General features: G+C 72.2%; 51 protein-coding genes (1 of these 51 only partly in view). 20 read left to right on the plus strand and 31 right to left on the minus strand.

Features of this window, described 5'->3' with window-relative positions; genetic code table 11:
* Positions 1-288: 288 nt before the first annotated feature.
* The 5 genes from ACH4J0_RS06415 to ACH4J0_RS06435 all read left to right on the plus strand — a co-directional run bounded on the left by ACH4J0_RS06415 (position 289) and on the right by ACH4J0_RS06435 (position 7,132).
* The gene (locus ACH4J0_RS06415; protein WP_396236811.1) at positions 289-1,176 is read left to right on the plus strand and encodes an FAD binding domain-containing protein; all 888 of its coding nucleotides are present in this window, start codon (positions 289-291) and stop codon (positions 1,174-1,176) included.
* Positions 1,173-1,661 carry a (2Fe-2S)-binding protein gene (locus ACH4J0_RS06420; protein WP_396236813.1) on the plus strand — a complete coding sequence of 163 codons (489 nt, stop codon included), beginning with the start codon at positions 1,173-1,175 and terminating at the stop codon, positions 1,659-1,661. Before ACH4J0_RS06415 ends, ACH4J0_RS06420 begins: the two co-directional genes overlap by 4 nt.
* The gene (pucD, locus tag ACH4J0_RS06425; RefSeq protein WP_396236815.1) at positions 1,658-4,024 is read left to right on the plus strand and encodes a xanthine dehydrogenase subunit D; all 2,367 of its coding nucleotides are present in this window, start codon (positions 1,658-1,660) and stop codon (positions 4,022-4,024) included. The genes ACH4J0_RS06420 and pucD overlap by 4 nt, the downstream gene beginning before the upstream one ends.
* 262 nt (positions 4,025-4,286) lie before the next feature.
* Positions 4,287-5,771, plus strand: coding sequence for an NCS2 family permease (locus tag ACH4J0_RS06430; protein ID WP_396236817.1), 1,485 nt, complete (start codon positions 4,287-4,289; stop codon positions 5,769-5,771).
* Positions 5,772-5,947: 176 nt separating this feature from the next.
* Entirely contained in the window at positions 5,948-7,132 is a 1,185-nt protein-coding gene (locus ACH4J0_RS06435) for an XdhC family protein (protein WP_396236819.1), read from the plus strand.
* Between the two features lie 61 nt (positions 7,133-7,193).
* On the opposite strand, the gene ACH4J0_RS06440 is transcribed toward ACH4J0_RS06435, so the two are convergent.
* The 13 genes from ACH4J0_RS06440 to ACH4J0_RS06500 all read right to left on the minus strand — a co-directional run bounded on the left by ACH4J0_RS06440 (position 7,194) and on the right by ACH4J0_RS06500 (position 22,340).
* The gene (locus ACH4J0_RS06440; RefSeq protein ID WP_396236821.1) at positions 7,194-7,817 is read right to left on the minus strand and encodes a LysE family translocator; all 624 of its coding nucleotides are present in this window, start codon (positions 7,815-7,817) and stop codon (positions 7,194-7,196) included.
* A gap of 34 nt (positions 7,818-7,851) precedes the next feature.
* Complete coding sequence (locus tag ACH4J0_RS06445) at positions 7,852-8,166, minus strand: PIN domain nuclease (RefSeq protein WP_396237467.1); 315 nt, start codon at positions 8,164-8,166, stop codon at positions 7,852-7,854.
* 117 nt (positions 8,167-8,283) lie between these two features.
* Entirely contained in the window at positions 8,284-10,044 is a 1,761-nt protein-coding gene (locus ACH4J0_RS06450; protein WP_396236823.1) for an SDR family oxidoreductase, read from the minus strand.
* A complete protein-coding gene (locus ACH4J0_RS06455) occupies positions 10,041-10,976 on the minus strand; it encodes a M24 family metallopeptidase (protein WP_396236825.1) in 936 nt (311 codons plus the stop codon). The genes ACH4J0_RS06450 and ACH4J0_RS06455 overlap by 4 nt, the downstream gene beginning before the upstream one ends.
* Positions 10,977-10,989: 13 nt before the next feature.
* Complete coding sequence (locus ACH4J0_RS06460; RefSeq protein ID WP_396236827.1) at positions 10,990-12,078, minus strand: PDR/VanB family oxidoreductase; 1,089 nt, start codon at positions 12,076-12,078, stop codon at positions 10,990-10,992.
* Between the two features lie 225 nt (positions 12,079-12,303).
* The gene (locus ACH4J0_RS06465) at positions 12,304-13,221 is read right to left on the minus strand and encodes a metal-dependent hydrolase (RefSeq protein WP_396236829.1); all 918 of its coding nucleotides are present in this window, start codon (positions 13,219-13,221) and stop codon (positions 12,304-12,306) included.
* Between the two features lie 268 nt (positions 13,222-13,489).
* Complete coding sequence (locus ACH4J0_RS06470; RefSeq protein WP_396236831.1) at positions 13,490-14,269, minus strand: IclR family transcriptional regulator; 780 nt, start codon at positions 14,267-14,269, stop codon at positions 13,490-13,492.
* A 332-nt stretch (positions 14,270-14,601) separates the two neighbouring features.
* Positions 14,602-16,062, minus strand: a complete 1,461-nt coding sequence (locus ACH4J0_RS06475) for a catalase (RefSeq protein WP_396236833.1) — start codon at positions 16,060-16,062, stop codon at positions 14,602-14,604.
* Between the two features lie 56 nt (positions 16,063-16,118).
* The gene (gene alc, locus ACH4J0_RS06480; RefSeq protein WP_396236835.1) at positions 16,119-17,378 is read right to left on the minus strand and encodes an allantoicase; all 1,260 of its coding nucleotides are present in this window, start codon (positions 17,376-17,378) and stop codon (positions 16,119-16,121) included.
* A gap of 9 nt (positions 17,379-17,387) precedes the next feature.
* On the minus strand, positions 17,388-18,767 hold the full coding sequence (gene allB / locus ACH4J0_RS06485; protein ID WP_396236837.1) for an allantoinase AllB: 1,380 nt from the start codon (positions 18,765-18,767) through the stop codon (positions 17,388-17,390).
* A 169-nt stretch (positions 18,768-18,936) separates the two neighbouring features.
* Positions 18,937-20,079 (minus strand): glycerate kinase, encoded by a 1,143-nt coding sequence (locus ACH4J0_RS06490; RefSeq protein ID WP_396236839.1) that lies wholly within the window; start codon positions 20,077-20,079, stop codon positions 18,937-18,939.
* A 450-nt stretch (positions 20,080-20,529) separates the two neighbouring features.
* Positions 20,530-21,423: a 2-hydroxy-3-oxopropionate reductase gene (locus tag ACH4J0_RS06495; RefSeq protein ID WP_396236841.1), complete on the minus strand. Its 894-nt coding sequence runs from the start codon at positions 21,421-21,423 to the stop codon at positions 20,530-20,532.
* A gap of 74 nt (positions 21,424-21,497) precedes the next feature.
* Positions 21,498-22,340 carry a TIM barrel protein gene (locus ACH4J0_RS06500; RefSeq protein ID WP_396236843.1) on the minus strand — a complete coding sequence of 281 codons (843 nt, stop codon included), beginning with the start codon at positions 22,338-22,340 and terminating at the stop codon, positions 21,498-21,500.
* Between the two features lie 218 nt (positions 22,341-22,558).
* On the opposite strand from ACH4J0_RS06500, the gene ACH4J0_RS06505 reads away from it, so the two are divergent.
* From ACH4J0_RS06505 to ACH4J0_RS06535, 7 genes are all read left to right on the plus strand, one after another.
* Positions 22,559-22,804 (plus strand): thiamine-binding protein, encoded by a 246-nt coding sequence (locus ACH4J0_RS06505; protein WP_188309332.1) that lies wholly within the window; start codon positions 22,559-22,561, stop codon positions 22,802-22,804.
* Positions 22,801-23,184: a helix-turn-helix domain-containing protein gene (locus ACH4J0_RS06510; RefSeq protein ID WP_396236845.1), complete on the plus strand. Its 384-nt coding sequence runs from the start codon at positions 22,801-22,803 to the stop codon at positions 23,182-23,184. Before ACH4J0_RS06505 ends, ACH4J0_RS06510 begins: the two co-directional genes overlap by 4 nt.
* A 224-nt stretch (positions 23,185-23,408) precedes the next feature.
* Positions 23,409-23,912, plus strand: coding sequence for a 2-oxo-4-hydroxy-4-carboxy-5-ureidoimidazoline decarboxylase (gene uraD, locus ACH4J0_RS06515; RefSeq protein WP_396236847.1), 504 nt, complete (start codon positions 23,409-23,411; stop codon positions 23,910-23,912).
* 110 nt (positions 23,913-24,022) lie between these two features.
* A complete protein-coding gene (uraH, locus tag ACH4J0_RS06520) occupies positions 24,023-24,358 on the plus strand; it encodes a hydroxyisourate hydrolase (RefSeq protein WP_030282979.1) in 336 nt (111 codons plus the stop codon).
* A 30-nt stretch (positions 24,359-24,388) separates the two neighbouring features.
* The gene (gene pucL, locus ACH4J0_RS06525) at positions 24,389-25,309 is read left to right on the plus strand and encodes a factor-independent urate hydroxylase (protein WP_396236849.1); all 921 of its coding nucleotides are present in this window, start codon (positions 24,389-24,391) and stop codon (positions 25,307-25,309) included.
* A 322-nt stretch (positions 25,310-25,631) separates the two neighbouring features.
* The gene (locus ACH4J0_RS06530) at positions 25,632-27,143 is read left to right on the plus strand and encodes a nucleobase:cation symporter-2 family protein (RefSeq protein ID WP_396236851.1); all 1,512 of its coding nucleotides are present in this window, start codon (positions 25,632-25,634) and stop codon (positions 27,141-27,143) included.
* A gap of 69 nt (positions 27,144-27,212) precedes the next feature.
* Entirely contained in the window at positions 27,213-28,598 is a 1,386-nt protein-coding gene (locus ACH4J0_RS06535; protein ID WP_396236853.1) for an 8-oxoguanine deaminase, read from the plus strand.
* 293 nt (positions 28,599-28,891) lie between these two features.
* Here ACH4J0_RS06535 and ACH4J0_RS06540 read toward each other — a convergent pair whose 3' ends face one another.
* On the minus strand, positions 28,892-29,293 hold the full coding sequence (locus tag ACH4J0_RS06540; protein WP_396236855.1) for a gamma-glutamylcyclotransferase: 402 nt from the start codon (positions 29,291-29,293) through the stop codon (positions 28,892-28,894).
* Positions 29,294-29,438: 145 nt separating this feature from the next.
* Positions 29,439-31,091 carry a malate synthase A gene (aceB, locus tag ACH4J0_RS06545; protein ID WP_396236857.1) on the minus strand — a complete coding sequence of 551 codons (1,653 nt, stop codon included), beginning with the start codon at positions 31,089-31,091 and terminating at the stop codon, positions 29,439-29,441.
* A gap of 201 nt (positions 31,092-31,292) precedes the next feature.
* Between aceB and ACH4J0_RS06550 the strand changes: the two genes are divergently transcribed.
* Both ACH4J0_RS06550 and ACH4J0_RS06555 read left to right on the plus strand, forming a co-directional pair.
* Positions 31,293-32,090 carry an IclR family transcriptional regulator gene (locus tag ACH4J0_RS06550; RefSeq protein WP_396236859.1) on the plus strand — a complete coding sequence of 266 codons (798 nt, stop codon included), beginning with the start codon at positions 31,293-31,295 and terminating at the stop codon, positions 32,088-32,090.
* A gap of 185 nt (positions 32,091-32,275) precedes the next feature.
* Positions 32,276-32,857 (plus strand): hypothetical protein, encoded by a 582-nt coding sequence (locus ACH4J0_RS06555; protein ID WP_396236861.1) that lies wholly within the window; start codon positions 32,276-32,278, stop codon positions 32,855-32,857.
* A 41-nt stretch (positions 32,858-32,898) separates the two neighbouring features.
* Here ACH4J0_RS06555 and ACH4J0_RS06560 read toward each other — a convergent pair whose 3' ends face one another.
* Both ACH4J0_RS06560 and ACH4J0_RS06565 read right to left on the minus strand, forming a co-directional pair.
* The gene (locus tag ACH4J0_RS06560) at positions 32,899-33,072 is read right to left on the minus strand and encodes a hypothetical protein (RefSeq protein WP_396236863.1); all 174 of its coding nucleotides are present in this window, start codon (positions 33,070-33,072) and stop codon (positions 32,899-32,901) included.
* Positions 33,073-33,242: 170 nt separating this feature from the next.
* Positions 33,243-34,550 (minus strand): esterase/lipase family protein, encoded by a 1,308-nt coding sequence (locus tag ACH4J0_RS06565; RefSeq protein WP_396236865.1) that lies wholly within the window; start codon positions 34,548-34,550, stop codon positions 33,243-33,245.
* A 231-nt stretch (positions 34,551-34,781) separates the two neighbouring features.
* Here ACH4J0_RS06565 and ACH4J0_RS06570 point away from each other — a divergent pair, with 231 nt between their 5' ends.
* A complete protein-coding gene (locus ACH4J0_RS06570) occupies positions 34,782-35,111 on the plus strand; it encodes a phenolic acid decarboxylase (RefSeq protein ID WP_396236867.1) in 330 nt (109 codons plus the stop codon).
* 90 nt (positions 35,112-35,201) lie between these two features.
* On the opposite strand, the gene ACH4J0_RS06575 is transcribed toward ACH4J0_RS06570, so the two are convergent.
* Both ACH4J0_RS06575 and ACH4J0_RS06580 read right to left on the minus strand, forming a co-directional pair.
* Positions 35,202-36,389 (minus strand): alpha/beta hydrolase, encoded by a 1,188-nt coding sequence (locus tag ACH4J0_RS06575; protein ID WP_396236869.1) that lies wholly within the window; start codon positions 36,387-36,389, stop codon positions 35,202-35,204.
* Between the two features lie 209 nt (positions 36,390-36,598).
* Positions 36,599-37,270, minus strand: coding sequence for a TetR family transcriptional regulator (locus ACH4J0_RS06580; RefSeq protein ID WP_396236871.1), 672 nt, complete (start codon positions 37,268-37,270; stop codon positions 36,599-36,601).
* A gap of 136 nt (positions 37,271-37,406) precedes the next feature.
* Here ACH4J0_RS06580 and ACH4J0_RS06585 point away from each other — a divergent pair, with 136 nt between their 5' ends.
* Entirely contained in the window at positions 37,407-38,171 is a 765-nt protein-coding gene (locus ACH4J0_RS06585) for an SDR family NAD(P)-dependent oxidoreductase (protein WP_396236873.1), read from the plus strand.
* Between the two features lie 160 nt (positions 38,172-38,331).
* Here ACH4J0_RS06585 and ACH4J0_RS06590 read toward each other — a convergent pair whose 3' ends face one another.
* The 5 genes from ACH4J0_RS06590 to ACH4J0_RS06610 all read right to left on the minus strand — a co-directional run bounded on the left by ACH4J0_RS06590 (position 38,332) and on the right by ACH4J0_RS06610 (position 41,811).
* Positions 38,332-38,991, minus strand: coding sequence for a Pr6Pr family membrane protein (locus tag ACH4J0_RS06590; RefSeq protein WP_396236875.1), 660 nt, complete (start codon positions 38,989-38,991; stop codon positions 38,332-38,334).
* A 97-nt stretch (positions 38,992-39,088) separates the two neighbouring features.
* Positions 39,089-40,051 carry a phosphotriesterase gene (locus tag ACH4J0_RS06595; RefSeq protein ID WP_396236877.1) on the minus strand — a complete coding sequence of 321 codons (963 nt, stop codon included), beginning with the start codon at positions 40,049-40,051 and terminating at the stop codon, positions 39,089-39,091.
* On the minus strand, positions 40,048-40,509 hold the full coding sequence (locus ACH4J0_RS06600; RefSeq protein WP_396236879.1) for a carboxymuconolactone decarboxylase family protein: 462 nt from the start codon (positions 40,507-40,509) through the stop codon (positions 40,048-40,050). Before ACH4J0_RS06600 ends, ACH4J0_RS06595 begins: the two co-directional genes overlap by 4 nt.
* A 14-nt stretch (positions 40,510-40,523) precedes the next feature.
* Positions 40,524-41,171, minus strand: a complete 648-nt coding sequence (locus ACH4J0_RS06605) for a DUF4865 family protein (protein ID WP_396236881.1) — start codon at positions 41,169-41,171, stop codon at positions 40,524-40,526.
* A gap of 70 nt (positions 41,172-41,241) precedes the next feature.
* Complete coding sequence (locus ACH4J0_RS06610; protein ID WP_396236883.1) at positions 41,242-41,811, minus strand: TetR/AcrR family transcriptional regulator; 570 nt, start codon at positions 41,809-41,811, stop codon at positions 41,242-41,244.
* A 411-nt stretch (positions 41,812-42,222) separates the two neighbouring features.
* On the opposite strand from ACH4J0_RS06610, the gene ACH4J0_RS06615 reads away from it, so the two are divergent.
* Positions 42,223-43,215 carry an aldo/keto reductase gene (locus tag ACH4J0_RS06615; protein ID WP_396236885.1) on the plus strand — a complete coding sequence of 331 codons (993 nt, stop codon included), beginning with the start codon at positions 42,223-42,225 and terminating at the stop codon, positions 43,213-43,215.
* Between the two features lie 96 nt (positions 43,216-43,311).
* Here ACH4J0_RS06615 and ACH4J0_RS06620 read toward each other — a convergent pair whose 3' ends face one another.
* The 5 genes from ACH4J0_RS06620 to ACH4J0_RS06640 all read right to left on the minus strand — a co-directional run bounded on the left by ACH4J0_RS06620 (position 43,312) and on the right by ACH4J0_RS06640 (position 49,506).
* On the minus strand, positions 43,312-44,025 hold the full coding sequence (locus tag ACH4J0_RS06620; RefSeq protein WP_396236887.1) for a winged helix-turn-helix domain-containing protein: 714 nt from the start codon (positions 44,023-44,025) through the stop codon (positions 43,312-43,314).
* A gap of 790 nt (positions 44,026-44,815) precedes the next feature.
* A complete protein-coding gene (locus ACH4J0_RS06625) occupies positions 44,816-45,511 on the minus strand; it encodes a GTP-binding protein (protein ID WP_396236889.1) in 696 nt (231 codons plus the stop codon).
* Entirely contained in the window at positions 45,492-45,896 is a 405-nt protein-coding gene (locus tag ACH4J0_RS06630) for a DUF742 domain-containing protein (protein WP_396237469.1), read from the minus strand. Before ACH4J0_RS06630 ends, ACH4J0_RS06625 begins: the two co-directional genes overlap by 20 nt.
* 161 nt (positions 45,897-46,057) lie before the next feature.
* Complete coding sequence (locus ACH4J0_RS06635) at positions 46,058-46,477, minus strand: roadblock/LC7 domain-containing protein (RefSeq protein WP_030283024.1); 420 nt, start codon at positions 46,475-46,477, stop codon at positions 46,058-46,060.
* The gene (locus ACH4J0_RS06640) at positions 46,474-49,506 is read right to left on the minus strand and encodes a nitrate- and nitrite sensing domain-containing protein (protein WP_396236891.1); all 3,033 of its coding nucleotides are present in this window, start codon (positions 49,504-49,506) and stop codon (positions 46,474-46,476) included. Before ACH4J0_RS06640 ends, ACH4J0_RS06635 begins: the two co-directional genes overlap by 4 nt.
* Positions 49,507-49,983: 477 nt before the next feature.
* Between ACH4J0_RS06640 and ACH4J0_RS06645 the strand changes: the two genes are divergently transcribed.
* From ACH4J0_RS06645 to ACH4J0_RS06655, 3 genes are all read left to right on the plus strand, one after another.
* Positions 49,984-51,909 carry an AMP-dependent synthetase/ligase gene (locus ACH4J0_RS06645; protein WP_396236893.1) on the plus strand — a complete coding sequence of 642 codons (1,926 nt, stop codon included), beginning with the start codon at positions 49,984-49,986 and terminating at the stop codon, positions 51,907-51,909.
* A 155-nt stretch (positions 51,910-52,064) separates the two neighbouring features.
* Complete coding sequence (locus tag ACH4J0_RS06650; protein ID WP_396236895.1) at positions 52,065-52,286, plus strand: hypothetical protein; 222 nt, start codon at positions 52,065-52,067, stop codon at positions 52,284-52,286.
* 463 nt (positions 52,287-52,749) lie between these two features.
* Positions 52,750-53,637: a nitroreductase/quinone reductase family protein gene (locus ACH4J0_RS06655; RefSeq protein WP_396236897.1), complete on the plus strand. Its 888-nt coding sequence runs from the start codon at positions 52,750-52,752 to the stop codon at positions 53,635-53,637.
* A 102-nt stretch (positions 53,638-53,739) separates the two neighbouring features.
* On the opposite strand, the gene ACH4J0_RS06660 is transcribed toward ACH4J0_RS06655, so the two are convergent.
* Together ACH4J0_RS06660 and ACH4J0_RS06665 are read right to left on the minus strand one after the other, a co-directional pair.
* On the minus strand, positions 53,740-54,537 hold the full coding sequence (locus ACH4J0_RS06660) for an SGNH/GDSL hydrolase family protein (protein WP_396236899.1): 798 nt from the start codon (positions 54,535-54,537) through the stop codon (positions 53,740-53,742).
* 194 nt (positions 54,538-54,731) lie between these two features.
* Positions 54,732-55,403, minus strand: partial view of an SGNH/GDSL hydrolase family protein gene (locus ACH4J0_RS06665; protein ID WP_396236901.1) — the 3' portion only. The gene runs 126 nt beyond the window's last position; only the last 672 of its 798 coding nucleotides appear in the window; its start codon lies off the right edge, out of view; its stop codon occupies positions 54,732-54,734.

Here is a 55,403-nt window from a genome sequence, read left to right on the forward strand (position 1 = left end):
CCGGGGGTGACAGTGTGCCCGAACATCCGTGCTCGGCGTTACGTACCAGCGGGTCACCGGGTCACGGGCCCGTAGCCCGCGAATCACGGCCGGATTACGGTCGTAGGTAGCAACCGGCGAACACCTGGGCTGCGGGATTCTCCTGCTTAGAGGAACGTACAGGATGCCGGGCGGGCTCACAGCCGGGGCTTCATGCCATCGGTGACTGCCAGTGGCCCCGGTCACAGGAGTTCACTGGGCGACACGCCACCGGACACCCGGTCGGCGAAGACTTGAGGAGACACCCGCATGGAGTTCCTTCGGCCCGCCACCTGGGACGAGGCTCTCGCGGCGAAGGCTGAGTACCCGACCGCGTTGCCCATCGCGGGCGGCACGGACGTCATGGTCGAGCTGAACTTCGACGTGCACCGGCCATCCGCGATTCTCGACCTGAACCGCGTCACCGAGCTCACCGAATGGACGAACGACGGCAGCGTCGTCCGGCTCGGCGCCTCCGTCCCGTACGCCCGGATCATCGAGGAGCTGTCCGGGCCGCTGCCCGGGCTCGCCCTGGCGGCCCGCACCGTCGGCTCACCGCAGATCCGCAACCGCGGCGGCGTCGGCGGCAACCTGGGCGCGGCCTCCCCGGCCGGTGACTCCCACCCGGCGCTGCTGGCGGCCGGGCGGGACGTGTACGTCGAGGCGGCCTCGGTGCGCGGCACCCGGCTGATCCCGGTCGACGAGTTCTACGTCGGGGTCAAGCGCAACTGCCTGGAGTCGGACGAGCTGATCCGCGCCGTGCACGTGCCGGTCGCGGACGGCCCGCAGCAGTTCTCGAAGATCGGCACCCGCAACGCGATGGTGATCGCGGTGTGCGCCTTCGGCTTCGCCCTGCACCCGAAGAACGGAACCGTCGGCACCGGGATCGGTTCGGCTGCCCCCACGCCGCGCCGCGCCGTCGAGGCCGAGGAGTACCTCCAGGGCGTGCTCGCCGAGCGCGGGCTCTGGGAGAGCGGGGAGCTGCTGGGCACCGAGGTTGTCCAGCGCTTCGGCGAGCTGGTGAAGGCCGCCGCCTCCCCGATCGACGACGTGCGGGGCACCGCCGACTACCGGCGGCACGCGCTGGCCGTGATGGCCCGCCGCACCCTCACCTGGTGTTGGAACGACTACAGCAAGCAGATCAGGAGCGCGGCATGAGGGTCACGTTCACCGCCAACGGCAAGCCGGTCGAGGCCGACGACGTGTGGGAGGGCGAGAGCCTGCTCTACGTGCTACGCGAGCGCGTCGGCCTGCCGGGTTCGAAGAACGCCTGCGAGCAGGGCGAGTGCGGTTCCTGCACCGTCTACCTCGACGGCGTGCCGGTCTGCTCCTGCCTGGTCGCGGCCGGCCAGGTGCAGGACCGCGAGGTGCGCACGGTCGAGGGCCTGGCCGAGGAGACCGGCGAACTGGGCCTGGTCCAGCAGGCGTTCGTCGACGCCGGGGCCGTCCAGTGCGGCTTCTGCACCCCGGGGCTGCTGGTGCAGACCGACGCCCTGCTGGAGAGGGACGCCCAGCCGAGCGACAACGACATCCGCGAGGCGCTGTCGGGCAACCTGTGCCGCTGCACCGGCTACGAGAAGATCATGGACGCGGTGCGGCTCGCCTCGGCCCGCAAGTGCTCGGGCAAGGGGGCCACGGCATGAGTACGCGAACCATCCAGGGCCAGAAGAACCTGCAGAACATCAACCAGGCCTCCAAGGACGGCATCGGCGGCTCGCCGCTGCGCCCGGACGGCAACCTGAAGGTCAGGGGCGAGTTCGCGTACTCGTCCGACCTGTGGCACGAGGACATGCTCTGGGGCATGGCGCTGCGCTCGCCGCACCCCCGCGCGAACATCCTCTCGGTGGACATCTCCGAGGCGCTCAAGGTGCCCGGCGTCTACGCCGTGCTGACCCACGAGGACATCCCCGGCTCCAAGTACTACGGCCTGGAGATCCAGGACCAGCCCGTGCTGGCGATCGACAAGATCCGGTACCACGGCGAGGCGATCGCGCTGGTCGCCGCCGACCACCCGGAGACGGCCCGGCGCGCGGTGAAGAAGATCAAGGTCGAGTACGAGGTGCTCACCCCGATCGTCACCGAGGAGCAGTGCCTGGACCCGGAGACCCACGGGTACGTCCACGAGCCGCACGAGTACAAGTCTCACGCGTACGGCAACATCTGCCACGAGCAGAAGCTGGTCTCCGGCCTCGGCGTGACCGACGAGGTGCGGGCGACGGCGGACGTCATCGTCAGCGGCGACTACGAGGTCGGCATGCAGGACCAGGCCTTCCTGGGCCCCGAGTCCGGCCTCGCGGTGCCCGCCGAGGACGGCGGCATCGACCTCTACATCGCCACCCAGTGGCTGCACGTGGACCGGGAGCAGATGGCCCCGGTGCTGGACCTGCCCGAGGAGAAGGTCCGGCTGACGCTGGCCGGCGTCGGCGGCGCCTTCGGCGGCCGCGAGGACATCTCGATGCAGATCCACGCCTGCCTGCTCGCCCAGCACACCAACAAGCCGGTCAAGATCGTCTACTCCCGGGACGAGTCCTTCTACGGCCACGTCCACCGCCACCCGGCGAGGATGCACTACGAGCACGGCGCCACCCGCGACGGCAAGCTGGTCTTCGCCGACTGCCGGATCGTGCTGGACGGCGGCGCTTACGCCTCCGCCTCCCCCGCCGTGGTCGGCAACGCGGCCTCGCTCGGACACGGCCCGTACGTGATCCCGAACGTGAGGATGCACGCCATCGCGCTCTACAGCAACAACCCGTCCTGCGGGGCGATGCGCGGCTTCGGCGCGGTGCAGGCGGCGTTCGGCTACGAGTCGCAGATGGACAAGCTGGCCGTCGAACTGGGCATGGACCCGGTGGAGCTGCGGCAGCTGAACGCCATGTCGGAGGGTGACTTCATGCCCACCGGCCAGCAGATCGACTCCCCCGCGCCGGTGGCCGAACTGCTGCGCCGCGCCAAGGAGATGCCGCTGCCGCCGCCGCTGGACACCGAGCACCTGGACGTCCGCGCGCTGCCCGGCGCGCTGTCCAACACGTCGCACGGCGAGGGCATCGTGCGCGGGGTGGGGTACTCGGTCGGCATCAAGAACGTCGGCTTCTCCGAGGGCTTCGACGACTACTCCACCGCCCGGGTGCGGCTGGAGGTGATCGGCGGAGAGCCGGTCGCCATGGTGCACACCGCGATGGCCGAGGTCGGCCAGGGCGGCGTCACCGTGCACGCCCAGATCGCCCGCACCGAGCTGGGCGTCGAGCAGGTCACCATCCACCCGGCCAACACCGAGGTGGGATCGGCCGGTTCGACCTCCGCCTCGCGCCAGACGTACATGACCGGCGGCGCGGTGAAGCTGGCCGCCGAGGCCGTCCGGCGGGCGCTGGTCGAGAAGGGCCGGCGCCGCTACGGCTGGACCCACCAGGACATCACGCTGGCCGGCGGCAAGGTCGTCTCGGAGAGCGCCGGCGTGCTGGTGCCCATCGTGGACCTGCTCGGCGACGAGGCCATCGACCTCACCCGCGAGCACCACCACCGGCCCACCCAGGCCTTCGACAAGCAGACCGGCCAGGGCTTCGGCCACGTCCAGTACACCTTCTGCGCCAACCGCGCGGTGGTGGACGTGGACGTGGAACTGGGCCTGGTCAAGGTGGTCGAGCTCACCGCCGTCCAGGACGTCGGCAAGGCGCTCAACCCGCTCTCCGTGGTCGGCCAGATCCAGGGCGGCTGCACTCAGGCGCTCGGGCTCGCGGTGATGGAGGAGATCATCGTCCGCGACGGGAAGGTGCGCAACGCCTCCTTCACCGACTACCTGATCCCCACCATCCTGGACACCCCGCCGATCCCGGTGGACGTCCTCGAACTGCCCGACCCGCACGCCCCGTACGGGCTGCGCGGCGTCGGCGAGGCGCCGACCGTGTCGGCGACCCCCTCCATCGTGGCGGCGATCCGCAACGCGACCGGCCTCGCGCTCAACCGGATCCCGGTCCGGCCGGAGCACCTGACCACCGAACAGCCCGGCTGACCCAGGGAGTTCGGGAACAGCACGACCGAGCAGTACTTCCCGGGGCGGCGCCGAGTCTTCCCCGCCGCCCCGGGACTCCCACCCGCTGCCCATCCCGCGCCGGGGTTCCGCAGTGGTGCGCACCACCCTCAACTGCACCGCTGGCACTCCCCCCCCCGACGAGTGCCCCAGTGAGTCGATACCGTCCCCCTGTGCCAACTTCGTTGACTGGCAGTCAGGTCGGCTCGCCCACCCCAACCCCCATTGACACTTGGGAGTGGACATGACCAGGATCCCCACGGAGCCCGGCACCACCGAAGCAGACAGACCCACCGAGGACGAGACCCACCCCTCGCCCCCGGCGCCAGGGCCGCAGGGCACCCTCGACGCCTACTTCAAGATCTCTGCCCGCGGCTCGACCCTCGCCAACGAACTGCGTGGCGGCCTCACCACCTTCATGGCGATGGCGTACATCATCCTGCTCAACCCGCTGATCCTCAGCGGCGCGGACGTCACCGGCGTCAAGCTCGACCACGCCGCGCTGACCACCGCCACCGCCCTCGCCGCGGCCGTCACCACCATCCTGATGGGCCTGGTCGGCAACGTGCCGCTGGCCCTGGCCGCCGGGCTCTCGGTCTCCGGCGCGGTCTCCGCGCTCGTCGTACCGCACACCACCTGGCCGCAGGCCATGGGCCTGTGCGTGATCTACGGCCTGCTGATCGTGCTGCTGGTGGTCTCCGGACTGCGCGAGAAGATCATGAACGGCATCCCGCTGCCGCTCAAGCACGCGATCACCATCGGCATCGGCCTGTTCGTCACGATCATCGGCCTGTACAAGGCCGGCTTCGTGCACACCGGCGGCCCCACCCCGCTCTCGCTCGGCCCGTTCGGCGAACTCTCCGGCTGGCCCGTCCTGATCTTCTGCCTCACCCTGCTGACGATCTTCGTGCTGATGGCGCGCGGCGTGCGCGGCGCGATCCTGATCGGCATCGCCGGCGGCACCGTGGTCGCGATCGTCGTCAACAGGCTCGCCCACGTGCCCGCCAAGGCCTGGGCCAACTCCGTTCCGGTGTGGCCCGGCAGCCCCGTCGCCGCCCCCGACTTCAGCCTGTTCGGCCACGTCGACCTGTTCGGCGCCTTCGGCGGCAAGGGCATGGGCGCGATCAGCGCGTCCGTCGCGGTGTTCACGCTGGTCCTGGCCGGCTTCTTCGACGCCATGGCCACCATCATCGGCGTCGGCACCGAGGCCGGACTGGCGGACAAGCAGGGCCGGATGCCCGGCCTGTCCAAGGCCCTGTTCATCGACGGCGCCGGCGGCGCGGTCGGCGGCCTGGCGGGCGCCTCCGGCCAGACCGTCTTCGTCGAGTCGGCGACCGGAGTCGGCGACGGCGCCCGGACCGGCCTCGCCTCCACCGTCACCGGCGCCCTGTTCGCGCTGATGCTGTTCTTCTCGCCGCTGGCCGGCATCGTCCCGGTCGAGGTCGCCTCCGCCGCCCTGGTGGTGATCGGCTCGATGATGATGAGCCAGGCTCGGCACATCGACTGGTCCGACCGCGAGGTCGCCATCCCGGCCTTCCTGACCTCCGTGCTGATGCCGTTCACCTACAGCATCACGGCAGGCGTCGCCGCCGGCGTCATCTCCTACTCGGTGATCAAGGCCGGGCAGGGCAAGTGGCGCGAGCCCGGGCTGCTGATGTGGGTCCTCACCGCGCTGTTCGTCGTGTACTTCGCGCTCAGCCCGATCAAGTCCTGGCTGGGCGTGCACTAGCCGATCCCTCGGCACTGCCGCTCTTCGGTACCGCCGTCCTTCTGACACCGCCGTCCTTCTGACACCGCCGTCCTTTTGACACCGCGGTCCTTTTGGCACCGCCGCCGCCGTACGGGATCGTTTCCCGTACGGCGGCGTCTCCCGCTACTGTCGAAACCGTGTAAGGAGCCTCCGACATGCAGGACATCGCCGAGCAGTTGCAGGCCTGGCACGCGTCCGGGCGCTCCTTCGCCGTGGCCACCGTGGTCGGCGTCTCCGGCAGCGCCCCGCGCGACCCGGGTGCGGCCCTTGCCGTCGACGCCGGCGGCGAGGCGGTCGGCAGCGTCTCCGGCGGGTGCGTCGAGGGTGCGGTGTACGAGCTCTGCCAGGCCGCCATCGAATCCGGCGAACCGGTGCTGGAGCGCTTCGGCTACAGCGACGAGGACGCCTTCGCGGTCGGGCTGACCTGCGGCGGGATCCTCGACGTGTTCGTCCAGCCGGTCGTCCCAGGGGCCGACCCCGGCATGGACGCCGGCCTCGCCGCCATCGCCGACGACACGCCCGTCGCCCTGGCCCGGGTGATCGCCGGACCGGCCGGAATGCTCGGCGCCACCATCGCCGTCACCGCCGGCGGACAGCACGGCGCGCTCTCCGTCGGACCGTCCACCGTGGGCGCCCTGGAACGCTCCGTCGTCGCGGAGGCCCGGGCCATGCTGGAGGCCGGACGCACCGGGCGGATCGTGCTCGGCCTCGACGGACGGCCCTGCGACGACCAGGGGCAGGGCACGGTCACCTGCTTCGTCGAGTCCTACGTGCCCGCGCCGCGGATGCTGGTCTTCGGCGCCATAGACTTCGCCGCCGCCGTGGTGCGGATCGGCAAGTTCCTCGGCTACCACGTCACCGTCTGCGACGCCCGGCCCGTCTTCGCCACCGCCCGGCGCTTCCCCGAGGCCGACGAGGTGGTGGTCGACTGGCCGCACCGCTACCTGGACTCCCAGCTCGGCCGGATCGACGGGCGCACAGTTCTGTGCGTGCTCACCCACGAGGCCAAGTTCGACGTCCCGCTGCTGGAACGCGCCCTGCGGCTGCCGGTCGGCTACGTCGGCGCTATGGGCTCCCGGCGCACCCACCGCGACCGGCAGGCCGAACTGCGTGAAGCCGGGCTCACGGACGGCGAACTCGCCCGGCTGCGCTCCCCCATCGGCCTCGACCTCGGCTCGCGCACTCCGGAGGAGACCGCCGTCTCGGTCGCCGCCGAGATCATCGCCCACCGGCGCGGCGGCAGCTGCCTGCCGCTGAGCGCCGGGGACGGCCCGATCCACCACGACGCCGCGGCGGCCCCGGAGGAGCCCCGGGTCGCACGCCGGACGCACGCCGCCTGAGGTCGGCGCCGGCTCGTTCAGTCGGCGAGGGTTCAACCGGAAGGGTTCAGTCGGCGAGGGTTCAGTCGGCGAGGGCCAGCTTCAGGCCGAAGCCCACCACCGCTGCTCCGGTCACCCGGTCCATCAGCCGCCGCGCTGCCGGGCGGCGCAGCCAGCCCCGCAGCACCCGGGCGAAGCCGACCAGGACGGTCGACCAGAGCACGCCCTCCACGACGTGCACGCAGGTCAGCGCCACCCCGGCGGCGAAGTGCGGGGCGCCGGCGGGGATGAACTGCGGCAGCACGGCCACGTAGAACACACCGACCTTGGGGTTCAGCAGATTGGTCAGCGTGCCGCGCCGCCAGCCGTGCCCGAACCCGCCCTCGACGGACTCCTCCTCCTCGGCGACGGCCCCGGTCCCCCGCTTGCGCAGCATCCCGATGCCCATCCACACCAGGTAGGCGGCGCCGGCCCAGCGCAGGACCTCGTACGCCACCTGCGAGGCGGTCAGCAGCGCCGTCACCCCGGCCGAGGTCAGCGTCCCCCAGATCAGCGTCCCGGTCTGGATGCCCAGCACCACGCCCCAGGCCTGCCGCCGTCGCCCGATCGCGGAGGTCCGCAGGATCAACGCGGTGTCGAGCCCGGGCGTGAGCGTGAGCAGCCCCACGACGACGGCGAAGGACCACAGGGCGGTTGTCATCTCCATGGGCCTGGATGTTCTCACAGGCCCGGCGAGCCGCTCAGTCCGCCGTCCCCTGGGGAACGACCCACTCGGTCGGCTGGCCGGTGACGGCGGCGATCATGTCGTAGTCGCCGTCGTAGTGCGGCACGGTCACGCCGTGGCGCTCTGCGGTGGCGGCGATGACGAGGTCCGCCACGGACAGCGCCCGCCAGTTTCCGGCGGCGGTGAGTAGGGACTGCGCCTCGATGGCCCGCTCCCACACCTCGCCGGGTGTGGGCAGCCAGCCGAAGCCACGCAGGCCGTCTCGGATTCGGTCGGCATCGGCCTTGGACCAGGCGCTGTACATGATCTCCAGCTCGATGGCGCCGCAGATGGCGAGCCGCCCCTAGCCATGGCCGGCCTCCTGAAGGACTGTGGGTCTTCGATATCAACATCAATGCGAGTCGATAGCGCAGGCCTGAACCGGGCCGATCGGGTGACCTTCACCCGATCAGGTGACGTTGAGGCGGGCGGCGAGGCGGAGGAGGCCGGGGCTGAGGCGGGAGAGGAGGCGGGCGGCCTTGGCCTCGGGGGTGACCGGGACGACGGGCTTGCCGGTGCGGACGGCGCTGAGGATCGCGGTGGCGACCTTCTCCGGCGGGAAGCCGCGGCGGGCGTAGAGCCTGGCCGCGCGGGCCTGCTTGGCGGACTGCTCGGCGGCGGTACTGGCGGAGAAGGTGGAGGTCCGGGTGATGTTGGTGTTGACGATGCCGGGGCAGATGGTGGATACGCCGATGCCGTGGCCCACGAACTCGGCGCGCAGGCAGTCCGAGAGCATGAACACGGCGGCCTTGCTGGTGGCGTAGGCGGTGAGCGCCTTCGAGGGGAGGTAGGCGGCGGCCGAGGAGACGTTGACGATGTGGCCGCCCTGGCCGCGGTCGGCCATCAGGGCGCCGAAGGCGCGGCAGCCGTGGATCACGCCCCAGAGGTTGACGTCCAGGACGCGCCGCCACTCCTTCTCGGTGGTCTGCAGGAAGGTCCCGGAGTGGCCGACGCCCGCGTTGTTGACCACCACGTCGGGCACGCCGTGCTCGGCGGCGACGCTCCGGGCGAAGGCGTCCATCGCGGCGCCGTCGGAGACGTCCACCCGGTAGGCGTGCGCCTCGGGGCCGATCAGCGAGGCGAGTTCGGCGGTGCGCTCGGCGGCCGCGAGGTCGAGGTCGCAGACCACCACCCTGGCGCCCTCCTCGGCGAAGGCGAGCGCGGTGGCCCGACCGATACCGCTGCCGCCGCCGGTGACGACGACCAGGCGGCCGTCGCCCCCGGCACCCCGGGCCTGTCCCGCCTCGATCCGGGCGGTGAACTCGCGGACCATGCCGGCCACGGTGGCTCCCTTCTCCAGCAGCGCCGACCAGTGGCCGGCGTGCAGCGTGCGTCGGGTCAGATCGGGCGCCCAGCGCTCCAGGCCCTCGGAGAGGTAGGTGCCGACGTAGCGGTCCCGGGTGAGGGTGATCAGCTGGACCGGGACCTCGGTCGGCCGCTCGCGCGGACTGCCCATCGTGGGGCGGAAGTTGGCCCGGTACAGCTCGATGCCACGGACCGCGTCGCGACGCAGGGTGGGCTGCGGGTGGTCGGCGCGCGGGGTGACGTGCTCCAGGTCGCGCAGCACCCGCGGCCAGGCCCGGGCGAGACCGAGGCGCCAGACGGCCGGGGCGAGGTAGGGCAGATGGAAGGCGGTGATGTACCAGGAGTGCAGGCCCTGGTGGACCAGCTGCTTGAGGTGGCGCGGGGTGGGGCGGCGCAGCCGGTGGCGCAGCCAGTGGCCCATGTGGTCCAGGCTGGGGCCGGACAGGGTGGTGTAGGAGGCGATCCGCTGCCGGGCGCCGGGGGCGGTGACGGCCTCCCAGGACTGGATCGAGCCCCAGTCGTGGGCGACCAGGTGCACCGGGCAGTCGGGACTGACGGCTTCGGCGACGGCGAACAGGTCGTCGGCGAGGCGCTCCAGGCGATAGCCGTCGCGGTCGGCCGGGGTGGCCGACTCGCCGGCGCCGCGCACGTCGTAGCGGACCACGTGGTGGTCGCGGGCGAGGTCGGCGGCGATGTCGTCCCAGACGGTGTGGGTGTCCGGGTAGCCGTGCACCAGGAGGACGGTGGGGGCCTGCGGATCGCCCTGCTCGAAGACGGCGAGCGGGAGGCCGTCGGAGTGGACGGTCCGGCGGCGGACCGGGGGCGTCGGCGGGGTCGTCGTGGGAGGCGTCGTCGGGGGCGTCATCGCGTGGCCTCCAGGGCGGTCGGCTCGTCGGTCGGCTCGGTGGTCGGTTCGGTGGCCGGGGCGGTGGCCGGCTCGGTGGCCGGGGCGGTGGCCGGGGCGGTCCAGCGGCGGACGTGCGGGAGGTCGTCGTCGAGCCAGTGGGCGTCGTCCTCGGTCACCACCAGCAGTTCCTCGAACTTGATGCCCACGCCGCGGAAACCGATGTGCGGCTCGACCGCCCACAGACCGGGAGTGGGCGCGTGCCGGGACGACCGGCCGTCCGCCCACAGCGGCGAACGGCCGTGCAGGCGCTCGGAGATGAGCTCACGGCCGAGGGTCTGCAGGGTGCGCACGCCGAAGCCGAGGACGTTCACCCCGGCCGGGCCGCGCACGGTGGTGCGGGTCACCTGGTGGCCGATCACCCGGCCCGGGTAGACCTGGTGGCGGTTGTCGTAGCCGTGCGCGGCGATCTGCGCGTCCACCGCCGCGTACACCTCGTTGAGCGGCCGACGGGCGCGCACCTCGGCGAGGATCAGCTCGCGGTAGACCTTGAGATCGGCGGCCAGCCGGTCCCAGGCCCGGTTCTCGCCGATCTTGCCGCCGTAGCCGATGTCTGCGGTGTAGCCGTCCACGACGGGCGCGCAGTCCAGCACGTACGGCATGCCCTCCTCCAGCCTGCGGTTCCCGGCGAAGAACTGCAGCGGAGTGTGGAAGTGCCGGAAGGCGGTGCGGTCGCCGAACCAGGCGAAGGGGACGTGGAAGAAGTCCTGCACCCCGGCGGCGACCAGGCGGCGGCGCAGCTCGGCGGTGGCCTGCCGCTCGGTTACGCCCGGTTCGATCCAGGCGGCGACCTCTTCGGCGCAGTGGTAGGCGAGTTGCTGGGTCTCACGGAAGCGGGCGAGGTCGCGGGCGGTGTACGGGAACGCGGGGCTCGCCTTCGCCATCGGGGGCATCGAGGGGCTCCTTCTATACGTCGAGCACGAGGGTCTCACCCTCGGCGGCCCGGGAGACGCAGGGCAACAGGGCGCCGGCGGCGCGCTGCTCGGGGGTGAGGCGGCGGTCCCGGTGGTCGGGCCGGCCGGCCAGCAGGCGCACCTCGCAGGTGCCGCAGAAGCCCTGGTGGCAGGAGTACGGGAGGTCCGGACGGGCCTCGCGCAGCACGTCCAGGGCGGAGCGGTCGGCGGGGACGTCCAGGGTCGGACCGTCGGTGCCCAGCCGGACGGCGAAGGGCTCGCCGTCGGTGACCGGGGCGGCGCCGAAGCGCTCGAAGTGCAGGGCGGCGGCAAGGGACTCGTCCAGGGCCCGCTGGACGGCGGCCAGCATCGGGGCCGGGCCGCAGCAGTAGACGGCGGCGCCGCGCGGCGCGTGGGCGAGCAGCTCGGGACCGGTGGGGACACCGCCGTGCTCGTCGTCGGTGCGCAGCACGACGCGGTGCGGATCGAGGGCGCGCAGCTCGTCCGTGTACGGGAGGGTGTCGGCGCTGCGGCCGACGTGGACCAGGCGCCAGTCGAGGCCGTGGCGCTGTGCCTCGCGGGCCATCGGGAGGAGCGGGGTGACGCCGATGCCGCCGGCGAGCAGGAGGACGGCGGGCTCGGCGCAGAAGGCGAAGCCGTTGCGCGGGCGGCGGGCGGTGAGGCGGGCGCCCGGGTGCAGGGCGTCATGGACCTCGACCGATCCGCCGCCGCCCTCGGGCAGCCGCCTGACGGCGATCCGGTAGCGGTGGCGGTCGGCGGGGTCGCCGCTGAGCGAGTAGTGGCGCTCGCGGCCGGAGGGCAGGGCGAGGCGCAGGTGGGCGCCGGGCTGCCAGGGCGGCAGCGGGCCATCGGAGGGGTCGGCGAAGGTCAATTCGATGACTTCGAAGGCCAGTTGCCGCCGGGCCGCGACGACCAGCTGGAGCGGCGGGGTGGGGCGGCTGAGCGGGCGGCGGGGGTTGCGGCGCAGCAGGGGGCCACCGAGGGCCGGGGAGTAGCGGTCGCCGAAGGCGGTGAGCCGGCGGATGAAGGTGTCGGCGCGCGGGCGGCCGTAGAGGTCGGGCGGTGGGGTGAACAGGTCCATCCGGCGGGGTCCTTGGCGTGGGAGGGGGAGGGTGCGGGCGAGGGGGCGGGTGGACGGGCGAGCGGGCGGACTGGCGGCAGCTGACGGGATTCAGACTTCAGAATTCAGATTTCAGAAGACAGATTTCAGCGAACAGATGACGTCATCTGAAATCTGTTCGCTGAAAGTTGTCAGCTGGCATCTGTCGTTTCCCGGCTGTCCGTTGTATCCATCACCCATCACCCATCACCCGTGCGCGGCCGCGGCGCGGGCGGCCGGGGAGGTGGCGAGATAGCCCAGCGCCTGGCTGGAGGAGCCTTCCTGGGTCGGGTGGTAGCCCGGCCGCAGATAGCGCAGCCCGGAGCGGATGGAGCGGATCGGGTCCGGCAGCAGTCCGCGCTTGGCGATCCGGCCCGCCTCCCGCCAGGTGGGCTTGAGCCGCCCCTCCAGCGTCGGGTCGGCGGCGAGCAGGAAGCGGGCGCCCCGCGCCCAGAGGTGCACCAGCAGCGGCCCGGACAGCGCCATCCCGCGGACCCGGCGCAGGTAGCCCGGATCCAGGTGGACCATCAGGTCGAAGGCGACGCTGCGGTGCTCGACCTCCTCGGCGCCGTGCCAGCGCAGCAGGTCCAGCATCGTCGGGTCGGCCTTGGCCCGGTCCAGGCCCGGGGAGTTGAGTGCCCAGTTGCCGAGGAAAGCGGTGAAGTGCTCGATCGCCGCGACGAAGGCGACCCGCTCGATGATGTTCTCCCGCCGCTGCGCCGGCGTCAGGCCGGGCTTGTCGCCCAGGACGCGCTGGAAGAGCCAGGAGATCTGCCGGACGTACGGGCGCGGGTCGAGCCCCTGGCCGAGCAGGTGGTCGAGCACCTCCTGGTGGGCCTCGGCGTGGATGGCCTCCTGCCCGATGAAGCCGAGCACCTCCTCGCGCAGCTGCTCGTCCCGGATGAGCGGCAGCGCCTCCTTGAACACCCTGACGAACCAGCGCTCGCCCTCCGGCAGCAGCAGGTGCAGCACGTTGATCACATGGGTGGCCATCGGCTCGTCCGGGATCCAGTGCAGCGGCAGCCGGGCCCAGTCGAAGCGGACGTCCCGGGGCTCCAGGACGAGGCTCTCGTGGACGCGCGCGGCGGGGGCGGCGAGGGCGGGGACGGGGGTGGGGCGGGGCATGGCAGGCCCTCCTGACCTGGCGGCGGCGGCTCGGCTCCGGGAAAGGTACTCGCCGGTAGCGGCGACGACAAGGGTTTGGACCAGCCTTATCGACGACGAGTCTAATAAGTGACGCGACCGGAGGCGGGCCCCAGGCCCCGGCCCCCGACCCCCTGCCCTCGGAAACAGCGCCCCCGGAAAACACCGGGGCCCCGCCGGACGCGACACGTCCGGCGGGGCCCGTCAGGGGCGCCCGCGACCGAGGAGCACTCGGGCTCGGCCCACGCCCTCAGACCGCCATCGCCAGCATCAGCGGCGCCGCCCGGGCCGCCAGCAACTCGGCGGCGGCCTTCAGCTTGTGGATGTTGTCCACCGGCATCGAGGTGGCCAGGCAGCCGACCGTGCTGCCCGCCGTGATCGGCACCGCCGCGCAGACCGTGCCGAGCGCGTACTCCTGAATGTCCAGCACCGGCACCGTGGCGGGCTGCCGCTCCAGCCGGTGCATCAACTGGTCGGTGTCGGTGACCGTGCGGGAGGTGAGCCGGGCGACCGGGTGCCGGGACAGGTGGTCCCGCCGGCCGTCCGAGTCGAGCTGGCTGAGCAGGCACTTGCCGATCGCGCTGGCGTGCGCGGTGGCGCGGAAGTCCACCCACTCCTGCACGGCGGGCGCGTAGTCGGCCGCCGAGACCGCTTCGACGGTCAACTCCCCGTCGTGGTAACGGCTGAAGTACACCGCCGCACCCAACTCGTCCCGGAGTTCGGCGAGTTTGCGGTTCAGCCGGGCCCTGACCAGCTGCTCCCGATTGTGCTGTCCGAGCAGGGCGAAGGTGCCGCCGAGCACCCAACCACCGTCCTGGCAGTGGAGATAGCCCTCGATCTCGAGGATCTCCGCGAGTTGCCGGACGGTCGGCAGGCCCAGCGAGGTCTCCCGCGCGAGGGCCACCAGGGTGGCACCGTCGGGGTGCCGGTCGACGGCCTCCAGGAGTCTGAGGGCGTGCTGCAGGGAGGTGAACGGGCCCGTCAGACCCTGGTCCAGCGCGGCGTGACGACCCGGGGCTGGTGTCGACATGTCGTCCCCTTCCGATGTCCCCCCACGGAGCGACCGCGGGCGGTCTCCAGCCTATCCACCCCGGGGCCCGGCCGACTGCCGTCCGTGAATATCCGTGAACATTCCGTGGAGCAAGGGACTGCCACCTGGTAGAAGGGGGCGCACCGGCCCGCGCGGGCCGCGCCCCCGGCCCCCTGCGAACGGCGCGCCCGGCCCGCACGGACGCCCCCCGGTACGCCCGACGGGCCCCTCCCCCACTGCCCAGGGGGGAGGCCCGTCGGGCGGCCGCCGGGGTGCGGGCCCCGGCGGCCCTGAGGGTGCGGACAGGACGTCCGGTGGAGCAGCCTTCGGGGTCAGCCCTCGTCGCCCGCGCGCAGCTTGGCGACGGCCGCCTCGACCCGGGCCCCGTACTCCTCGTCGGCGGCGTGGAAGTGGGCGAGGTTCTTCTCGACCACGTCGTCCCGCGTGACCTGCGACAGGAAGCCCGCGATGTTGTTGACCAGGCGGGTCCGCTCGCCCTCCGACATCAGCCGGTAGAGCTCGCCGGCCTGGAAGAAGTCGTCGTCCTTGGTGTGGGCCGGCGTGGTGTAGGTGCCGGTGTGGCCGTCGAGCTTGAGCGGCGCGGCGAGCGCGTCGTCGGTCTGGGCCGGGCCGTCGTACGAGTTGGGCTCGTAGTTCTTGCCGCGGCCGGCCGCGTTGAGCGCGTGGTAGCCGTCGCGCCCGTAGTTGTCGGCCTCGGTGGCGCGCGGGGCGTTCACCGGCAGCTGGGTGTGGTTGACGCCGAGGCGGTAGCGCTGGGCGTCGGCGTAGGCGAACAGGCGGCCCTGGAGCATCTTGTCCGGGGACGGGCCGATGCCTGGCACGAAGTTGTTCGGCGAGAACGCGGACTGCTCGACGTCGACGAAGACGTTCTCCGGGTTCCGGTTGAGCACCAGGCGGCCGACCTTGACCAGCGGGTAGTCGGCGTGCGGCCACACCTTGGTGAGGTCGAAGGGGTTGAAGCGGTAGTCCGCGGCCTCGGCCACCGGCATCAGCTGGACGTAGAGGGTCCAGGACGGGAACACCCCGCGCTCAATGGCCTGGTGGAGGTCGCGCTGGTGCGAGTCGGCGTCGGCGCCGAGCACCTCGGCGGCCTGGTCGCCGCCCAGGCTGCGGATGCCCTGGTTCGTCTTGAAGTGGTACTTCACCCAGTAGGCCTCGCCCTCGGCGTTGGCCCACTGGTAGGTGTGCGAGCCGTAGCCGTTCATGTGGCGGTACGAGGCCGGGATGCCGCGGTCCCCGAACAGCCAGGTGATCTGGTGGGTCGAGGCCGGGGAGTGGGCCCAGAAGTCCCAGACGTTGTCCGCCTCCTGCACGCCGGTGTACGGGTCGCGCTTCTGCGAGTGGATGAAGTCGGGGAACTTGATCGGGTCCTTGATGAAGAACACCGGGGTGTTGTTGCCGACGAGGTCGTAGTTGCCGTCCTCGGTGTAGAACTTCACCGCGAAGCCGCGCGGGTCGCGCACCGCGTCGCCGGCGCCCAGGTTGCCGGCCACGGTGGAGAAGCGCAGGAAGACCTCGGTGCGCTTGCCGACCTCGGACAGGAAGGCCGCCCGGGTGTACTTCGACACCTCGTCGGTGACCTCGAAGTAGCCGTACGCGCCGGAGCCGCGGGCGTGCACGACGCGCTCCGGGATGCGCTCGCGGTTGAACCGGGCCAGCTTCTCCAGCAGGTGCTGGTCCTGGAGCAGCAGCGGGCCGTACTCGCCGGCCGAGGCCGAGTTCTGGTTGTCGGCGACCGGGGCGCCGGACTCCGTGGTCAGGATCTTGGACATGGAGGGTCCTTCAGGTGTCGATAAGGCGGTGCGTGGAGAGGGGGTGAGCGGCGGGCTCAGACGCCGAGCAGGCGCCACAGCGCCGAGCGGCGGCGGGCGGAGTGCTCGCCGTCCGGACCGTCGGCCGGCTGGAGACCGGCGACTGCGGCGGTGGCGGCGGCCGGGTCCGCCAGCGGGCGGGCGGCGGCCAGCGCGGCGGCCTCCTCGGAGGTCAGGCCGGCGTGGGCGAGGGCGGCCGCGGCCTCGGCGGCCGGGACCGCGTTGAACCAGCGCAGCGCGAGGGCCGCGCGGCCGGCCCCGGTGAGGCGGCCGGTGAGCCGGAGGCGGGCGAGCCCACCGTCCGGGTAGACGTTGATCCGTACGTGGGTCACCGGGCGGCCGACGTCGAGCCGGAAGCGGTGACGGGTGTCGGGCTGCAGGCGGGTGCGGGGCAGGATCTCGAACCATTCGCCGTCGGCCGGGTCCTGCCCGGTCGAGGCGTCGAAGCCGATCAGGTCGGCCCAGCCGGGGGCGTTGGCGACGAAGTGGGTGGTGTCCACCTCTGCGGCCAGGACCTCGCCGCCCCCGGCCAGGGCGATCTGCACCCAGTCGTTGGCCTTGTCGCGCCGACGCCGGGTCTCCCAGCCCTCGCCCATGACGGAGGCGCGACCGGGAGCGTTCAGGTTGTGCGGGGAGGAGAAATAGCGGTCGGACGCCGCCTCGGCCACGCCGCCGTACTCCTGGGCCGCCAGGTCGAAGGTGAGGCCGTCCAGTTCGCGCGGGTCGGGCAGCACCTCGCCGTGCACCCGCAGCCGGGCGACACCGCCGTCCGGGAAGATGCTGAGCCGTACGTGGGTATAGCGGGCGTCGTCCTGGACGGCGAACTCGTGGGCGGTGTCGCCCCGGAGCGGGGTGCGCGGCACGATGACGGTCCACTCGGCGTCCTGCAGTTCCCCGGGCGAGGGGTGCCCGGGGACGGAGGCGGCCTCGACCGAGGCGCTCTCCGGGTAGTTGCCGGTGAAGTGGGCGGTGTCCACGATCACGCCGCGGATCACGCCGCCCACGCCGAGCCGCACGACGGCCCAGTCGTGGTCCTGGTCGGTGGGGTGCGGCTGCTCGGCGGAGACGCCGCGGCGGCGCTTGGACTCCCAGCCGTCCATGATCTGGCCCTTGTGGCCGAAGGTGTGCGGGCGGAACTCGGCGGGCTTGGCCACCAGCAGGTTCTCGGCGTCCGCGAAGGTGTCCTCGTTGGTCGCGACGACGCCCGCGCCGAGCAGTCGGGAGGCCAGGTTGACCAGCTCGGTGAAGGGAGCGCTCGGGGTATCGGCGGTGGTCACTGACTCTCCTCAGAAGGCTTTTTCGGTACGGGAGTTGGCGGGCCGGGCGAGCTGCCGGCCGAAGGGCTCGGTGCCGGTGTCCACCGCGCGGCCGCGCAGCCAGGTGGTGCGGACGGCGCCGGTCAACGTCCGTCCGGCGTACGGGGTCACCGGGTTGCGGTGGTGCAACTCGTCGGCTTGGACGGCGAATTCGCCGTCGGGGTCGAAGGCGACCAGGTCGGCGTCGCAGCCCACCGCGATGGCGCCCTTGATGCCGGTGAGGCCGACCAGTTCGGCCGGTCCGGCGGACATCCAGCGCACCACGTCGGCCAGGGTGTGGCCGCGGCGGCGCGCCTCGGTCCAGATGGCGGGCAGGCCCAGCTGCAGCGAGGCGATGCCGCCCCAGGCGGCCGCGAAGTCTCCGCTGCCGCCATACTCGGGCAGCAGCTTCAGGTCGGGCGTGGACGGCGAGTGGTCGGAGACGACGGCGATGAACTCGCCGTCGGCCAGGGCCTCCCAGAGCGCGTCCCGGTTGGCCTCGTCGCGAATCGGCGGGCAGCACTTGAAGGCGGTGTCGCCGTCCGGCACCTGCTCGGCCGCGAGGGTCAGGTAGTGCGGGCAGGTCTCCGCGGTCACCCGGACGCCGTCCTCACGCGCCCGGCGCAGCAGCGGCAGCACGGCCGCGGAGGAGACGTGCAGGATGTGCACCCGGGCGCCGGTACGCCGGGCCGAGTCGAGCAGGTGGGCGACCGCCGCCGTCTCCGCGCCGGACGGGCGGGAGGCGAGGAAGTCCCGGTAGCGGACACCGGGTTGCTGCGGTGCGGCGGCCAGCACGGCCGGGTCCTCGGCGTGGATGATCGCCAGCGCCCCGATCCGGGCCTGCTCGGCCAGAGCGGCCTCCAGGTCGTCGGCCTCGACGTGCGGGAACTCGTCGACACCGGACGGGGCGAGGAAGCTCTTGAAACCGAACACGCCTGCCCGGTGCAGGGGTTCGAGGTCGGCGACGTTGCCGGGAACGGCCCCGCCCCAGAAGCCGAGGTCGACCCAGGCCTGGCCCTCGGCGGTCTTCCGCTTGACGGCCAGGCCGTCGAGCGTGGTGGTGGGCGGGATCGAGTTGAGCGGCATGTCGATGATCGTGGTGACGCCGCCGGCCGCGGCGGCCCGGGTGGCGGTCGCGAAGCCCTCCCACTCGGTGCGGCCAGGCTCGTTGACGTGCACGTGGGTGTCGACCAGGCCGGGCAGCAGGGCGGTGTCGCCGAGGTCGACGAGCTCGCTGTCGCCGACCACCAGCGATCCGTGGGCGGCGACCTGCTCGATCCTCCCGTCCCGGATCAGCACGTCCGCGGGGCGCTCACCGGCGGGCAGCAGCGCCCGGCGGGAGCGGATCACCGCTGGCTGGCTGAACGGCATGGGGACCTCCGAAACCTGGAACTGGGGGGATGAGGGGTACGCGGGGGCACACCGGACCACGCGGCCCGGGGAGGCGCTCGCGGGGCGGTCGGAGTGGGCGGGGACCGAAGGATTGCGGGGAGCCTAGGCCCGCCTTCAACAAAACGTCAATGGAGGAGCATACGAGGCATCAGGCCCGCAGAAGCGCTTCGGCCAGCCGCTCCCCCGCCACCTCGGCCAGCTCACCGGCCCTGGCCATGCTGTCCCCCGGCTGTTCGGCCAGGTCGGTGAGCGCGATAGCGGCGGTGAAGCCGGCCGCCCGCCACTCGGGCTCGGACAGCTCCAGCCGCCCCGCCACGGCGGCCACCCGAACCCCCGCCCGGGCAGCCGCCGCGGCGACTCCGGCGGGGGCCTTGCCGTGGAGCGTCTGTGCGTCCAGGCAGCCCTCGCCGGTGACGACGAGGCGTGCCCCACGCACGGCCTCGTCGAAACCCAGCAGTTCGAGCAGCAGCTCGATACCAGGTCGCATGGTGGCGCCGAGCAGGGCGAGGGCGGCGAAGCCCACCCCGCCCGCGGCCCCGGCGCCGGGGGCCTGCCGCACGTCGCGTCCGGTCACCGCGGCGACCTGGTCGGCGAAGCGGGTCAGCCCCTCCTCCAGGACCACCAGGTCGTCCCCGTCGGCGCCCTTCTGCGGGCCGTACACGGCGGTGGCGCCGCGTGGGCCGAGCAGCGGGTTGTCCACGTCGCAGGCGACCACGACCTCCACGCCGGTCAGCAGCTCGGCCAGCGGGCCGAGCTCGATCCGCTCCAGTCGGCGCAACGCGGCGCCGCCGGGCGGCAGTTCGACGCCGTCGGCGTCCCGCAGCCGGACCCCGAGCGCCTGCACCATGCCGGCGCCGCCGTCCGTGCAGGCACTGCCGCCGAGGCCGAGCACGATCCGCTTGGCGCCCATGGCCACCGCCCGGCCGATCAGCTGGCCGACGCCGTAGGAGCCGGCCGCGAACGGGGCGGTCCGGCCGCCGGGCAGCCGGGCGAGCCCGGAGGCCTGGGCCAGCTCGACCACGGCGGTGTCGCCGCGGAAGGCGAGCGCGGCGTCCACCGGCAGGCCGGTCGGGCCGGCCACCTTCGCCGGGACGCGGTCGAAGCCGGCCGCGAGTGCCGCGGCCAGGGTGCCCTCGCCGCCGTCGGCGACGGGCAGTTCGCGGATCTCGGTGCCGGGCGCGGCGCGCCGGATGCCGACGGCGATCCGGGCGGCGACCTCGGCGCCTTCGAGGGTGCCCTTGAACTTGTCCGGCGCTACGACCACGTGACCCTGGTGGGGGGTGGGGGGCATCGGTGGTCCTCACTTCCGTACGGGCTCTGGCGGTGGTTCGACAAGCATGTGTCCGGTGGCCCGGGGACCGCGACCCCCGCCCGGGTGGTGGGACCCGGGCCCGGGTGGTGGGACCCGGGCCGCGGGAGGTGGTGCGACCCCCTCCCCGCCGTTCCCCTCGTCCCGCTTCCGACGTACGAGGAGCTCCCCTCGGCGGGGAGGGGGCCAGGCGACGCGCATCAGGCACGACCGAAGTGCCCCCGGGGGAGGGTGTGCGCGTCACCGGCTTGGGCCGACCGGCGGGCGGGCGGATGAGCCCCTGCCCGCACGCCGGTCGGGTCCGACCTCCTGGCGGCGCGGGCACGACCGGATCAGGTACACGCCACCAGGAGGAGTCTGTCGGGGCGCCGGTCCCCTAGGTCACTTGACCTGTAGGGCCACTCGGCCCGTGCGGTCGCCGGCCCCGTTCGGTCACTTGATCTCGCGGCCGGAGAGCCGCTCGACGCCGCGCAGGAGCGCCGAGTGGTCGAGCGAGCCGTCGCCGTTGGCCCGGGCGGAGGCGACCAGCTGCGCCACCACGGCGCCGACCGGCAGCGCGGCGCCCACGGCGCGGGCGGCGTCGGTGACGATGCCCATGTCCTTGTGGTGCAGGTCGATCCGGAAGCCGGGGGCGAACTCGCGGTTCAGCATGTTCGCCTTCTTGCGGTTGAGCACGGTGGAGCCGGCCAGGCCGCCGCCGAGCACGTCCAGCGCGGCGGCCAGGTCGACGCCGGCGTTCTCCAGGAACACCACGGCCTCGGCGAGCACCTGGATGTTGACCGCGACGATCAGCTGGTTGGCGGCCTTGACGGTCTGGCCGGCGCCGTCCGGGCCGACGTGCACGACCGTGGTGCCCAGCGCGTCGAACAGCGGCTTGGCCTCGGCGAAGTCCGCCGCCTCGCCGCCGACCATGATCGACAGCACCGCCTCGATCGCGCCCGCCTCGCCGCCGGAGACCGGGGCGTCCAGGGTGCGCACGCCCTTCTCGCGGGCGGCCTCGCCGACCTTGATCGAGGTCTGCGGGGTGATCGAGGACATGTCGATCACCAGGGTGCCCGCGCCGACGTTCTCCAGGACGCCGCCCTCGCCGAGGATCACCGCCTCGACGTGCGGGTCGGCCGGGACCATCGTGATGACGACCTCGGCGTCCTTCACCGCGTCCGCGATGCTGGCGGCGCCGTGGCCGCCGGCCGCGACCACGGTGTCGATCGAGGCCTGGGAGAGGTCGAAGCCGGTGACGTGGTGGCCGGCCTTGACCAGGTTGACGGCCATGGGCTTGCCCATGATGCCGAGGCCGACGAAGGCAATCTTGCGGGAGGCGCTCATCGCGTCGGGTTCCTTACGTGTGCGGGTGGGAGGGGTGGCTTTCCGGCGGGCGGTTCGGACACCGCGTCGCGGGGCTACCGGGCCGCGCGCAGCTCGCGCGGCAGCCAGCCGAAGCTGTCGGCGCTGACGCCGGTGGAGGGGCGGTACTCCAGGCCGATCGAGCCCGTGTAGCCCGCGGCGCTGAGCCGGGCGAACAGGTCCTCGAAGTCCAGCTCGCCGGTGCCGGGCTCGTTGCGGCCCGGGTTGTCGGCGATCTGCACGTGGCCGATCCGGTCGGCGTAGGTGTCGATGACCGCCGCCAGGTCCTCGCCGTTCTTGGCCAGGTGGTACAGGTCGCAGAGGAACTTGGCGTTCCCCAGGCCGGTGGCGGCGTTGACCTTGTCGACCACGTCGACCGCGGCGGCCGCGGAGACCAGCGGGTAGTCCGGCGACTCGGCCTTGTTGAGGGCCTCGATCAGCAGGATCGCGCCGGTCCCGTGCGCCGCCTCGGCCGCGAGCACCAGGTGCTCCAGCGCGAGCGCGTCCTGCTCGGCCGGCTCGACGCCCTCGATCCGGTTGCCGTACAGCGCGTTGAGCGCGGTGGCGCCGAGCGAGGCGGCGAGTTCCGCGGCGACCGGGACGTTGGCGCGGAACCGGTCCCGCTCGGACGGGACCGAGACGGTGCCCCGGGCGCCCTGGCTGAGGTCGTCCAGGAAGTTGAGGCCGGTGAGCCGCACGCCCGCGTCGTTGAACGCCTTGCGGAGCGCGTCCAGTTCGGCCTGGCTCGGGTGGTGCTCCGTGCCGAAGGGCCACCAGAGCTCGGCGGCCGTGAAGCCGGCCGCGGCCGCGGCCGCGGGGCGCTCCAGCAGTGGGAGCTCGCCGAACAGGATCGACAGGTTGACCGTGAAGCCGTGCTTGGCAGCCGCCGTCACGTCCATCACCTCTCACTCTCTCTTCCTTCATCCGCAACTTCCACGATCCGGAAGAGGGATTCTGTGTGGTGGAAGCATCTCCGGCCCGGCGAGCGAGTGTCAAGGCTGACGCAACATTTTGTTGAAGTGGCCCGGGGGCACCCGCCACCAGCGCCCCCGGCTGTTCGATCACCCAGCCCCTGCCCCCGCCCACCACCGCTCGATACAGTGAGCACGTGCGATTGATGGTGGAGTTCACGACAGAACCGTTCGAACTGGACACGTTTCCGGAGCACGCCGCGGCGGCCCGCAAGGTCGTCGACGAGGCCGGCCTGGACGTGTCGGTCGGCCCCTTCGGGACCGGCGCCGAGGGCGAGGCCGAGCAGGTCCTCGCCGCGGTGACCCGACTGCTCAGGGAGACCCTGGACGCCGGGGCGACCCGGATCTCGGTCCAGGTCAGCCTGCTGGGCGAGGAGGGCGGTACGCCGTGACCGAGCAGCACGTGGAACACCCGCTCGCCGCGGCGGTCAAGCCGCTGCTGGCCGCGGTCGGCGCCACGCCCGTCCCGCTGGACGAGGCGAAGGCCGAGGACGTCGTCCTGGAGTGGGAGGGCACCCCGGCCCTGGCCGTCCGGCTGCCGCACCTGAGCAGTGCACTGGACCGACTGCTGGCCGAGATGACCCGGCAGTTCGACGGCCGCCCGCTGGCCGAGCTGGACCGCTGGGAGAAGCAGCGGGTCGTCGCCCTCCTGGAGGAGCGCGGCGCCTTCACCGTCCGCCACGGAGTCGAGACGGTCGCCACGGCCCTGGGCGTCAGCCGCTTCACCGTGTACAACTACCTGAACCGCCAGGACGGCTCGAAGTCCTCCTGAGCGACCCCGGGCCGCCCCGGGCGGTCCGCCGACCGGGTGGCCCCGCCGGTGCCGAGAAGTCTGGATCGGCCCACGGCGGGGCACACTCGGCGAATCGCACACGAAAGGGCCCCGCACCGGGGGCCGGTTCAAAACGTAACCACCAACCGTTCAACAAACTGTTGACGGCTGGGTGGGGCCGATCTAGCTTTTCCGGGTGGCACCACTCTTCAGGAGGTCCACCCGTGACCAACCACCCCCACGCCCTTGACGCCCTGGCCGCGGCCGATGCCGCGGAGCTCGAAGGGATCCTGCTGGAGGTATGCTCCAGCCCCCGTTGGGCCGCCGCCGTCGCGGAGGCCAAGCCGTGGTCCAGCCGTGAGGCCCTGCTCGCCGCCAACGCGGCGGCGATGGCCGGACTGACCGTCGCGGACCTTCACGACGCCATGGCCGGACACGCCCGCATCGGTCAGCCCAAGGCGGGCGACGCCACCTCCGAGCGCGAACAGGCCGGGATCCAGGGCGTGGACCAAGCGGTCCTCGGCGAACTGCGCGAGGCCAACGCCGCCTACGAGGCCAAGTTCGGCCACGTGTTCCTGATCTGCGCGACCGGCCGCACCGCGGCCACCATGCTCGCCGCCCTGCGCGAGCGCCACCCCAACGACCCCGCCACCGAGGCGGAGATCGTCCGGGGCGAACTGCGCAAGATCAACGACATCCGGCTCAACCGCCTCCTCGACTCTTTCTGACGTACCGTCAAGAATGCTTCATGGAAGAACTGGAAGCCGTTCGTGCGTCGCGCCCTTCCTTCACGAACCGACGCGCCATCATCTCTGCCATCAGTAAGGTCACTTCACCCATGACTGGCATCTCCACCCACGTGCTCGACACCAGCCTCGGCCGCCCGGCCGAGGGTGTCCCGGTCGAGCTCGCACTGCACACCGAGGGTGGCTGGCAGGTGCTCGGCACCTCCGCCACGGACTCCGACGGCCGGGTCAAGGACCTGCCGGCCGTGGAGGCGGGCTCGGTCGTCCGGCTGCTCTTCGACACCGCCGCGTACTACGCGCGCAAGTCCGAGGAGCCGCCGTTCTTCCCCGAGGTCTCGATCGTCTTCACGGTCGCGCCCGCGCAGCACCACTACCACGTGCCGCTGCTGCTGAACCCGTTCGGATACTCGGTCTACCGCGGAAGCTAGTAGACCGACCTTGAAGCTTAGGAGCCTGTCATGGCCCACGTGCTCGGTCAGAACCAGTACGGCAAGGCGGAGAACCGCATCGTCCGGGTCTACCGCGACTCCACCCGGCACGAGATCAAGGACCTGAACGTCTCGGTCGCCCTCCAGGGCGAGTTCGAGGACGTCCACCTCACCGGATCCAATGCCAACTGCCTCCCCACCGACACCACCAAGAACACCGTCTACGCCTTCGCGAAGGAGTACGGCATCGACTCGGCCGAGGCCTTCGGCATCCTGCTGGCCCGGCACTTCGTCGACGACACCGAGCGCGGCGTCGTGCACAGCGCCCGGATCCGGATCGAGGAGTACGCCTGGGACCGGATCAGGACGCCGGACAGCTCGGCCCGATTCATCGGCTCGGAGGAGGTCGGCCACTCCTTCGTCCGCAGCGGCCAGGAGACCCGCACCACCGAGGTCGTCTACGACGGCGAGAAGGTCCAGGTCATCTCCGGCCTGAAGGACCTCATCGTGATGAACTCCACCAACTCGGAGTTCTGGGGCTACATCAAGGACAGGTACACCACCCTCCAGGAGGCGTACGACCGCATCCTCGCCACCCAGGTCACCGCCCGCTGGAAGTACGGCTACAGCGGTCGCGACGGCGAGGCCCAGCCCAACTGGAACCGCTCCTACACCCACGTGAAGCGGCACATGCTGGAGGCGTTCGCCGAGACCTACTCCTACTCGCTGCAGCAGACCCTGCACTCGATGGGCACCCGGGTCCTCAACAACCGTGCCGAGGTCGACGAGGTACGCCTCGAACTGCCCAACAAGCACCACTTCCTGGTCGACCTGGAGCCCTTCGGACTCAAGAACGAGAACGAGGTCTACTACGCCGCGGACCGCATGTACGGCCTGATCGAGGGCACCGTGCACCGCGAGGGTGTCGTGCCGGTCATCCCGGTCGTCTGACCTTCCCCACCGCGCCACCCGCGCCACCCGCGCCACCCAGCTCCATCCACCCAGCTCCACCCGCTCAGTCCACGGACTCCGTCCGGAGTCGCCGCACCTCCGGTCCGCACGGGCCGGTCGAGTCCGGGCGGACCGCACCATCCGCACTACCCGCACCACCTGTTTCTCCTCCCCCACCAACCGGAGTTCGTGCCTGCCTCGCGGCGGCCGGCCCGGGGCACTGGAGAAGCGCCCCGAGGGATCCTTGCTCCGCCGTCCCGCCCTCGGGGGGTCTCCAGCGCCACGGGTGCGCCGGGAGCCACGGGCACAAGAGGGGCTCGACATGGCACCCAGCAACACCAGCAGTAACGACGGCGGTTCCACCCCAGCAAGAACCCCGGGGCCGGACGGCACCTCAACCCACCTTCCCGGCAAGCCGTCCGGGCCCGGAACCCACCCCGGTACTCATCCCGGTATCCACCCCGTGGACGAGGTGCTGCCCCCGGTGAAGCTGTTCTCCACCGGGCTCCAACACGTCGCCGCGATGTACGCGGGGGTCGTCGCACCCCCGCTCATCGTCGGCGCCGGCGTCGGACTCTCCGCCGCCGACCTCGCCCTGCTCATCTCGGCCAGCCTGTTCACCGCCGGACTGGCCACCCTGCTCCAGACCCTCGGCGTCTGGAAGATCGGCGCGCGACTGCCGTTCGTGAACGGCGTGTCGTTCGCGGGCGTCGCGCCCATGATCGCCATCGCCGAGGAACACGGACCGAAGGACGCCCTCCCGGTGATCTTCGGAGCGGTGATCGTCGCGGGGGCCCTGTGCTTCCTCGCGGCGCCGTACTTCTGCAAGCTCATCCGGTTCTTCCCCCCGGTCGTCCAGGGCACCGTGATCACCCTCATCGGGGTGTCCCTGCTCCCGGTGGCGGTGAACTGGGCGCGCGGCGGCTCGCCGGGCGCCCCCGGGTACGGCTCCATTCGGGCCATCGGCCTCGCCGCGATCACCCTCGTCGCGGTGGTGCTCTGCAACCGGCTGCTGCGCGGCTTCTGGCAGCAGCTGTCCCTGCTCATAGGTCTGGCGTTCGGCACCCCGATCGCCTTCCCGCTGAGGCTGGCCGACTTCGGCGCGGTCCAGGACGCGAAGGTCTTCGCGCTCCCCTCCCCGTTCCACTTCGGCGCGCCCGCGTTCGACGCCGCCGCGATCGTCTCCATGTGCATCGTCATGGTGGTCTCGATGACCGAGTCCACCGCCGACATGCTCGCCCTCGGCAAGATCGTCGAGCGCGAGGCCGACGAACCCACGCTCGCCGCCGGCCTGCGGGCCGACGGACTGGCCACCGCGCTCAGCCCCGTCTTCAACGGCTTCGCCGCCAGCGCCTTCGCCCAGAACATCGGGCTGGTCGCGCTGACGAAGATCCGCAGCCGGTTCGTGGTCGCGGCCGGCGGAGGCATCCTGATCCTGCTCGGGCTCTTCCCGGTGCTCGGTTCGGTCGTCTCCCTGGTCCCGCAGCCCGTCCTCGGCGGCGCCGGGATCGTGCTCTTCGGCACGGTCGCGGCGAGCGGGATCCGCACCCTCGCGGAGGCCGGCATTGAGTCCAGCGCCAACACCATCCTGGTGTCGGTCTCACTCGGTGTCGGCATCGTCCCGATCGCCGTACCGACCTTCTACGACTCCTTCCCGGAGGCCGTCCGGACCCTGATGCACTCGGGGATCTCGGCCGGCTGCGTGATGGCGGTCCTGCTCAACCTGCTCTTCCACCACGTCGGGGCCGCCCGCCGGTCAGGATCCGGGTCCACCTCCGGGTCCGGACCCGGCCAGGCCTCCGGCGCGACGGTGCCGACGGCGACACCGTCCTGACCGGTCCGGGCAGGGGCGCGCACGACGAGGTGCGCGCCCTTCCTGGCCCTCCCCCATAGGAGTGACACCATGGCAGTCCAGCCCCCACCCGCCGACCAGCGGATCGTGATCGAGAACGTCGCGATCGCCGCCGTCGACGCCGTCGACACCGAGTACGCCCGCGGCCACGTGGTCATCCTCGGGAACCGGATCGAGTCGGTCGGGGACGGTCCCGCCCCGAACTGGCTGGACAACGTGGTGCGCCGGATCAACGGCGAGGGCCACCTGATCACCCCGGGCCTGGTCAACACCCACCACCACTTCTACCAGTGGATCACCCGCGGGCTCGCCCAGGACGACATCCTGTTCGACTGGCTGGTCGCCCTCTACCCGACCTGGGCCCGGATCGACGAGAAGCTCGTCCACGCCGCCAGCCAGGGCTCGGCCGCCGCCCTGCTCAAGTCCGGCTGCACCACCGCCTCCGACCACCACTACGTCTTCCCCGAGGACGGCGGGGACGTGCTCGGCGCCTCGATCGAGGCAGTCCAGGAGCTCGGCCTGCGCTTCACCGCGCTGCGCGGCTCGATGGACCGCAGCAAGAAGGACGGCGGGCTGCCGCCGGACCACGCCGTCGAGAAGCTCGACGACATCCTGGCGGCCTCCGAGGCCGCCGTGGACCGCTACCACGACTCCTCGTTCGGCTCGATGCTGCACGTCGCGATCGCGCCGTGCTCGCCGTTCTCGGTCTCCACCGACCTGCTCCGCCAGTCCGCCGAACTCGCCCGCCGCAAGGGCGTCCGGCTGCACACCCACGGCTCGGAGACCGCCGAGGAGGAGCAGTTCTGCAAGGAGCTGTTCGGCATGGGGCCGACCGACTACTTCGAGTCGGTGGGCTGGCTCGGCGAGGACGTGTGGATGGCGCACTGCGTCCACATGAACGACTCCGACATCGCCAAGTTCGCCGAGACGGGTACGGGCGTGGCGCACTGTCCGTCCTCCAACGCCCGCCTGGCCGCCGGGATCGCCCGGGTGCCCGACATGCTCAAGGCCGGCGTACCGGTCGGACTCGGCGTCGACGGCACCGCCTCCAACGAGTCCGGCGAGCTGGGCACCGAGCTGCGCAACGCGCTGCTGATCAACCGCCTCCACGGCTCCCCGACCGCGCTGACCGGGCGCCAGGCACTGCGGCTGGGCACCATGGGCGGCGCCCGGGTGCTGGGACGGCAGAACGAGATCGGCTCGATCGAGGCCGGCAAGCTGGCCGACCTGGCGCTGTGGAAGATCGACGGGGTCATGCACTCCTCGATCGCCGACCCGGTCGCGGCCCTCACCTTCGGCGCGCTGCCGCCGCTGGCGGTGCTGTTCGTCAACGGCAACGCCGTGGTGGAGAGGGGCGAGCTGACCACCGTCAACGAGGACCGCATCGCCCGGGCCTGCGCCCGCGCGGCCAAGGAGCTCGCCTCCCGGCCGGTGTGACGGCTTGACGGGGTGACACCGAAGAGCTCCGGGGCGCCCAGGGACGGTGCGTGACCCGGATCCGTACGCCCGGGAGGGCGGACGGACTGCGGCCCCGAACCCACGGCGAGGGTTCGGGGCCGCGGCGTGTGTGCGGACGGATCCAGCGGGCGGATGTCGGTGAAGGGGTTTCGACGAACAGCTTTCGACGAACAGATTTCAGCAAACAGACTTCAGCGAACGGATGACAACTTTCATCATCTGTTCGCTGAAGTCTGTTCCCGGTCATCCGTTGGCCGCTCCCCCGACGACCCTCAGGCCGTACGCCCCAGCGTCGCCAGGTAGGCGCGCCAGCCGCCGTGGTGGGTGATCTCGCGGTGCACACCGCGCTCGACCTCGCCCCGGGCGAGCAGCATGGACAGGCACGAGGAGCCGTCCTCCAGCTCGATCACGCCGAGCTCCAGCTCCCGGGGCTCGCCGGGCAGGATGACGTCCCGCAGGCGCTCCAGGCTGATGTCGTACAGCTCGCCCTCGATCGCGCTGTCGACGGCCGGGTCGGCCAGCAGTCCCGGGCAGACGTCCGTCCCGCCGCTGTGGTCGATCGAGAAGAAGCGGTAGCCGGGGGCGGTGCGGACCGGGCCGATCAGGGCGTCGGCGACCTTGCCGTGGAACGGTCCGCCGACCATCGCCTGGCCGTTGAAGAAGATGCGCGCCATCAGTGAACTCCTCACAAGGAAAAGACCGTTCCGTACGGCGACGAGAGGACAGGTGGATTCGTCGCCGTACGGAACGGAGCACACGGCGGCGGAACTGCTACAGACCGGCAGGCTGCAGCGGTGACGCCGGTGGATAGATTGGTGCTCAGCCCAGCAGGGGAAGCGCGGGGAGGGTCAGGAAGTCCGCGAACTCCTCGGCCAGGGCGACCTGTTCGAAGAGCTGGGCGGCCTCGCGCCAGCGGCCGGCCTGGTAGGCCTCGGCGCCGAACTCGGCACGCAGCTCGGCCAGTTCGGTGGCGACCAGGGTGCGGACCAGCTGGGCGGTGGCCTTCTCGCCGGTGTCGGACAGCACGACCCCGTTGTGGATCCACTGCCAGATCTGCGAGCGCGAGATCTCGGCGGTGGCGGCGTCCTCCATCATGTTGAAGATGCCGACCGCCCCGAGCCCGCGCAGCCACGCCTCGATGTAGCGGATGCCGACCTGGACGGCGTTGTGCAGCCCGGCGTGGGTGCAGGTGCCGCCGGCGCCCGCGATGTCGAGCAGGTCGGCGGCGGTGACCGGCTCGGCCGGGCCGGGGTTGTCCTTCTGGTGGGGCCGCTCGCCGAGCACCGCGTCGAAGGAGGCCCGGGCGACCGGGACGAGGTCCGGGTGGGCGACCCAGGAGCCGTCGAAGCCGTTGCCGGCCTCACGGTCCTTGTCCGCCTTGACCTTCTCCAGCGCGGCGGCGTTGACCTCCGGGTCCTTGCGGCTGGGGATGAACGCGGCCATGCCGCCGATCGCGTGGGCGCCGCGCTTGTGGCAGGTCTGCACCAGCAGCCGGGTGTAGGCGGCCATGAACGGCGAGGCCATGGTGACGCTGTTGCGGTCCGGCAGGATGTAGTGCTCACCGACGTCACGGAAGTTCTTGACGATCGAGAACAGGTAGTCCCAGCGCCCGGCGTTGAGGCCGGCCGCGTGGTCGCGCAGCTCGTGGAGGATCTCGTCCATCTCGAAGGCGGCGGTGATGGTCTCGATCAGCACGGTGGCCCTGACGGTGCCGTGAGGGATGCCGAGTTCGGCCTGGGCGTGGGTGAACACGTCGTTCCAGAGCCGCGCTTCGAGGTGGCTCTCGGTCTTCGGCAGGTAGAAGTACGGGCCGGAGTTGGGGTCGTCGGCGCCCTTGGCGAGCAACCGGGCGGCGTTGTGGAAGAAGTACAGCCCGAAGTCGACGAACGCGCCGGCCACCGGGACGCCGTCGACGAGCAGGTGGTTCTCGTCCAGGTGCCAGCCGCGCGGGCGGACCACGACAGTGGCGAGTTCGGCGGCGGGCTTGAGGGCGTAGGACTTGCCGGCCGAGCTGGTGAAGTCGATCCGGCCTTCGAAGGCGTCGATCAGGTTGACCTGGCCGCTGACCACGTTCTCCCAGGTCGGGGAGGTGGCGTCCTCGAAGTCGGCGAGCCAGACCTTGGCCCCGGAGTTGAGCGCGTTGATGACCATCTTGCGGTCGGTGGGGCCGGTGATCTCGACCCGGCGGTCCTGGAGCGCGCGCGGCGCCTCGGCGACCTTCCAGTCCCCGGCCCGGACGTCGGCGGTTTCCGGGAGGAAGTCCAGTGTGCCCGTGCGGGCGATCTCGGCTCGTCGGGCCTTCCGCCTGGCCAGGAGCTCCTGCCGCCGCCCTTCGAAGGCACGATGGAGGCCGACGACGAAGGCGACCGCCTCCGGAGTGAGCACCTCCTCCGCCCGGTGGACGCGCGTACCGGCGACAGTGACGACCGGAGCGGCGGGGGAGGCGCCGACGGGCCCCTGATCTGCAGCCATGAGCAGGACACTCCTAAGACGGTTGAGCCTGGCGAAGGGAGCTCCGGTGGGAACTTCCTCGGGAACTTCCTCGATCGTTACCCGCCTGTCGGCGAGTTCGATTCTGTAGAGTGGAGACTAGTTTCCGCGATACAGAATTTCAACGGTTTGTTGAAGAGGTCGCCGGGACTCTACTCCTCTCCGACAGCGAAGGGAACGCCGGTGGTTGCGACCCCCGACACAGCATCGACGACAGGCGCCGACCGCGCGAGCGGCGGCGTGCAGTCCGTCGAGCGCGCCTTCCAACTCCTGGAGGCACTGGCCGACTCCGGCGGGGTGGCCACCCTCAGCGAGCTCTCCGGCAGCTCCGGCCTCCCGATGCCGACCATCCACCGACTGGTTCGTACCCTCGTCCAGCAGGGCTATGTCCGCCAGGACACCGCACGCCGCTACACCCTCGGTCCCCGGCTGATCCGCCTCGGCGAGACGGCCGGCCGCCTGCTCGGCAGCTGGGCCCGCCCGTACCTGGCCGAGCTCATGGAGGCCACCGGCGAGACCGCCAACCTGGCCGTGCTGGAGGGCGGCGAGGTGGTGTACGTCGGGCAGGTGCAGTCGCGGCGATCGATGCGGATGTTCACCGAGGTCGGACGGCGGGTACAGCCGCACTGCACCGGCGTCGGCAAGGCACTGCTCGCCCAGCTCCCCGAGGACGAGGCGCGCGCGATCCTGGGCCCCAACCCGCTGCCCGCGCACACCGAGTACACCGTGACCGACCCGCAGGAGCTGATGGACCAGCTCGCCGAGGCGCGCGAGCGCGGGTACGTGGTCGACGACCAGGAGCAGGAGATCGGCGTCCGCTGCATCGCGCTCGCGGTACCCGGCGCACCGACGCCCACCGCCCTCTCGGTGTCAGGCCCGGAGGCCCGGATCCGGGCACTGGAGGAGCAGGCGGGGGCGTCCTCGCTGGTGCCGGTGATGCACCAGATCGCGACCCGGCTCGGGCAGGTCCTCGCTCCCTGACGTGTCGTCAGTTCTCCTGCTGGGGGTGATGTTGGCGCCACCACCGGCTCCTGTCCGCATTGTCCTCCGTTCGACGGACGCTCGGGCGGGTTGGGCCGGTGCCGCCGCCCCGGTGCCGCCACCCTGGTGCGGACGCGGCCCGCGACGGAGCGGGCCGCCGGACCACGAGGGAGCGGTGAGCGGTGATGGGACGCGGGCAGGGCAGGCGCAGGGGCCTCCGGGTCGCGTCCGGTGGGACGGCGTTCACGGCGGCGACGGCGGCGGGTTGCGCCGTCGCGCTGCTGGCCGCCGGGCCGTCCTGGGCGCTGCGGCCCGCCCCGCGGCCGGAGCCGCAGGTCGCGTCGGTGAGCACGGCCGCCGTACGGTCCGACTCCGACCTGGAGGTGATCCGGCTCGACCCGGAAGCCGCCCCTCCTGACGGCACCACCACGGTCCACGCCTTCGTCGCGAACCGCGGCCCGGAGACCACGGGCTCGCCGTTCACGGTGGTCGTCATCCTGCCGAACGGCGTGACACCGCAGGGCCCGTACTTCCCCGAGGACTGCGCGGTGCTGGGGGGCGGGCGCACGGTGCGCTGCGTCTTCGGGGCCGGACTGAAGCCTGGGCGCAGCGCGACCGCGCTCGTCCCGGTGCGGATCTCCCCCGACGTGCGGCCGGGCGTGCTGACCGGCGGGGTGGTCGAGGTGCACAGCCCGGACGACCGGAACGGAAGCAACAACCGGCAGCCGTTCGACCTGGAAGTGGTCGAGACGGCTGCCGGTTCCTGAGAGCGGCTGGTCTGCGGGCTACGTGCGCTCGGCGTCCGCGGTCAGCGGTAGACGCGCACGTAGTCGGCGGCGAAGGTGATCGGGGTGTTCCCCTGCGGCGCCGGGTGGTACTTGCCGGCGCAGACCGAGAGGTTGAGGATCAGGTACGCCGAGAAGTTGGCACCCACGCCCTTGCCGTCCGAGAACACCTTGACGCCGTTGACGTACCAGTCCACCGAGTTGGCGCCGTAGTAGGTGCCGATGGTGACCCACTGGTCCTTGGCGACGGCCTTGGCGTCGGTGTAGTAGTCCGGGTTACCGGGGTTGACGTGGTTGGTCAGCTCCAGCAGGTTCGCACCGCGGCCGGGGGTTCGGGTGTCCAGGCCAGGGGGGGTTCAGCTGGGGTTCAGCCGAGCCAGGCGGACACCTGGCTCTCGGCCTCCGGCGACCAGGCCAGTTCCAGGTGGTTGAGCCCGGTGAGCAGCCGGGTACCGCCGACCGTCGCGATGCCGGTGATATCCAGGGCACTCGCGGTGAACACGATGCCGTCGCTGGGACCGCGGTTCTCGTCGAGCACGCCCGGGATGTCGGCCACCCCGCCCGCGAGGAGGTAGGTGGGCACCGAGGCGGGGATCCCGGTCCGCTGGAGCGGGGCGATCAGCGAACCGGCGTCGATGGCCACCTGGATGCCCTGGCCGGAGGTGTAGAAGCCCTGGCCGCCGTAGTACGTGGTCCACCAGTCCTGGGCGGTGGTGTCCACTCCGTAGGCGGCGTCCCAGCGGGCGAGCAGCTGTCGCTGGCCCGGGTAGCAGTCGGCGCCGCCGATGGGCAGCACCCCGAGGCAGGGCTGGGCGGTGTAGGTGCCGTAGCAGGTCATGTACAGGTGTGGGGACGGCGCGTTGGCGGTCCCGCCGCAGGCCGGCCAGGCGGCCAGGTCGAAGTCCCAGCCGTGCGCGTATACGTAGTCGAGCCCGCCGTTCGGCCCGCCGAGGGTGACCAGGCGGCGCACGTCACCCGCGTACGGCCGCCCCCAGGCGGGGCGCACCGAGGACACGTACGCCCGGGCGGCGACCTCGCCCTTGCTCCAGGCCACCACGTCGACCCGGGGGACGCCGAGCCGGGCCCGGATCAGCGCGATCGCGTCACCGACGGCCTGGGCCTGGAGCAGGTTGTCGCCGTGCTTGTGGGCGAAGCCGATGGCGAACACCCGGTGGCCGGTCCCGGCCAGGTACTGGGCGAGGCCGGTGGACGGGCAGCTCGCGGCGCCGCAGGTACCGCCCTCCCCCGGATTCGCCCAGGCGCGGTCGGCGTTGTCGTTGGCGCCGTGGACCAGCAGGACGGGGGTGGCGGTGCCGCCGCTGTCCCAGCCGGTGGCGGAGTAGAGCAGGAAGCGGCCGGAGAAGGGCTCGCCGGTGCCGAAGTAGGTGCGACGGGGACCGTCCTGGTCGCCGCGGCCGTCGGCTGGGAACTGCTCGGTGCGGAAGCCGGGGGTCGGGTCGAGGTAGCGCTCGACCTTGGCCCAGCCGTTGCCGGGGGTGGGGAAGGTGGCTTCGAGGGCGAGCGGGGTGGTGGTTGCGCCGGTGATGACCGAGGCGGTGGCGGCCTTGGGGGTGGCGGCCGCTCCGGCGGTGGGGGCGCCGAGGAGCAGGGCGGTGAGGGCCAGGAGGAGGGCGGAGAGGGCGGCGGGGACGCGTCGGGTGGGGGTACGTCTCATGGGCGTGCACGGTAGGACCGGCGCGCGGTCGACGCCCATGTGCCGGTCGCACACCGCGGGCGGCGCGACGGTGGCGGACCGCACTGTGGCGCGGAGCCGCCCGAGTCCGCCCGGTCGGATAAATTGGAACCCTGGCATTTTCCGCGGTGCACAAGTGCACCGGGTCCGAATGTGCCCGGTCCGTACGGTCCGTCTCCGTCCCACGCTCCCGAGAAGAGGTCCCGCCCCACCATGACCGCGTCCCTGCCCGCCTTCGCCGGCCGTACCTACGTCTTCCGGGCCGACAACGGCGCGGCCTTCCGCAACACCTACTCGGCCGACGGCACTCGGCTGCGCTGGGAGGGTCTCGGCGAGTCGGCGGGCCAGTGGGAGGACGTGCGACTGCACGTCGCCGAGGTCGCACCGGAGATCTACTTCGTCAGCTGGACGGAGCAGAGCGGGATCACGGTCAGCCACGTGATGGACCTCAACGCGCTGACCGTGCGGGCCTTCTGGACCTTCGAGGGTGAGGGCGGCCGGGTGGGCCAGCTGCACACCGGGACGCTGGAGCGGGTGGCCTGAGAGCCGCGTGACGAACCGAACCCCCGGGGCCGCGGCCGGCCGTTTCCGGGGTTCGGTTCGTTCCGGTCCGACGGAGTCGTCGGTCCGGGGTCAGACGGTCCGACCCGGTAGGCCCGGCCGGCCCGGCTGGTCGGTCTGGCCCGGCTGGTTCGGCACCTTGAGGTGCTGGGACAGCCACTCCAGCGAGGAGGGCAGCAGCGCGCTCCAGGTCTCGAAGTTGTGGCCGCCGTTCTCGAGCATGCTGTACGAGACCTTCATCGGGCTGTGCACCGCGTCGATGAACGCCTCGGTGTCCTGCTTGTAGTTGCCGTCGCCCTTCTTGGTGCCGGCCAGCAGGAGGGAGATGTTCGGCTGCGGCAGGTTCTTCAGCCTCCACATCAGGTTGGCCTCGTCGCGGCGCTGCTTGCTGCCGCCGAAGAGGTCACCGGTGGTCGGGTCGTCGGCGGCCTCGTAGTACCCGGAGAGGGCGACGGCGGTCGGGAAGACGTCCGGGTGGCGCATGGCCAACTTGACGGCGCAGTAGCCGCCGGTCGAGTTGCCCATGTAGGCCCAGGCCTGCGGGTCGGCCGAGACCCGGTAGCTCGCCTCGATCGCCGAGGGGACGTCCTTGGTGAAGTACGTGTCGGACTGGGCGCCGCCCGGAATGTCCTCGCACTCGGTGTCCTGCGGCAGGGCGGGCGAGGGACGCATCAGGACCATGACGGTCGGCTGCATCCGGCCTTCCTGCAGCAGCTTGAGCGCGGCGCCCGGGTAGTTGAAGCGGGTGATCAGGTTTTCCGCGATTCCTGGGAATCCGGTGCTGACGATCACGGCCGGGAACTGCTTCTGCGCGTACTCCGGCTGGAAGTACTGCGGCGGCAGGTAGACGTACCCCTCGGTCGACAGCCGGCTCTCCTTGCCGTCGATCCGGACCTTGCGGATCTCACCGGACTGGCTGGGCTCACGACCCATCGCGCCGCCGCCCTTGACCGAGGCCTGGCCGATGGTCTCCACCATCAGGCGTCCGGAGGCGTCCGCCTTGTTGTGGATCACGACCGGGCCGGTGCTGCCGGTGCCCAGCAGGTCATCCCAACTGCTGTAGAACGCGAAGTAGTTGTTGGCCACAAGACCGAGTGCGGCAAGCACGGCGATCTGGGTGGCGAGCAGCGTGCCTATTCGGCCGAGCACCGCCTTCCAGCTCTTCCGAGCGAGTCTGGGCCACAGCCAGACCGTGCCGACCATCATCACGACCGCGATCAGTACGGCCAGCGCCAGCACCTTGCGGCTCGTCAGACCCATGTTTCAGTTGCTCCCACGCCTCGAACTCCGCGCCCCCTCCACTCAGGGACATCCGAGGAAGTCACCCCGGTTCCCCCACCGGGGCGCGGGGACCAACCCTAGCGGGAGCTGGGAGGCAGCTGAGGGGCGGCTGGGGGTCTCGTGAGAGGGACTGCTGACAGGTACCAGATTTCAGATGACAGATGGCGAAATCTGTCATCTGTCATCTGTCAGCAGTCGGCAGTCAGCCGTTCGACCCCGCCCTCCGCGGGCCGCTCGGCCCCGCCCACCCGCTCCCAGAGCCGCAGACCCGCCGTGAGCTCGCGCATGCAGCGGGCACCGAGGTCCCGCGGGGACCCCGGGCCGGTCACGGGAGCCTCGGAGCCGGCCCACTGTTCCAGGGCCACCCGGATCGCCGCCGTGGCCGCGGCGGCTGCCAGTCGGATTTCCAGCGGATCGGCACCGTCCGTGCAGCGGGCGGCCAGCACGGACCGCAGCCGTTCCTCCGATCCCGCGTGGACGCGCTGCCAGGTGCCGTCCAGCCGAGGATCGCGCAACAGGCTGCGGGTCCAGTGCATCGCCTCGACGGCCTCGTCGTCGGCCGGGGTCAGCGACTCGACCGCCGAGCGTTCCAGCGCCTCGCGCAGCGGGAGGTCCGTCGGACTCCCGGCCAGCAGGTCCACCCAGCGCTGTCCGCCCGCTGCCAACAGCGGGGCGACGGCGTCCTCCTTGACCGAGAAGTAGCGGTAGAAGGTGCGGAGCGAGATGCCCGCAGCAGCGGCGATCTCCTCGGCGGTGGTCGCCTCGGCACCCCGCTCGGCGAAGAGCGCGGCGGCGGCGCGGGCGATCTCCAGCCGGGTGGCGTCGCGGCGGCGCTGGGTCAGGGTGGGGCGTCCGGTCACCAGCTCAGCCTACGCATCGGCATGCCCACATGGCACAAGACGACGAGGTGTCACAACGAGACTTTTTGGCATGACGTGCCACTCAGGCGTACCGTGCCTCTTGGGGTCGAGAGACCACGAGCGAAGGAGTACCACCATGGAGCGCTTCAGCGGACGGAACGTCCTGATCACCGGCGGCGGCTCTGGCATCGGCCAGGCCACCGTGCACCGAATCCTCGCCGAGGGCGGGAAGGTCGTCGCCGTCGACGTCAACGAGGACGGCCTGAAGAAGACCCTGGACCGCGCGACCTCGGACGGCACCGCCGACCGCCTGACCCTCCAGGTGCTGGACATCGCGGACGAGGCCGCGGTCGTCACGGGCGTGGCCGAGGCGGTCGCGGCCCTGGGCGGTCTGGACGTCCTGGTCAACGCGGCCGGCATCCTCCGCTCCTCGCACACCCACGAGACCACTCTGGAGTTCTGGAACAGGCTGCTCACGGTGAACCTGACGGGCACCTTCCTGATGACCCGCGAGGCGCTCCCCGAGCTGCTCGCGAACGGCCGGGGCGTGGTGGTCAACTTCAGCTCCACCTCCGCGACCTTCGCCCACCCCTACATGGCCGCGTACGCCGCGACCAAGGGCGGCATCCAGTCCTTCACCCACGCGATCGCCTCGGAGTACTCGAAGCAGGGCCTGCGCGCGGTCTGCGTCGCGCCGGGCAGCATCGACAGCGGTATGACCAACAACCCCGGCCTGCCCGCCGACGCCGACTTCAGCCTGCTGGCCAAGCTCTCCCCCGCCCTCGGCCAGGGCTTCGCGGGCCCGGAGACGGTCGCCGGCGTGATCGCCATGCTGGCCTCCGACGACGGCGCCTTCGTCACCGGCACCGAGCTCCGCATCGACGGCGGCACCCACATGTGACCCGTCGCACCGGTCGCTACGCGGGGCCTGTGCCGTCCCCTGTCCGGCACAGGCCCCGCCCGCGTGCCCACCGTTCCCCGCCCCCGGTGGCACCGGGGCGGGGCGAGCGGGACGGCGCGCGACGGTGCGCGACGGTGCGCGACCGCGTGCGGCACGTGGGTCAGCCGGTTCCCGCCCGGGCGTGACGGTCGCCCGGCACCGCACCCCGCCGCGCGTCGCGGTGGGCGGCGAGCGCGCTGCCCACCGCGGCGATCGCGGCCCCGAGCACCAGCAGGGCCACCGCCAGCAGGAAGCACGCCCCCGCGGTCCGGCCGTAGCCGCCGTGCCGAGCGGGGTCGAGGAACGGGTACGGGTACCAGTCGACCGCGCGACCGCGGGTCAGCGCGTACACCAGGTAGACCAGCGGGAGCACCAGCCAGCCCAGCACCACGGTGGGGCGGACGCGCCCGACGGGAGGATCGATCACCCAGTCGGCGAGCACGACGAGCGGCATCGCACGGTGGAACACGTCGTCCACCCACGGGATCACCAGCAGGGCGGGGTACTTCGCCAACAACGTGCCGTAGACCAGCCCGGTGACCACCAGGTAGAGCACCACCGCCCCACGCGCCGCGTCCGGCGCCGCCCGACGGCCGGTCAGACCGGCCCAGCCGCCGTAGGCCAGGACGACCGTCGCAGCGAGGTTGCTGAGGTTGGTGAAGTAGCTGAAGAAGTTCACCACCCCGGTGCCGTCGGTCGCCGCGTGGTGGCCGGAGAAGCAGAGCGCGACGGCGAGGAAGGCCGCGACGGCGATCCGGGCGGGGGCGAGCCACGAGTGCATCGTCGGGACCGCCCCTCTGTGGCGTGGTCCGGGCAGGGGCTACTCGGATTCAAACCCCGGCGGGCGGACTCGGCCACAGGAAGGAGCCGTCCCGGCTTCAGGGGGTGCGCCAGTCCACGGCGAAGGCCGCCGCCGGGTTGGTGACCAGCAGCCGGTCGGGCAGCTCGGGCCCGAAGGCGCGGGCCAGCCTCGGGGCGAGGTCGGTGAGCACCCGGGCGGGGCCACCGAGTCCGCGGGCCGTACGGGTGGTGGTGTCGGCACCGAGCAGCAGCCGGTCGGCGAGGCCCGCCTCGACCAGGTCGGCGATCACGTCGAAGGCCTGGAGATCGGCGGGGTGGCCGATCCGGGAGGGGCTGTCGAGGGCCAGGAACACGCCCTCGGCGGCGAGGCTGCGGTGCAGCGCACGGTCGGTGAAGCGGGTGAGGTGGCCGAGGACGATCCGGTCGGGGCGGACTCCGTGCCGTCCGTGGAGCCGGCGCAGGACGCCGTGGGGGTCACCGTCGGGTTCGAGGTGAACGGCGATCGGGGCGCCGGTGGCGTGGTGTGCCTCGGCCGCGGCGGCCATGGTCCGGCGGGTGTGTGCGGTGAGCGGGCCGGCGTCGTCAGCGATCTTGATCAGGCCGGGTCGCACGCCCTGGGGGGCGCCGGGGAGCCCGGTGGCGAGCTCGGTGACGAAGCGCTCGGCGAGGTCGGCGTACGGGGCGGGGCGGTGATCCTGGCCGTCGTCGTTCGCGGCGGGGAAGTGGCCCGGGGCGTAGTGGGCGGTCTGGTGCGCGCCGGTGGCGGCGACGATGTGGACGCCCGTCGCACGGGACAGCTCGGCGAGGGCGTCCGCGCCCCGGCCCATGCCCCACGGGGTCCACTGGACGAGGGTGCGGCCGCCCGTGGTGGCGTAGGCGCGCAGCACGTCCTCGGCGGCGGCCGGGTCGTCCAGCTCCTGGCCGGGGAACCGGCGGCTGCGGATGAACAGGTGGTCGTGGGAGTCGGTGACGCCCAGCTCCGCGGGGTCGATGTCGCCCAGGACGGTGCGTACGGTCCGGGTGGTGGGCGCGGCGGTCATGCGCGGGCCTCCGCCGGGGTGCCGGATGCCGGGGTGTCGGATGCCGGGGTGCCAGCGGCCCGGGTGTCGGCCGCCGTGAAGATGGCGGTGGCGACCCGTAGACCGGCGAGGGCCTTGGGGACACCGACGTACGGGGCGAGGTGGACGATCACCTCGGTGATCTCCTCCCGTGTCATGCCGATCCGCAGGCCGTTGCGGACGTGCTCGGCGAGCTGCGGCTCGACGCCGCCGAGAGCGGTGAGTGCGGCCAGGTTGGCGATCTGGCGATCGCGCAGGGCGAGGCCGGGGCGCTGGTACGTGCCGCCGAACAGGCTGGTGACGATCCAGTCGGCGAAGCCTGGGGCGAGACCGTCCAGGCCTCCCAGGGTGTCGGCGGCGACCGGACCGGCGAGTTCGGCGAGCAGGGCGTAGCCGGCTTCGCGGTCGAGCGGGGCGGGGATGAGGTCGGTGGGGGTCATGGTGGCGGGGCCTTTCACCAGTGGCGGCCGGTCGGCAGCCGGTCGAGTTCGGGGCGGGAGAGGTGCAGCACCTGGTAGCGGGTGCCGGGCGCGCCCTCGGGGGCCGGGCCCTGCCAGAGAGCGAGGCTGAGCAGTTCCCAGCGGCTCGGGTCCACGGCGACGGCGGCGGTGTGCAGCGCGGAACGCCCGGGGAGTGCGGACTGCCCGGAGAGCGCGGAAAGTTCCGAGAGGGCGGAGAGTTCGGCGAGTTCGGCGAGTTCGGCGAGTTCGGCGAGGGCCCGTTCGACGGCCTCGGCCGGGTCCGCGGTCTCCGGGAGCCGTACGGTCGCGCGGGTGGCGGTGGTCGGGGAGTCGGTCCGGGGGCCCTCGATCAGGCCCGCGCCCAGCCAGTGGTGGACGGTGGGGCGGCCGAAGTCGGCACTCAGACCGCGGAAGCCCGGCCCCCAGAGGAAACCGTTCATGCCCTCGGCGGTGCGCCAGAGGTAGAACGGCGCGTACTGGTTGACCGGCGAACCGTCCTGGCCGCGCTCGCGGACCAGGTACGCCTTGAGCCCGAGCCCGGGGTGGGCGTCGAGCAGGTGGCCCTTGTCGGCCACGCGCTTGCGGATGACGCCCATGTCGTAGTCGGCGGGAAGGGTGATCTCGTACTGCATCGCGTGCACGGCAGGGCTCCTGGACTCGGGCGGCTGGTGACGTGAGACGGACCGTGGGTCCGTACGCGGCGGACGCCCGTCAGGCCTGGCGACGGTGGGCGGCGAGCAGACCGAGGACGCCGCGGACGGCCTGTTCGAAGGGTGCGGCGCTGTCCGCGGCGCGGGCCAGGACGTAGCCGCCCTGGACGACGGCGACCACGGCGGCGGCGGTGTCAGCCGGGTCGAGGCCGGGGACGAACTCGCCGCGCGCCTGCCCCTCGGCGATCAGTTCGGCGATCCGGCCGCGCAGCCAGTCGAAGGTCTCCTCGACGGGGGCGCGCAGCTGCGGATCGGCGACCACGTCCGGGTCCTGCGCCATGCGGCCGATCCGGCAGCCGCGCAGCACCTCGCGGTCGCGGTTCAGGTAGGCGGCGATCCGGTCGTACGCGGTGCCGGGAGCGGCGAGGTCGGCCTCGGCCGCGCCCCGCATCTGCTCGGCGCTGCGCCGCAGGGCGGCGGCGGCGAGGTCGGGCTTGCCGCTGAAGTGGTGGTACATGCTGCCCTGACCGACGCCGGAGCGCTGCTGGATGGCCTTGGGGCTGGTGCCGACGTAGCCGCGCTCCCAGAGGAGGGCCTGGGTGCTCTCGATGAGGCGGTCCTGGGTGGTCATGCAGATCACTGTACATACCAGTAGGTACAGAAGGGAAGAGGCTTCCCGGAGCAGGGTTGGACCGCGCCGCATAGACTGAGGGCCGTGCGCCGCCCCCCGGCGGCCACGGCCCCTCGACCGTTCGTCATCCCCCGTGCCACCGTTGGGCATTCCGGCCCGGCCGGTGGCGCGCGTCACGTCACGCACGGTGGCGGGCGCCATGCCCGGCAGGGGGTGCGCGGCGCACTGCGCGGGCGGGCGTTCGGGGAAGTTCGCGCCGGAGCGGCGGATCGGTGCCACTCGACTCCCCTTCCCCTTGACGGACCGGATCGGCCCCGGCACGGGCGTGCTCGCGATGGGGCGGTAGCCCCCCGGAGGCCGCGACCACGACAGGGGCTTGATCGGAGCGGACCGGCTGGCAAGATGTCCGCCATGAGCTACCTCGCCGCGGATGACCGCTATGCCTCGATCACCTACCGGAAGGCCGGCCGCAGTGGCGTGCAGTTGCCCGCCGTCTCCCTGGGGCTCTGGCACAACTTCGGTGACGCCCAACCGCTCGACGTGCAGCGGGCGGTGCTGCGCCGGGCCTTCGACCGGGGCGTCACCCACTTCGACCTGGCGAACAACTACGGCCCGCCGTACGGCAGCGCGGAGCGCAACTTCGGCTACCTGTTCGCGCAGGACTTCCGGCCGTACCGCGACGAGCTCTTCGTCGCGACCAAGGCCGGCTGGGACATGTGGCCCGGCCCGTACGGCAACGGCGGAAGCCGCAAGTACCTGCTGGCCAGCCTGGACCAGTCGCTGGGCCGCACGGGGCTGGACTACGTCGACGTCTTCTACTCGCACCGCTACGACCCGGACACCCCGATCGAGGAGACGATGGGGGCGCTGGACAGCGCGGTGCGCTCGGGCAAGGCCCTGTACGCGGCGATCTCCAACTACCCGGCGGAACAGCACCGGGAGGCGGTGGCGATCCTGCGCGAGCTCGGGACGCCGGTGCTGATGAACCAGTCGGCCTACTCGATCCTCAACCGGCACGTGGAGGAGGGCGGAGTACTGGACGCGGTGGGCGACACCCAGACCAGTCTGATCGCCTACTCACCGCTCGCCCAGGGCCTGTTGACTGACCGCTACCTCTCCGGGCGGGTGCCGGCCGGTTCGCGGATGTCGGTCGGGAAGTTCCTCACCGAGGCGGTGCTGACCGAACCGAAGCTGGAGCAGCTGCGAGCACTGAACAAGGTCGCCGAGGGGCGCGGGCAGAGCCTGGCTCAGCTGGCGCTCTGCTGGGTGCTGCGGGACCCGCGGGTGGTCTCGGTGATCATCGGGGCGAGCAGCGTGGCCCAGTTGGACCAGAACCTCGACGCGCTGACCGGCGGGCCGCTGACGGAGGACGAACTGGCGGAGATCGACCGACTGAGTGCATGAGGGGGCGCGGCGACGGATGACAGCTGACAGATTTCGAAATCTGTCAGCTGTCATCTGTCATCCGTTCGCCGTCATCGGCGGTCGCGTTGGCGTCGGTCAGTGGACCGGCGTGTACTTGTAGCCGACCCGACGCACCGTCACGATCGAGTCCCGGTAGGCCGGTCCGAGCTTGCGGCGCAGCCGGGCGACGTGCACGTCGACCGTGCGGCCGTCCCCGACGTGGCCGTAGCCCCAGACCGCCGAGACCAGGTGGTCCCGGGTGTGCACCCGCTGCGGGTGCTCGGTGAGGTGGGCCAGCAGCTCGAACTCCAAGTACGTGAGGTCGAGCAGTCGCCCGTCGACGTAGGCGTTGCGCCGCTCGGCGTCGACGGTGATGCCACGTCCGGCCGGACGGACCGACCGGACGCCGCCCGGCGCACCGGCTCCGGGCAGGCCGACCGGCGCCGACGCCGGTGCCGGGTTCTCAACCGGCACCAGCACCAGGTAGCCGACCATCGCAGGGCCCGCGGCCCCGCCGGCCTGCGCGCCGTACTGGGCGAGCAGCCCCTGCGGCAGCGCGCCCTGCGGCAGGGCGGCGACGACGGTCGCCCCCTCCGGCAGTGCGGCGATCAGCGAGGCGGGCGCCGGCGGTACGACCGCACCGGGCTGCGGCCCGACGGCCGGGACCGTCACCGGACGGCTCGGCCCGACGACCGGTGAGCCGGACGGGATGGTGGAGGGAATCGCGGAGACGGAGGGAACGGAGCGGACCGCGCGCAGGTGCGGGGTCGCGGTGGGCAGGGGCAGGGTGGCCGTGGAGGAGGAAGACATGGTGTGCCGCTCATTTCGCGCGTGACGGACGGGGTGGAGTCGTCTGCGCGTCGACCGGGCGTACTGCCGGAGCTGGGAACCGGGTGGGGCCGGGTTCAGCGGGCGGAGGGCCGGGACGCGCTGGGCGAGCCCGGACACGTCTGATCGAACAGGTGCGGCTGCCGGGACGGCCAGAACGGCTCGAGGTCGTGGCGACCCCGTCGGCAGTCCGTGCCGGGACCGGTGCGACCGGTGGGGCTGCTGAGGGAGACGATGTTCACTGGTGGTTTCTCCGCGGGGCGGGGCCGGTTGGGTCGACCGCTGGTGCACCTGGCGGACGATCCGCTGCGGCCCGGTCGACGGGTTCGGTGGTGCGTCGGACGGCGGCCGGGTGTGGGCCGGAGGAGGTGCCGGGGACGTACCGGGTCGGGGCGAGGCCGGTCAGCGACAACAGGCGCTGCAGATCAGCGCGTGGTCGACGTAGCGGCGGACGGTGAGCACCGGCGTGACGGGGCCGGGCACGACGGTGATGCGTCGCTGCTCGACGGTCATCCCTGCTGCCCTCCCCCTTCGTCCTGCGTCGTTCTGACGGCCCTCCCGACGGCACGGCCGGAACGGCTTTCGTCCACAGAGCCTTCCACGCCCGAGCCTGTCTAGGCAACCTTCCGAGTGTCGGACGTCCGGCATGTGGACGCCCACATGAGACGCCGGGCGCACGAAGGACCCCTGACCAGCGGCGATCCCACGGACCCTCAAGCCCTGGGCCGGCACCACCTTCAGCCGCATCCTCAGGCCGGCCCTCAGGCCGCTCTCAGGCTCGTCGACGCAGCGCGGCGGCGTGCTCGACCAGAGTCACCAGCAGTTCCTTCCCGTCCTCCCGCCGCCGCGCGTCACACAGCACCACCGGAATCCCGGGGTCTAGGTCCAGTGCGTCCCGGACCTCCTCCGGGGCGAACCGCTCGGTGCCGTCGAAGCAGTTGACCGCGACCAGGAACGGGATCCCGCGCTGCTCGAAGAAGTCCACCGAGGGGAAGCAGTCCGCCAGTCGCCGGGTGTCGGCGAGCACCACGGCGCCGAGCGCGCCGCGCGCCAACTCGTCCCAGACGAACCAGAACCGGTCCTGCCCCGGCGTCCCGAAAAGGTAGAGCGCGAGGCCGGACCGCAGGTCGATCCGGCCGAAGTCCATCGCCACCGTGGTCGTGCGCTTGGCCTCCACGCCCGAGGTATCGTCCACCGGACGGCCCAGCTCGCTGAGCTCCTCCTCGGTGCGCAGCGGCCGGATCTCGCTGACCGAGCCGACCAGGGTGGTCTTGCCCGCGCCGAACCCGCCCGCCACCAGGATCTTCACCGCGACGGCCGGACCGCCGCGCCAGCGGGGGTCGTTGGCGCCCCCGACCGGCTCCGGCGCAGCACTTCCCGGAGTCTTCCGCGGAGCGTCCCCGGGAGCGTTCGCGGGTGTGCCCCCGGGAGTGCTCGGCGCGGTGTGGTCAGAGCGCACGGAGTCCATTGATCACGTCTCGCAGCAGGCGCTCGTCCGGCAGCTCGGCGAGCGGAACGGGTCGGGTGACGCTGATCAGGTCGGCGTCGTAGAGGTCACCGAGCAGGACGCGCACGACGCTGACCGGCAGGTCGGTGTAGGAGCCGAGTTCGGCGACGGACAGCGGCTCGTGGCGGCACCAGGCCAGCAGGGTCTGGTGCTCCGGGTCCAGGACGTGCGCCGGCACGGCCCCCGCGTCCGGTCCCGGGTCCTTGGCGGTGACCAGCGAGATCAGGTCGAACAGCCCCTCCTCGACCGGCCTGGTACGGCCCCGGGTCATCGAGTAGAGCCTGACCACCGGGCCGGCCTCGTCGTCGAACCACCGGTCGTCGGCCGGGGTGCGTGCCCGGAACAGGTCGACCTCGGGTCCGTCCGGGGACTCCTGCCCCGGCGCCTGCCCCGCGCCGACGGCCGCGGCCGGGCCCGCCGGGACCCGGGGGCCGTCGGGCACCTCCGGGCTCCCCGGTGTCGCCGGGCCGTCCGGCCCGTCCGCCTTCGGATCCGCCATCGGACCGCTCAGCCCCTCGGCGCGGCGGTTTCGGTGCGCGGCTCGGCGGCCATGTGCTCGCCGACCCGCTTGACCAGGAGGGCCATCTCGTAGGCGATCTGGCCGATGTCCGCCTCGGCTTCGCTCAGCACGGCCAGGCAGCTGCCGTCGCCGGCGGCCGTGATGAACAGGAACGCCTCGTCCAGCTCCACCATGGTCTGCCGGACACCACCGACCTTGAAGTGCCCGCCGGCGCCCTTGGCCAGGCTGTGGAACCCGGCCGCGACGGCGGCGAGGTGCTCGGCGTCCTCCCGGTCGAGGTCGCGCGAGGCACCGGTGGCCAGCCCGTCGCTGGAGAGGATCACCGCGTGCCGCAGGGCCGCGACGCGGCCCACCAGATCGTCCAGGAGCCAGTTGAGGTCCCCGGACGGCTGCGTCGAAGTGGTCATGAATCAGTTCCTTCCGCTGGAGCGGGTGGTGCGGGCACTGCGGGTTGTGCGGGTTGTGCGGGCACTGCGGGTTGTGCGGGTTGTGTGGGTGTTACGGGCCCTGGAGGACCTGCGGATACTGCGGGAGATGCGGGTCCTGCCGGTGCTACGGGTACTGAGGGTCTCACTTGAGGTACGGGCGAGGCGCCCCCAGGGTTCCGCCGCACCGGTTGGCCGGGCGGGATCCGCCGGGCGAGCGGTGCCCGGCCGGCGTCCTCGGGGGCGGGCCCGGGCAGCGCCGCCGGGGCCGGCGCCGGGCTGATCGCCCGCCGGGACGGGTCCGGCGGCTGCCAGGCCGGGACGGCCGCGGTGCGGGCGCCGGGTGCGGCCGGACGGTCCGCTGCGCCCGAGCTGTCCCGGCCGGTACGGTCCTGGGCGGCAGCGGTGGTCCCGCGTCCACGGGTGAAGCCGCGCTGGAACGAGGCGAAGGTGGCCCGGGCCTCCTCCGGCGAGCGTTCCCGGGCTTCCCGCGCCTCGGCGGCCTCCGCCGTCGGCCCACTCGCGCGGACTTCGGCCCCGGCCTCACCGCGGAGCCGTTCCCTCGCCTGCTCCTTGAGCTGCGGCGCGAGGTTCGCCTGCCGGACCCGTCGGGGCAGACCGCCGGGCGTCCGGGGCGCCGCATCCACCGGGGCGGCGTCCGCCGGGGCGGTGTCCACAGCAGAGCGGTCCGGTGCCGCGTCCCCCCGTCCCCGGAGCGCCGCGGCCTCCGCCGCCTCCCGCCGGTGCCGCCCCGTACCCGGCGCCTCCTCGGCGTCCGGCCCCGGCGCGGACACCAGGACCGGGCCGCCCTTGGTCCGCGCCGCCCGGCGCGGCAGCCCGTTGACCGTACGCCCCGACTCGGGCACGGACGGCCGCGGCCCGCCGGTCACCCGGTGCTGCCCGCCGGTACCCTCCGCCGTTTCCGAGCCGGAGGACATGGCCGGGGACGCCGCCGGGGGCGTGTCCGAAATCGCTCCCGCAGGAGTGCCCGAAGCCGCACCCGGGGCCGGGTCCGGCACCGCGACCAGGTCGCGCCGTCCCGCGGTGCGCCCACCCGTCCGTCCCGCCGGGCGGCGCGCACCCGCCCCGGCGGCGGGCGGCTCCGGCAGCCCGTCCGGCGCTTCGGCCAGCAGCTCGCGCGGGATCAGCACCACGGCCGTCGTCCCACCGTACGGCGAGGGTCGCACGTGGACCCGGATGCCGTGCCGCCGGGCGAGCCGGCTGACCACGAACAGTCCCAGCCGGTCGGTGTCGGCGAGGTCGAACTCCTGCTCCACGGCCAGGCGTTCGTTGATCTCGGCGAGCAGCTGTTCGCCCAGGCCGAGGCCCCGGTCGTCGATCTCCAGCGCGAAGCCGTGCGCCACCACCTCGCCCTGAACGGTGACTTGGGTGTTCGGCGGGGAGAACACGGCGGCGTTCTCGACGAGTTCGGCGATCAGGTGGGTCACGTCGGCGACCGCGCTGCCGAGCAGTCCGGTGCCGGGGAACGGCCGGACGATCACTCGGGCGTAGTCCTCGACCTCGCCGACCGCGGCGCGGACCACGTCCACCATCCGGACCGGCTTGCGCCAGGCGCGGCCGGGCGAACCGCCGGCCAGGATGATCAGGCCCTCGGCGTGGCGGCGCATGCGGGTGGTGAGGTGGTCGACCTTGAAGAGGTCCTCCAGCTCCGCCGGGTCCTCGGTGCGGCGTTCCATGGTGTCGAGCAGGGTGAGCTGGCGGTGCAGCAGCACCTGGCTGCGCCGGGCCAGGTTCACGAAGACCGCCGAGACGCCTCGGCGCAGTTCGGCCTGTTCCACGGCGGCCTCGACGGCGGCCCGCTGGACGGCGTTGATGGCCTGGCCGACCTGCCCGATCTCGGCCTGCCCGAAGTGCAGCTCGGGCGCCTCGGCGGCCACGTCCACCGCTTCGCCGCGGCGCAGCCGCAGCATGACGGCGGGCAGACGGGTGGTGGCGAGCTCGTTGGCCGCGTTGCGCAGGTTGATCAGTTCCCGGGCCAGGCCGCGGCCGATCCGGAACGAGATCAGCACCGACAGCACGACGGCGACCAGGCCGATGGCACCGGCGATGCCGCCCCGCCACAGCGCCGCGATCGCGGCGGATCGGCCTCGGTCGTCCAGACCGGCGCCTATCCGGGAGTTGATGGAGGAGAGGTCGCCGAGCGAACGGTCGGCGGTCTCCCGCCAGTTGTCGGCGTTGAGCGCCTGGACCACCCGATCGGGGCCGCCGGCACCGACGAAGTCCGCCTCGGCGCGGGCCAGCGCGGCCCAGGCCTCGCCGCCGCGCAGGGCGATGTAGTCGGCCTGGTCGGCGGGTTCGAGTTCGGCGATGTAGACCGTGAAAAGCGCCTGCTGGTTGTGCAGGGCGTCCAGCGCGGCCTGGTACTGCTCAGGGGTGGGCCTGGTGGCGCCGGTGCGCAGGCCCTCCATCGCCGCGTCCTCCTGCGAGAGGTACTCGCGGGCGCGCACCAGCTCGATCAGGATGGTCCCCTGACGCGGGAGTTGGCCGCTCTGCCGGGCGACGTAGGCGGACCGGAAGCCGAACACCGGCCGGACCAGGTCGCTGTACTGCCCGAGCGCGAACTCCCAGTTGAGCGCCAGGCGGCCGACCTGGGCCCGGAGCGGGCCGATCTGGTCGGCGGCGGCGATGATCTGCACCAGGCGGGCCCGCTGGGCCGTGGAGAGCCGGTCGCCGGCCGCGTCCTTCTTCTGCCGCAGCACCGCGAGGCTGCGGTCGGTGGCGGCGGTGGCACGTGCGAAGGCGTCCCGGGCGACCGGTGAGTTCGGGTCGGCCAGGTGCTGGACGGCGGCGCGGCGCTCGTTCTGCAGGTCGCCCGCATACTGGTCCACCGCCGTTCCGTAGTCCTTGTACGTACGGCTGATCGCCAGCTGGCTCCAGGCGTCCCCGGTGGCGGCGAGCGTCGCGTACACCCACAGGGCGATGAGCGCGACGATGGGCACCAGGAGCAGCGCGATGATCTTCGCGCGGATCGAGCTGCTGCGCAGACGCATGGAGTCCTCGGTCGGGAAGTGCCAGGCGCGGACGGGGAGCGGTACGGAGGGGTTCCGGGGTGCTGGGACGGCGGGTTCGGCGGGACTTGGGGAGGCCTGGGGAGGGAGCTGCGGGGGGCTCCCGGCCACAGGTCTGCGAGACTCTACTACGCCCTGACCACACGTTCGAGGGCCGAACCATTCCGCTTCTCCACCTTGCCCCGAACACGTCAGAAACCGATCGCGGTCCGGCCCGTACCACCGGCGCACCGACGACCACCGCGCCGCCACGCCTCCGGGCGGTCTCCTCGATTCCTCCGCAGCTGCGACACCATTCCCGCGGACCGGTACCGATCTCGTCGCGCCACCGCCACAACCCTGGGCAGTGACAGACCGATCCGATAGTTTCGCTCCACCCGCACGACCGGGCTCCGCCACTCCGGTGCCCGTTCGCCGGGGCCGGCGGACAGCGCCGCGAGACGCGAACTGGGGAGGACCGTGCGCGAGTTCACCACCCCCGCCCCGGCCGGGCCCGAGGCCACCGGAGGACTCGCCGACTCCCTGTACGACACCGCCGAGCGCACCCCCGACCTGGTCCAGCTGTCCCGGCGGACCATTGACGGGCGCTGGCAGGACGTCACCGCGCGGGAGTTCCGGGACGAGGTCCTCGCACTCGCCAAGGGCCTGCTGACCCACGGGGTGCGCTACGGCGACCGGGTCGCACTGATGTCCCGCACCCGCTACGAATGGACCCTGTTCGACTACGCGCTCTGGTCGATCGGCGCGATCACCGTTCCGGTCTACCCCACGGCCGCGCCCGAGCAGGTGCGCTGGATCCTCGCCGAGACCCAGGCCGTGGCCTGCCTGGTCGAGGACGAGGACGCCGCGATGACCGTCGGCGCGGTCTGCGACGCCCTGCCCGACCTGACCGGCATCTGGCAATTGGACCGCGACTGCGTCACCACGATCACCGAGGACGGCCGGGACGTCCCCGACGCGCTGGTGCACCGCCAGCGGCTCGGGGTCGCTGCCGCCAACATCGCCACCGTGGTCTACACCTCGGGCACCACCGGACGGCCCAAGGGGTGCCTGCTCAGCCACGCCAACCTGGCCGCCGAGGCGGACTCGCTGCTCGTCGGCTGGGGCGAGGTGCTCCGCGACACCGGCGGCGGCCAGCCCGCCACCCTGCTGTTCCTTCCGCTCGCCCACGTCTACGGACGGGCCGTGCAGATCGCGGCCGTCCGCGGCGGCTTCCGGATCGGCCACATCCCGGAGGTCTCCACCGACGCGCTGCTGCCCGCCCTGGAGAGCTTCCGGCCGAGCTTCCTGCACGCCGTCCCGTACGTCTTCGAGAAGATCTTCCAACGGGCCAGACGCGCCGCCGAGGAGGCCGGGCGCGCCGAACTCTTCGAGCAGGCCCGGCAGGTGGCCGTCGACTGGGCGGCCGCGCGGGAGCAGAAGTCCTTCGGCCGCGGCCCCGGACCCGGTGCGGCGCTGCGGCTGCGCCACCTCGCCTACGAGCGGACCGTCTATCCCAGGCTGCGCGCCGTGCTCGGCGGCCGGGTGCGCACGGTGATGTGCGGGGGCTCCGCGCTGCGGCGGGAGCTGGGCCTGTTCTTCACCGGCGCCGGGCTCCAGCTGTACGAGGGCTACGGCCTCACCGAGACCACCGCCGCGATCACCGCCAACCCGGCCGGTCGGCAGAAGCTCGGCACCGTCGGGCAGCCGGTACCGGGCGCCTCGGTGGCGATCGCCGACGACGGCGAGGTGTGGGTGCGCGGTGGGTCGGTCTTCGGCGGCTACCTCAACCACCCGCAGTGCACGGCGGAATCACTCGTCGAAGGCTGGTTCGGGACGGGCGACCTGGGCCGGCTGGACGAGGACGGCTACCTCACCGTCACCGGCCGAAAGAAGGACCTGATCGTCACCAGCAGTGGAAAAAACCTCGCTCCGGCGGCACTCGAGGAGCGGGTCGAGGCGCATCCGCTGGTCTCCCAGTGCCTGGTGGTGGGCGACGACCGCCCGTACGTGGCGGCGCTGATCACGCTCGACCCGGCCGCGCTGGCGCACTGGCTGAAGACGCACGGGCGGGAGCAGCTGGACGCTTGGAGCGTGCTCGCGGACGAACAGTTGCACGTCGAGATCCAGCGCGCGGTGGCGGCGGCTAACACGGCGGTGTCGCGGGCCGAGTCGATCCGCGCCTTCCGGTTGCTGCCAAGGGAGTTCAGCCTGGAGCAAGGGCTGCTGACGCCCTCGCTCAAGCTGCGGCGGGTGGCGATCGCGGAGTTCTACGCGACGGACATCGAGGAGCTCTACCTCTCCTGGTCATCTCGAACGCGGTTCGCGGGGAACCTCCCTGACGCTCAGTCTTGTCATGTGCCAGGGAGCATCGTTCGGAGCGCGGTTCACCTGCCGTTCCCTTGACGGGTCGATTGGTCCAGTCCATTGTTGCTCTTCGGTCCGACTGCGGCGCACCAGCACCACCCGCTCCCGCCCCTCCGGGAGCGCCCTGGTTCCACGGCCCAGATTCCCGTTCACGCCCTCCCCACGGGTGTGCCCCCATCCGCTGGAGTCCTCACGTGTCGATGTCCACGCGCCTGTCCGCGCTGGCCGCTTCCGTAGCGCTGCTCACCACCCTGGCCGTCCCGCCGGCCTCCGCCGACCCGGGCGGTACGGGCGGTGCGGGCAGTGCGGGCAGCTCCGGCACCCCGACCGTCAACCTGGCGACCAACCCCGGCTTCGAACTGCCCTCCCCCGACCTCGCCGTCAAGCCGGCCGGACTGGTGGACTACCTGCGCTGACGGCCCGCCCGGCGGCGCCGCTGGAGTGCGGGGGCTGGGTCGCCGGGTGTCCGGGTCGCAGGAACAACGGGCCTCCGGGCCTCCGGGCCTCCGGGGAAGCAACTGACAGGTGACAGGAAACAGATGACAGATTTCAACTTCTGACATCCGTCGGCTGTCATCTGTTCGCGCTCGTCCGTCACGCTCGCCCGTTGTGTCCGCCCCACCCCGGTGATCTTGCTCGTTGACAGGGCGTCCGCACCGAGGCTCTAATGAGGGCGTGCAGCGCGGCGTCGGCCACAGAGCAGTGGGCCGGTCGACAGCCGAGCCAGCACCTGATGTGCAAGGGACGATGCGCGATGAGTACTTCCTCCGCTGCCCTGATCTGACGTAGGCGGTCACCCGCGGTGTCCGCCCGTCCCCGTGCCGGCACCGTGTGTGGCCGCGAATCCCCCTAATTCCCAGGAGACTTCACCACACACGCATGTCCATGTCCTTCAATCTGAACGTCATCGAGGAGTTCCGCGCGAACGGCGGCCGCGTCGGCGGCCCGTTCGAGGGCGGCGATCTGCTGTTGCTGACCACCACCGGGGCGCGCTCCGGTCGGCCGCACACCGTGCCGCTGGGGTTCGTCCGGTCCGATGGGCTGCTGTTGGTCGTCGCCTCGGCGGCCGGGGCGCCGGAACACCCCCAGTGGTACCGCAACCTGCTGGCCCATCCGGTGGTCCGGGTCGAGCTCGGCACCGAGACCTTCGACGCGATCGCCGTGCCCGCCGAAGGCGCCCGCCGGAAGGAGCTGTTCGACGCGGTCGTCCGTACGGCGCCAAAGTACGGCGACTACCAGGCGCACACCGGGCGGCAGTTTCCGGTGGTCGTACTGGAAAGGCCCGAGGCGCCACCGGGTCAGCCGCGCGAGGTGCGCAGCCTGGCCGACAAGCTACTGGAGGCGCACACCTGGCTGCGGGCCCAGCTGCGCCACGTCCGGGCCGAGGCGCAGGCGCACGTCCCCGGCCGCCCGGCCGGGCTCGGTCTCCAACTGCGCCAGCACTGCCTGGCGTTCTGCGAGGGGTTGTCGCACCACCACACCGGCGAGGACTCCGCGATCTTCCCCGCCCTCGCGCGCAGCCACCCCGAGCTCGCCGGAGTGCTGGCGCAACTCGGCGAGCAGCACCGGGTGATCGGACAGATCAAGGAGGAGCTGGTGACGCTGCTCGCCGGGATAGAGCTCTCCGATCCGGAGCGGCTCCGAGTCGAACTGGAATGGATGTCGGCCGAGTTGGAGTCTCACCTCGACCACGAGGAGGCGGAGCTGCTGCCGGCGCTCGCCGGAATCCCCTTCCCACCGGCGCGGCCGGGGCCGATCGGGCGCTGACACGGCGGTGCCGCCTGCCCCTCCCACGACGAGGGAGGGGCAGGCGGCAGCGGGTGTCACGTCAGGGCGCGACGGGACGGAGGGGCCGGGGGCCTCAGGACCTCAGGACTGGCTGAAGACCGGCAGGTAGCCGTTGGCCTGGCCGGACGAGTTCGGGTGGTAGCTCTCGTCGATCGGCAGGGTGGTGCTGTGCAGCCAGGTGTCCAGCCCACCGCAGATCTCGTGCCCGGCGAAGATGTCGCGCACGTCGGCGAAGGTGAAGCCGGCGTTGGCGACCTCCTTGGCGATGACGCCGTCCAGCGTGTCGGCGGCCTCGTTGATGGCGGCGCGCTTGGTGTCGCCGATGCCGAAGAGGCAGTAGCCGCCGATCTGGTAGAGGTGCGGGTAGCCCATCACCACGACGTGGGCGTTCGGCGACTTCGACTTGATCGCCGAGTACACCTGGTCCAGCTGTCCCGGCAGGGTGTTGACCGCGTAGTTCTCGGCCGTGTTGACGGCATTCAGGCAGTCGCTGTCGGAACCGAGCACGCAGGTCTGCATGGTGCTGGAGAATCCGGCGTCGTTGCCGCCGACCGTGAGGCTGACCAGCGTGGTGGAGCTGTTCAGTGCGGAGATCTGGCTGTTGAGGATGTCACCGGTTCTGGCGCCCGAACAGGCCACGAAGGCGAAGGAGGACGGCGAGTTCGCGTTCGACCACAGGTAGGCGTAGGCGTTGGTGCTGCGCTTGCAGCTACCGCTGTCGCTCAGGTAGCTGCCGGCACCGACACCGGCCGAGTAGGAGTCCCCGAGCGCCACGTAGTTGGCGCCGGCCGCGCTGGCGGACGACGCCGCGAAGAGCGTCGTCATGGTGAGGACGGCCGCTGTCGCGGCGACGGAGAGAGCACGAGCGGGGCGGAACATCGCACCTCCAGGAATGACGCGGGTCACGGAAAGGGATACCAAGCGGTAGTCGGACAGGGAACCGTTCGCGCCAAGGCCATTGACGGACCGTCAGGCGATGACCGGGCGGACTCTCCCGCAACCCGGAAGGGGAGGGCAGCACCGGCACCGGTCAGCGCCGCCGGGCGGGCGGACCGACGTCACGCCCGATCCGCTCAGGAGCGGCTGAAGACCGGGAGGTAGCCGCTGGCCTGGCCGGACGAGTTGGGGTGGTAGCTCTCGTCGATCGGCAGGGTGGTGCTGTGCAGCCAGGTGTCGAGCGAGCCGCAGATCTCGTGGTCGGCGAAGGCGCTACGCACGTCACCGAAGGTGAAGCCCGCGTTGGCGACCCGCTTGGCGATCACGCCGTCCAGCGCGTCGGCGGCGCCGTTGATGGCGGCACGCTTCGTGTCACCGATGCCGAAGAGGCAGTCGCCGCCGACCTTGTAGAGGTGCGGGTAGCCCATCACCACGACGTGTGCCTTCGGCGCCTTGGACTTGATCGCCGAGTACACCCGGTCCAGTTGCCCCGGCAGGGTGTTGACCGCGTAGCTCTTCGCCGTGTTGACGGCACTCAGGCAGTCGCTGTCGGAGCCCAGCACGCAGGTCTTCATGGTGTCGGCGAAGCCCGCGTCGTTTCCGCCGACCGACAGGCTGACCAGCGTGGTGGAGCTGTTCAGCGCGGAGATCTGGCTGTTGAGGACGTCGCCGGTTCTCGCACCCGAACAGGCCACGAAGTTGAAGGAGGACGGCTTGTGCGCGCTCTTCCACAGATATGCGTAGGCGTTGGCGCTGCGCTTGCAGCTACCGCTGTCACTCAGGTAGCTGCCGGCACCGACACCGGCTGA

This window comes from Kitasatospora sp. NPDC017646, from assembly GCF_044329365.1.
Taxonomy (GTDB): Bacteria; Actinomycetota; Actinomycetes; order Streptomycetales; family Streptomycetaceae; genus Kitasatospora.

Excerpts from the sequence above, each read along its gene's own strand:
- ACH4J0_RS06475 (WP_396236833.1), bottom strand. The coding sequence starts at position 16,062 with ATGTCCAAGATCCTGACCACGGAGTCCGGCGCCCCGGTCGCCGACAAC.
- ACH4J0_RS06470 (WP_396236831.1), bottom strand. The coding sequence starts at position 14,269 with ATGTCGACACCAGCCCCGGGTCGTCACGCCGCGCTGGACCAGGGTCTG.
- pucD (WP_396236815.1), top strand. The coding sequence starts at position 1,658 with ATGAGTACGCGAACCATCCAGGGCCAGAAGAACCTGCAGAACATCAAC.
- ACH4J0_RS06565 (WP_396236865.1), bottom strand. The coding sequence starts at position 34,550 with ATGAGACGTACCCCCACCCGACGCGTCCCCGCCGCCCTCTCCGCCCTC.
- ACH4J0_RS06450 (WP_396236823.1), bottom strand. The coding sequence starts at position 10,044 with ATGACGCCCCCGACGACGCCTCCCACGACGACCCCGCCGACGCCCCCG.
- ACH4J0_RS06585 (WP_396236873.1), top strand. The coding sequence starts at position 37,407 with ATGGAGCGCTTCAGCGGACGGAACGTCCTGATCACCGGCGGCGGCTCT.
- ACH4J0_RS06530 (WP_396236851.1), top strand. The coding sequence starts at position 25,632 with ATGGCACCCAGCAACACCAGCAGTAACGACGGCGGTTCCACCCCAGCA.
- ACH4J0_RS06575 (WP_396236869.1), bottom strand. The coding sequence starts at position 36,389 with ATGGGTCTGACGAGCCGCAAGGTGCTGGCGCTGGCCGTACTGATCGCG.
- ACH4J0_RS06465 (WP_396236829.1), bottom strand. The coding sequence starts at position 13,221 with ATGCCCCGCCCCACCCCCGTCCCCGCCCTCGCCGCCCCCGCCGCGCGC.
- ACH4J0_RS06570 (WP_396236867.1), top strand. The coding sequence starts at position 34,782 with ATGACCGCGTCCCTGCCCGCCTTCGCCGGCCGTACCTACGTCTTCCGG.
- ACH4J0_RS06490 (WP_396236839.1), bottom strand. The coding sequence starts at position 20,079 with ATGCCCCCCACCCCCCACCAGGGTCACGTGGTCGTAGCGCCGGACAAG.
- ACH4J0_RS06615 (WP_396236885.1), top strand. The coding sequence starts at position 42,223 with ATGAGCTACCTCGCCGCGGATGACCGCTATGCCTCGATCACCTACCGG.
- ACH4J0_RS06540 (WP_396236855.1), bottom strand. The coding sequence starts at position 29,293 with ATGGCGCGCATCTTCTTCAACGGCCAGGCGATGGTCGGCGGACCGTTC.
- ACH4J0_RS06420 (WP_396236813.1), top strand. The coding sequence starts at position 1,173 with ATGAGGGTCACGTTCACCGCCAACGGCAAGCCGGTCGAGGCCGACGAC.
- ACH4J0_RS06415 (WP_396236811.1), top strand. The coding sequence starts at position 289 with ATGGAGTTCCTTCGGCCCGCCACCTGGGACGAGGCTCTCGCGGCGAAG.
- ACH4J0_RS06620 (WP_396236887.1), bottom strand. The coding sequence starts at position 44,025 with ATGTCTTCCTCCTCCACGGCCACCCTGCCCCTGCCCACCGCGACCCCG.
- allB (WP_396236837.1), bottom strand. The coding sequence starts at position 18,767 with ATGCCGTTCAGCCAGCCAGCGGTGATCCGCTCCCGCCGGGCGCTGCTG.
- aceB (WP_396236857.1), bottom strand. The coding sequence starts at position 31,091 with ATGGCTGCAGATCAGGGGCCCGTCGGCGCCTCCCCCGCCGCTCCGGTC.
- ACH4J0_RS06610 (WP_396236883.1), bottom strand. The coding sequence starts at position 41,811 with ATGACCACCCAGGACCGCCTCATCGAGAGCACCCAGGCCCTCCTCTGG.
- ACH4J0_RS06640 (WP_396236891.1), bottom strand. The coding sequence starts at position 49,506 with ATGCGTCTGCGCAGCAGCTCGATCCGCGCGAAGATCATCGCGCTGCTC.
- ACH4J0_RS06455 (WP_396236825.1), bottom strand. The coding sequence starts at position 10,976 with ATGCCCCCGATGGCGAAGGCGAGCCCCGCGTTCCCGTACACCGCCCGC.
- ACH4J0_RS06505 (WP_188309332.1), top strand. The coding sequence starts at position 22,559 with ATGGTGGAGTTCACGACAGAACCGTTCGAACTGGACACGTTTCCGGAG.
- ACH4J0_RS06430 (WP_396236817.1), top strand. The coding sequence starts at position 4,287 with ATGACCAGGATCCCCACGGAGCCCGGCACCACCGAAGCAGACAGACCC.
- ACH4J0_RS06655 (WP_396236897.1), top strand. The coding sequence starts at position 52,750 with ATGTCCATGTCCTTCAATCTGAACGTCATCGAGGAGTTCCGCGCGAAC.
- ACH4J0_RS06535 (WP_396236853.1), top strand. The coding sequence starts at position 27,213 with ATGGCAGTCCAGCCCCCACCCGCCGACCAGCGGATCGTGATCGAGAAC.
- ACH4J0_RS06435 (WP_396236819.1), top strand. The coding sequence starts at position 5,948 with ATGCAGGACATCGCCGAGCAGTTGCAGGCCTGGCACGCGTCCGGGCGC.
- ACH4J0_RS06495 (WP_396236841.1), bottom strand. The coding sequence starts at position 21,423 with ATGAGCGCCTCCCGCAAGATTGCCTTCGTCGGCCTCGGCATCATGGGC.
- ACH4J0_RS06595 (WP_396236877.1), bottom strand. The coding sequence starts at position 40,051 with ATGACCGCCGCGCCCACCACCCGGACCGTACGCACCGTCCTGGGCGAC.
- ACH4J0_RS06555 (WP_396236861.1), top strand. The coding sequence starts at position 32,276 with ATGGGACGCGGGCAGGGCAGGCGCAGGGGCCTCCGGGTCGCGTCCGGT.
- uraH (WP_030282979.1), top strand. The coding sequence starts at position 24,023 with ATGACTGGCATCTCCACCCACGTGCTCGACACCAGCCTCGGCCGCCCG.
- ACH4J0_RS06625 (WP_396236889.1), bottom strand. The coding sequence starts at position 45,511 with ATGGACTCCGTGCGCTCTGACCACACCGCGCCGAGCACTCCCGGGGGC.
- ACH4J0_RS06440 (WP_396236821.1), bottom strand. The coding sequence starts at position 7,817 with ATGGAGATGACAACCGCCCTGTGGTCCTTCGCCGTCGTCGTGGGGCTG.
- ACH4J0_RS06590 (WP_396236875.1), bottom strand. The coding sequence starts at position 38,991 with ATGCACTCGTGGCTCGCCCCCGCCCGGATCGCCGTCGCGGCCTTCCTC.
- ACH4J0_RS06460 (WP_396236827.1), bottom strand. The coding sequence starts at position 12,078 with ATGGACCTGTTCACCCCACCGCCCGACCTCTACGGCCGCCCGCGCGCC.
- ACH4J0_RS06600 (WP_396236879.1), bottom strand. The coding sequence starts at position 40,509 with ATGACCCCCACCGACCTCATCCCCGCCCCGCTCGACCGCGAAGCCGGC.
- ACH4J0_RS06635 (WP_030283024.1), bottom strand. The coding sequence starts at position 46,477 with ATGACCACTTCGACGCAGCCGTCCGGGGACCTCAACTGGCTCCTGGAC.
- ACH4J0_RS06500 (WP_396236843.1), bottom strand. The coding sequence starts at position 22,340 with ATGGACGTGACGGCGGCTGCCAAGCACGGCTTCACGGTCAACCTGTCG.
- ACH4J0_RS06660 (WP_396236899.1), bottom strand. The coding sequence starts at position 54,537 with ATGTTCCGCCCCGCTCGTGCTCTCTCCGTCGCCGCGACAGCGGCCGTC.
- pucL (WP_396236849.1), top strand. The coding sequence starts at position 24,389 with ATGGCCCACGTGCTCGGTCAGAACCAGTACGGCAAGGCGGAGAACCGC.